The sequence below is a fragment of the Pseudomonas koreensis genome, assembly GCF_012986595.1.
Classification (GTDB): domain Bacteria; phylum Pseudomonadota; class Gammaproteobacteria; order Pseudomonadales; family Pseudomonadaceae; genus Aquipseudomonas; species Aquipseudomonas koreensis.
The window spans coordinates 730,374-787,288 of the sequence record NZ_JAAQYM010000001.1 but is presented as its reverse complement, the minus strand read 5'-3'; the positions used below and the strand labels follow the sequence as shown (position 1 = coordinate 787,288).

54 protein-coding genes (1 of these 54 only partly in view) are annotated in these 56,915 nt (G+C 61.0%); 31 read left to right on the top strand and 23 right to left on the bottom strand.

Annotated elements, in window-relative coordinates; genetic code table 11:
- Positions 1–35: 35 nt before the first annotated feature.
- Positions 36–182: a hypothetical protein gene (locus tag HBN98_RS03775; RefSeq protein WP_169843162.1), complete on the bottom strand. Its 147-nt coding sequence runs from the start codon at positions 180–182 to the stop codon at positions 36–38.
- Positions 183–196: 14 nt separating this feature from the next.
- Between HBN98_RS03775 and HBN98_RS03770 the strand changes: the two genes are divergently transcribed.
- From HBN98_RS03770 to HBN98_RS03750, 5 genes are all read left to right on the top strand, one after another.
- Complete coding sequence (locus tag HBN98_RS03770; RefSeq protein ID WP_064586072.1) at positions 197–1,591, top strand: PhoH family protein; 1,395 nt, start codon at positions 197–199, stop codon at positions 1,589–1,591.
- Between the two features lie 239 nt (positions 1,592–1,830).
- Complete coding sequence (gene moaC / locus HBN98_RS03765; RefSeq protein ID WP_007972660.1) at positions 1,831–2,304, top strand: cyclic pyranopterin monophosphate synthase MoaC; 474 nt, start codon at positions 1,831–1,833, stop codon at positions 2,302–2,304.
- On the top strand, positions 2,301–2,543 hold the full coding sequence (locus HBN98_RS03760; protein ID WP_064586073.1) for a MoaD family protein: 243 nt from the start codon (positions 2,301–2,303) through the stop codon (positions 2,541–2,543). The genes moaC and HBN98_RS03760 overlap by 4 nt, the downstream gene beginning before the upstream one ends.
- Before the next feature lie 3 nt (positions 2,544–2,546).
- Positions 2,547–2,999: a molybdopterin synthase catalytic subunit MoaE gene (gene moaE, locus HBN98_RS03755; RefSeq protein WP_083366948.1), complete on the top strand. Its 453-nt coding sequence runs from the start codon at positions 2,547–2,549 to the stop codon at positions 2,997–2,999.
- A gap of 292 nt (positions 3,000–3,291) precedes the next feature.
- Positions 3,292–4,068, top strand: a complete 777-nt coding sequence (locus HBN98_RS03750) for an ABC transporter substrate-binding protein (RefSeq protein ID WP_064586075.1) — start codon at positions 3,292–3,294, stop codon at positions 4,066–4,068.
- 84 nt (positions 4,069–4,152) lie between these two features.
- Here the strand turns inward: HBN98_RS03750 and HBN98_RS03745 are convergent, their stop codons facing one another.
- The 5 genes from HBN98_RS03745 to HBN98_RS03725 form a co-directional block, all read right to left on the bottom strand.
- Positions 4,153–4,779: a helix-turn-helix transcriptional regulator gene (locus HBN98_RS03745; protein ID WP_064586076.1), complete on the bottom strand. Its 627-nt coding sequence runs from the start codon at positions 4,777–4,779 to the stop codon at positions 4,153–4,155.
- Positions 4,780–4,872: 93 nt separating this feature from the next.
- The gene (locus HBN98_RS03740; protein ID WP_083366947.1) at positions 4,873–6,000 is read right to left on the bottom strand and encodes an NAD(P)/FAD-dependent oxidoreductase; all 1,128 of its coding nucleotides are present in this window, start codon (positions 5,998–6,000) and stop codon (positions 4,873–4,875) included.
- A gap of 63 nt (positions 6,001–6,063) precedes the next feature.
- On the bottom strand, positions 6,064–7,008 hold the full coding sequence (locus HBN98_RS03735; RefSeq protein ID WP_083366946.1) for an ornithine cyclodeaminase family protein: 945 nt from the start codon (positions 7,006–7,008) through the stop codon (positions 6,064–6,066).
- Positions 7,009–7,143: 135 nt separating this feature from the next.
- Entirely contained in the window at positions 7,144–8,610 is a 1,467-nt protein-coding gene (rhlB, locus tag HBN98_RS03730; RefSeq protein WP_083366945.1) for an ATP-dependent RNA helicase RhlB, read from the bottom strand.
- Positions 8,611–8,706: 96 nt separating this feature from the next.
- A complete protein-coding gene (locus tag HBN98_RS03725; RefSeq protein WP_083366944.1) occupies positions 8,707–9,363 on the bottom strand; it encodes an alpha/beta hydrolase in 657 nt (218 codons plus the stop codon).
- Positions 9,364–9,831: 468 nt separating this feature from the next.
- Between HBN98_RS03725 and HBN98_RS03720 the strand changes: the two genes are divergently transcribed.
- The 4 genes from HBN98_RS03720 to HBN98_RS03705 all read left to right on the top strand — a co-directional run bounded on the left by HBN98_RS03720 (position 9,832) and on the right by HBN98_RS03705 (position 13,996).
- A complete protein-coding gene (locus tag HBN98_RS03720) occupies positions 9,832–10,863 on the top strand; it encodes an amino acid ABC transporter substrate-binding protein (RefSeq protein WP_047292688.1) in 1,032 nt (343 codons plus the stop codon).
- 65 nt (positions 10,864–10,928) lie between these two features.
- Positions 10,929–12,110: an amino acid ABC transporter permease gene (locus tag HBN98_RS03715; RefSeq protein ID WP_083366943.1), complete on the top strand. Its 1,182-nt coding sequence runs from the start codon at positions 10,929–10,931 to the stop codon at positions 12,108–12,110.
- Between the two features lie 10 nt (positions 12,111–12,120).
- Positions 12,121–13,218 carry an amino acid ABC transporter permease gene (locus tag HBN98_RS03710; RefSeq protein ID WP_083366942.1) on the top strand — a complete coding sequence of 366 codons (1,098 nt, stop codon included), beginning with the start codon at positions 12,121–12,123 and terminating at the stop codon, positions 13,216–13,218.
- Positions 13,219–13,231: 13 nt separating this feature from the next.
- On the top strand, positions 13,232–13,996 hold the full coding sequence (locus tag HBN98_RS03705; protein WP_003221897.1) for an amino acid ABC transporter ATP-binding protein: 765 nt from the start codon (positions 13,232–13,234) through the stop codon (positions 13,994–13,996).
- Positions 13,997–14,066: 70 nt separating this feature from the next.
- Here the strand turns inward: HBN98_RS03705 and HBN98_RS03700 are convergent, their stop codons facing one another.
- On the bottom strand, positions 14,067–15,692 hold the full coding sequence (locus HBN98_RS03700; protein WP_083366941.1) for a S8 family peptidase: 1,626 nt from the start codon (positions 15,690–15,692) through the stop codon (positions 14,067–14,069).
- A 267-nt stretch (positions 15,693–15,959) separates the two neighbouring features.
- Here HBN98_RS03700 and HBN98_RS03695 point away from each other — a divergent pair, with 267 nt between their 5' ends.
- The 5 genes from HBN98_RS03695 to HBN98_RS03675 all read left to right on the top strand — a co-directional run bounded on the left by HBN98_RS03695 (position 15,960) and on the right by HBN98_RS03675 (position 19,918).
- The gene (locus HBN98_RS03695; protein WP_083366940.1) at positions 15,960–16,619 is read left to right on the top strand and encodes a FadR/GntR family transcriptional regulator; all 660 of its coding nucleotides are present in this window, start codon (positions 15,960–15,962) and stop codon (positions 16,617–16,619) included.
- Positions 16,609–17,895, top strand: coding sequence for a CynX/NimT family MFS transporter (locus HBN98_RS03690; protein ID WP_064586085.1), 1,287 nt, complete (start codon positions 16,609–16,611; stop codon positions 17,893–17,895). Before HBN98_RS03695 ends, HBN98_RS03690 begins: the two co-directional genes overlap by 11 nt.
- 190 nt (positions 17,896–18,085) lie before the next feature.
- A complete protein-coding gene (locus HBN98_RS03685) occupies positions 18,086–18,556 on the top strand; it encodes a nuclear transport factor 2 family protein (protein WP_003221901.1) in 471 nt (156 codons plus the stop codon).
- A gap of 39 nt (positions 18,557–18,595) precedes the next feature.
- Positions 18,596–18,898 carry a GIY-YIG nuclease family protein gene (locus HBN98_RS03680; protein ID WP_083366939.1) on the top strand — a complete coding sequence of 101 codons (303 nt, stop codon included), beginning with the start codon at positions 18,596–18,598 and terminating at the stop codon, positions 18,896–18,898.
- A gap of 84 nt (positions 18,899–18,982) precedes the next feature.
- Positions 18,983–19,918 carry a glutathione S-transferase family protein gene (locus HBN98_RS03675; protein ID WP_083366938.1) on the top strand — a complete coding sequence of 312 codons (936 nt, stop codon included), beginning with the start codon at positions 18,983–18,985 and terminating at the stop codon, positions 19,916–19,918.
- 148 nt (positions 19,919–20,066) lie between these two features.
- Here HBN98_RS03675 and HBN98_RS03670 read toward each other — a convergent pair whose 3' ends face one another.
- On the bottom strand, positions 20,067–20,417 hold the full coding sequence (locus HBN98_RS03670) for a glutaredoxin family protein (protein WP_083366937.1): 351 nt from the start codon (positions 20,415–20,417) through the stop codon (positions 20,067–20,069).
- Complete coding sequence (yejK, locus tag HBN98_RS03665; RefSeq protein WP_003221908.1) at positions 20,417–21,421, bottom strand: nucleoid-associated protein YejK; 1,005 nt, start codon at positions 21,419–21,421, stop codon at positions 20,417–20,419. Before yejK ends, HBN98_RS03670 begins: the two co-directional genes overlap by 1 nt.
- 396 nt (positions 21,422–21,817) lie before the next feature.
- Between yejK and HBN98_RS03660 the strand changes: the two genes are divergently transcribed.
- Positions 21,818–22,099, top strand: a complete 282-nt coding sequence (locus HBN98_RS03660; protein ID WP_003221909.1) for an HU family DNA-binding protein — start codon at positions 21,818–21,820, stop codon at positions 22,097–22,099.
- Between the two features lie 195 nt (positions 22,100–22,294).
- Here the strand turns inward: HBN98_RS03660 and rlmF are convergent, their stop codons facing one another.
- The 5 genes from rlmF to HBN98_RS03635 form a co-directional block, all read right to left on the bottom strand.
- Positions 22,295–23,314 carry a 23S rRNA (adenine(1618)-N(6))-methyltransferase RlmF gene (rlmF, locus tag HBN98_RS03655; protein ID WP_064586090.1) on the bottom strand — a complete coding sequence of 340 codons (1,020 nt, stop codon included), beginning with the start codon at positions 23,312–23,314 and terminating at the stop codon, positions 22,295–22,297.
- 228 nt (positions 23,315–23,542) lie between these two features.
- Positions 23,543–26,389, bottom strand: coding sequence for a valine--tRNA ligase (locus HBN98_RS03650; protein ID WP_083366936.1), 2,847 nt, complete (start codon positions 26,387–26,389; stop codon positions 23,543–23,545).
- 194 nt (positions 26,390–26,583) lie between these two features.
- Positions 26,584–26,967, bottom strand: coding sequence for a DNA polymerase III subunit chi (locus tag HBN98_RS03645; protein ID WP_083366935.1), 384 nt, complete (start codon positions 26,965–26,967; stop codon positions 26,584–26,586).
- Positions 26,968–26,975: 8 nt separating this feature from the next.
- Complete coding sequence (locus HBN98_RS03640; protein ID WP_064586093.1) at positions 26,976–27,404, bottom strand: DNA polymerase III subunit chi; 429 nt, start codon at positions 27,402–27,404, stop codon at positions 26,976–26,978.
- A 60-nt stretch (positions 27,405–27,464) separates the two neighbouring features.
- Positions 27,465–28,955, bottom strand: a complete 1,491-nt coding sequence (locus HBN98_RS03635; RefSeq protein WP_083366934.1) for a leucyl aminopeptidase — start codon at positions 28,953–28,955, stop codon at positions 27,465–27,467.
- A gap of 308 nt (positions 28,956–29,263) precedes the next feature.
- Here HBN98_RS03635 and lptF point away from each other — a divergent pair, with 308 nt between their 5' ends.
- The 8 genes from lptF to pdxJ all read left to right on the top strand — a co-directional run bounded on the left by lptF (position 29,264) and on the right by pdxJ (position 37,634).
- Positions 29,264–30,385, top strand: a complete 1,122-nt coding sequence (gene lptF, locus HBN98_RS03630) for an LPS export ABC transporter permease LptF (protein WP_083366933.1) — start codon at positions 29,264–29,266, stop codon at positions 30,383–30,385.
- The gene (gene lptG, locus HBN98_RS03625) at positions 30,378–31,439 is read left to right on the top strand and encodes an LPS export ABC transporter permease LptG (RefSeq protein ID WP_064586096.1); all 1,062 of its coding nucleotides are present in this window, start codon (positions 30,378–30,380) and stop codon (positions 31,437–31,439) included. The genes lptF and lptG overlap by 8 nt, the downstream gene beginning before the upstream one ends.
- Before the next feature lie 172 nt (positions 31,440–31,611).
- Complete coding sequence (lepA, locus tag HBN98_RS03620; protein WP_003221926.1) at positions 31,612–33,408, top strand: translation elongation factor 4; 1,797 nt, start codon at positions 31,612–31,614, stop codon at positions 33,406–33,408.
- Between the two features lie 9 nt (positions 33,409–33,417).
- The gene (gene lepB, locus HBN98_RS03615; RefSeq protein ID WP_083366932.1) at positions 33,418–34,272 is read left to right on the top strand and encodes a signal peptidase I; all 855 of its coding nucleotides are present in this window, start codon (positions 33,418–33,420) and stop codon (positions 34,270–34,272) included.
- A gap of 183 nt (positions 34,273–34,455) precedes the next feature.
- A complete protein-coding gene (gene rnc, locus HBN98_RS03610; RefSeq protein ID WP_024011703.1) occupies positions 34,456–35,145 on the top strand; it encodes a ribonuclease III in 690 nt (229 codons plus the stop codon).
- Positions 35,138–36,040 carry a GTPase Era gene (era, locus tag HBN98_RS03605; RefSeq protein ID WP_064586098.1) on the top strand — a complete coding sequence of 301 codons (903 nt, stop codon included), beginning with the start codon at positions 35,138–35,140 and terminating at the stop codon, positions 36,038–36,040. Before rnc ends, era begins: the two co-directional genes overlap by 8 nt.
- 118 nt (positions 36,041–36,158) lie before the next feature.
- A complete protein-coding gene (recO, locus tag HBN98_RS03600; RefSeq protein ID WP_083366931.1) occupies positions 36,159–36,848 on the top strand; it encodes a DNA repair protein RecO in 690 nt (229 codons plus the stop codon).
- A 39-nt stretch (positions 36,849–36,887) separates the two neighbouring features.
- The gene (gene pdxJ, locus HBN98_RS03595; protein WP_083366930.1) at positions 36,888–37,634 is read left to right on the top strand and encodes a pyridoxine 5'-phosphate synthase; all 747 of its coding nucleotides are present in this window, start codon (positions 36,888–36,890) and stop codon (positions 37,632–37,634) included.
- A gap of 85 nt (positions 37,635–37,719) precedes the next feature.
- Here pdxJ and mltF read toward each other — a convergent pair whose 3' ends face one another.
- Positions 37,720–39,180 (bottom strand): membrane-bound lytic murein transglycosylase MltF, encoded by a 1,461-nt coding sequence (mltF, locus tag HBN98_RS03590; protein WP_082920283.1) that lies wholly within the window; start codon positions 39,178–39,180, stop codon positions 37,720–37,722.
- Positions 39,181–39,465: 285 nt separating this feature from the next.
- On the opposite strand from mltF, the gene purL reads away from it, so the two are divergent.
- The 3 genes from purL to HBN98_RS03575 all read left to right on the top strand — a co-directional run bounded on the left by purL (position 39,466) and on the right by HBN98_RS03575 (position 45,029).
- Positions 39,466–43,362: a phosphoribosylformylglycinamidine synthase gene (gene purL / locus HBN98_RS03585; RefSeq protein ID WP_083366929.1), complete on the top strand. Its 3,897-nt coding sequence runs from the start codon at positions 39,466–39,468 to the stop codon at positions 43,360–43,362.
- 5 nt (positions 43,363–43,367) lie between these two features.
- Entirely contained in the window at positions 43,368–43,679 is a 312-nt protein-coding gene (locus HBN98_RS03580) for a YqfO family protein (protein ID WP_083366928.1), read from the top strand.
- 987 nt (positions 43,680–44,666) lie between these two features.
- Complete coding sequence (locus HBN98_RS03575; RefSeq protein WP_064586103.1) at positions 44,667–45,029, top strand: DUF6124 family protein; 363 nt, start codon at positions 44,667–44,669, stop codon at positions 45,027–45,029.
- 247 nt (positions 45,030–45,276) lie between these two features.
- Here the strand turns inward: HBN98_RS03575 and HBN98_RS03570 are convergent, their stop codons facing one another.
- The 8 genes from HBN98_RS03570 to HBN98_RS03535 form a co-directional block, all read right to left on the bottom strand.
- A complete protein-coding gene (locus HBN98_RS03570) occupies positions 45,277–45,516 on the bottom strand; it encodes an EF-hand domain-containing protein (RefSeq protein ID WP_162276289.1) in 240 nt (79 codons plus the stop codon).
- 132 nt (positions 45,517–45,648) lie between these two features.
- Entirely contained in the window at positions 45,649–47,361 is a 1,713-nt protein-coding gene (gene nagE, locus HBN98_RS03565) for an N-acetylglucosamine-specific PTS transporter subunit IIBC (protein WP_083366926.1), read from the bottom strand.
- 36 nt (positions 47,362–47,397) lie between these two features.
- The gene (gene ptsP, locus HBN98_RS03560) at positions 47,398–49,911 is read right to left on the bottom strand and encodes a phosphoenolpyruvate--protein phosphotransferase (protein ID WP_083366925.1); all 2,514 of its coding nucleotides are present in this window, start codon (positions 49,909–49,911) and stop codon (positions 47,398–47,400) included.
- A gap of 198 nt (positions 49,912–50,109) precedes the next feature.
- Entirely contained in the window at positions 50,110–51,132 is a 1,023-nt protein-coding gene (locus HBN98_RS03555) for an SIS domain-containing protein (protein WP_151101484.1), read from the bottom strand.
- Positions 51,113–52,219: an N-acetylglucosamine-6-phosphate deacetylase gene (gene nagA, locus HBN98_RS03550; RefSeq protein ID WP_083366923.1), complete on the bottom strand. Its 1,107-nt coding sequence runs from the start codon at positions 52,217–52,219 to the stop codon at positions 51,113–51,115. The genes HBN98_RS03555 and nagA overlap by 20 nt, the downstream gene beginning before the upstream one ends.
- A 57-nt stretch (positions 52,220–52,276) precedes the next feature.
- Complete coding sequence (locus HBN98_RS03545; RefSeq protein ID WP_064586108.1) at positions 52,277–53,008, bottom strand: GntR family transcriptional regulator; 732 nt, start codon at positions 53,006–53,008, stop codon at positions 52,277–52,279.
- A gap of 443 nt (positions 53,009–53,451) precedes the next feature.
- Positions 53,452–53,967, bottom strand: a complete 516-nt coding sequence (locus HBN98_RS03540) for a L,D-transpeptidase family protein (protein ID WP_064586109.1) — start codon at positions 53,965–53,967, stop codon at positions 53,452–53,454.
- Positions 53,968–54,050: 83 nt separating this feature from the next.
- Positions 54,051–54,602, bottom strand: coding sequence for an NUDIX hydrolase (locus HBN98_RS03535; protein WP_083366922.1), 552 nt, complete (start codon positions 54,600–54,602; stop codon positions 54,051–54,053).
- Between the two features lie 146 nt (positions 54,603–54,748).
- Here HBN98_RS03535 and HBN98_RS03530 point away from each other — a divergent pair, with 146 nt between their 5' ends.
- The 5 genes from HBN98_RS03530 to purT all read left to right on the top strand — a co-directional run.
- On the top strand, positions 54,749–55,348 hold the full coding sequence (locus HBN98_RS03530; RefSeq protein WP_007967803.1) for a CoA pyrophosphatase: 600 nt from the start codon (positions 54,749–54,751) through the stop codon (positions 55,346–55,348).
- A 47-nt stretch (positions 55,349–55,395) separates the two neighbouring features.
- Positions 55,396–55,920, top strand: coding sequence for a gamma carbonic anhydrase family protein (locus tag HBN98_RS03525; protein ID WP_047601386.1), 525 nt, complete (start codon positions 55,396–55,398; stop codon positions 55,918–55,920).
- Positions 55,917–56,126, top strand: a complete 210-nt coding sequence (locus HBN98_RS03520; protein ID WP_064586112.1) for a DUF1289 domain-containing protein — start codon at positions 55,917–55,919, stop codon at positions 56,124–56,126. Before HBN98_RS03525 ends, HBN98_RS03520 begins: the two co-directional genes overlap by 4 nt.
- A 218-nt stretch (positions 56,127–56,344) precedes the next feature.
- Complete coding sequence (locus HBN98_RS03515; RefSeq protein ID WP_064586113.1) at positions 56,345–56,812, top strand: hypothetical protein; 468 nt, start codon at positions 56,345–56,347, stop codon at positions 56,810–56,812.
- Positions 56,813–56,912: 100 nt separating this feature from the next.
- On the top strand, positions 56,913–56,915 hold the 5' portion of the coding sequence (purT, locus tag HBN98_RS03510) for a formate-dependent phosphoribosylglycinamide formyltransferase (protein ID WP_024011715.1). It continues 1,179 nt past the right edge of the window; 3 of the gene's 1,182 nt are visible here — the first part of the coding sequence; its start codon is at positions 56,913–56,915; its stop codon lies off the right edge, out of view.

The window sequence follows — 56,915 nt, the reverse complement described above, 5'->3', positions numbered from 1 at the left end:
TCAAAGTGCTTTTTTATGTCATGGGTTTTGGAGTATTACGAAGACAGACCGCCGAAACCTGCAACACAGGTGGCGTCTTCCAAGACCCACTTTGTGTGCAGTTCATCCGGGCCCTCGCGGATGAATTCGGCAGTCACTTCGAGGCGCAGCACCGCCCAGGTATTGCGTCGAATGGCTCCCACAAAGGTGACCGAGTATGGATGATCACGGACGTAGCCCTTCTTCCAACCAGCCAATCCTTTATGTACTCGATACCAACGTATTGATTCACGATCCAAATGCCCTGCTGAATTTCGAAGAACACCACGTCGCGATCCCGATGACCGTGCTCGAAGAGCTGGACAAGCTCAAGAGCGGGCATCACAGCGTTGCTGCCGAATGCCGCCAGGCGATCCGGCTGATCGACAAGACCCTGGGCGATGCCTCCCCCGAGGACGTCGAGCTGGGTGTGCCGATCCAGCGCGGCAAGGGCGGGCCGAAGGGCTTGCTGTCAATTCTGATGAGCAAGCAGGCCGAGTCGAACCTGATTCTGCCCGAGCACCTGAACGACAACAAAATCATCAACCAACTGATCGACCTGCACACCCGTGATCCGCAGAAGGCGGTCGTGCTGGTCACCAAAGACATCAACATGCGCCTCAAGGCGCGCGCCTGCGGGATCGCGGCCGAGGACTACAGCACCGACCAGTTGGTCGACGACGTGTCCCTGCTGCCCAACGGTTACCACAACATGACCGGTTCCTTCTGGGACCGCGTGAGCAAGGTCGAAACCCGCCAGGATCACGGCCGCACCTGGCACCAGGTGCAACTGATCGACAACCTGCCGGCGGTGCACATCAACGAGTTCATCATTGACGAACAAGGCTTCGTCGGCTGGATCAAGGAAATCCAGGAAGACAAACTGCTGATCCTCGATCTGCACCAGGAACCGCTGCTTCACCAGGAAGCCTGGGGCCTCAAGCCACGGGACATCTATCAGAGTCTGGCGCTGTATGCGCTGCTGGACCCGGACATCCATCTGGTCAACCTGTCGGGTGCGGCGGGCTCGGGTAAAACCATTCTGGCGCTGGCCGCTGCCATCGAGCAGACCATGGTCAGCAAGCGTTATCGCCGCATCATCGCCACCCGCAGTGTGCAGGGCCTGGACCAGGAAATCGGCTTCCTGCCCGGCACCGAAGCGGAAAAAATGGAGCCTTGGCTGGGCGCCATCACCGACAACCTCGAAGCCTTGCACATGGATGACGAAAACACCCATGGCAGCGTCGACTACATCCTCAGCAAAGTGCCGTTGCAGTTCAAATCGCTCAACTACATTCGCGGTCGCAGCTTCCAGCAGAGCCTGATCCTGATCGATGAATGTCAGAACCTCACGCCGCACCAGATGAAAACCATCATCACCCGGGCCGGCGCCGGTTCCAAAGTGGTGTGCCTGGGCAACCTGGCACAGATCGACACCCCTTACCTGTCCGCGACCAGCTCCGGGCTGACCTACCTGACCGAACGCTTCAAGGACTTCCCGAACGGTGTGCACATCACCCTGCAGGGCGTGCCACGCTCGATTCTGGCCGAATACGCCGAATCGCATTTGTAACCCTTCACACAAAACCGGGCGGCCGAATAGCCGCCCGGTTTTTTATGGATAAACACAAGGCCATTGTAGGAGTGAGCCTGCTCGCGATAGCGGTGCGACATTCAGCGTGAGTGTCGACTGATACACCGCTATCGCGAGCAGGCTCACTCCTACAGGGGATTTACGGGGCAACAGTAATCTCACTCGCAGATATTTGACCCGCAGGTTTACAATCCCTGCTCCTGATCAGGAGTAATCCCGTGCTGACTCATCTCGATTCCCAAGGTCGCGCCAACATGGTCGACGTCACCGAAAAAGCCGTGACGTTCCGTGAGGCGACCGCCCAGGCGCTGGTGCGCATGCTCCCCGAAACCCTGCAGATGATCGTCAGCGGCGGCCATCCCAAGGGCGATGTGTTTGCCGTGGCGCGCATTGCCGGCATTCAGGCGGCGAAGAAAACCAGTGATCTGATCCCGCTGTGCCATCCGCTGATGCTCACCGGCGTCAAGGTCGAACTCAGTGCCGAAGGCGATGACAGCGTGCGCATCGTCGCCCGCTGCAAGCTGTCCGGGCAGACCGGGGTCGAGATGGAAGCGCTGACCGCCGCCAGCGTCGCCGCGTTGACTATCTACGACATGTGCAAGGCCGTGGACCGCGGCATGACCATCGAAAGCGTGCGTCTGCTGGAGAAGGTCGGCGGCAAGAGCGGGCATTTCCAGGCGGAGCAGCCATGAACCTGACCGTGAAGTTTTTCGCCCGTTACCGTGAAGCGCTGGGTGTGGACTCGGTGAAGGTCGAAGGCGATTTCGCCACCGTCGATGACGTGCGCGCACTGCTGGTGCAACGTAATGGTGCCGAGGTGTTGAGCGAACAAAACCTGATGTGCGCGCGCAACGAAGACCTGTGCCAGCTCGACGAGCCGGTGAGTGATGGCGACGAAGTGGCGTTTTTCCCCACCGTGACCGGAGGCTGAGGCATGGCGATTCGTGTGCAGTCCACAGCATTTGATCCCGGTGCTGAAGTCAACGCGATGCACGCGGCCAATGTCGGCGTCGGCGCGGTGGTGAGTTTTGTCGGCTACGTGCGCGACTTCAATGACGGGTTGGAGGTGGCCGGGATGTTCCTCGAACACTACCCGGGCATGACCGAAAAAGCCCTCGGCAAGATTGCCGTCGAGGCCGAGCAGCGCTGGCCGTTGTTGAAGCTGGAAGTGTTGCACCGCATCGGCGCGCTGGAACCGGGTCAGCCGATCGTGTTTGTCGGCGCCGCCAGCGCCCATCGCCAGGCCGCGTTCGATGCCTGCGCCTTTGTCATGGACTACCTGAAAACCCGCGCGCCGTTCTGGAAGAAAGAAAACACCAGCGACGGCCCGCGTTGGGTCGAAGGGCGTGACAGTGACCATGCCGCTGCGGATCGCTGGAACAAGTAATTTCTGTAGTGCCCTTCAGTCAGTTTTCGCGAGCAGGCTCGCTCCCACATTGGATCTTCATGAACGCAGATATTGTGTTCGCCACAGATCCCCTGTGGGAGCGAGCCTGCTCGCGAAGGCGTCACCTGCATCACCAAAATCCTCTGTCTTTGCCCAATTGACGAAATGTACATATAAGTCCAACATGGATTTATAAGTACAAAAAAGCGTCAATCTTGCCGCTCGTAGCTCCCCGCTCCCAGCTGCTTTTCTTCATCTTGCCAAACCAACAACAACCCGCGAGAGAACGAACATGAAGAAACTCCCCCTCATCACCGGTCTGGCCCTGAGCCTGTTGGCGTGCACCAGCGTGTATGCCGCCGAGCAAACCCTGCGCATCGGCATTGAAGCCGCCTATCCGCCGTTCGCCTCGAAAACCGACAAGGGCGAAATCGTTGGTTTCGACTACGACATCGGCAATGCCCTGTGCGCGCAGATGAAGGTCAAGTGCGTGTGGGTCGAGGGTGAGTTTGATGGCCTGATTCCGTCGCTGAAAGTGAAGAAAATCGACATGGCATTGTCGTCGATGACCATCAACGAAGACCGCAAGAAGTCGGTGGATTTCACCCACAAGTATTACTTCACCTCGTCGCGACTGGTAATGAAGGAAGGCGCCACGGTCGATGATCAATACGCCAGCCTCAAGGGCAAGAACGTCGGCGTGCAGCGTGCGACCACCACCGACCGTTATGCCACCGAGGTGTTCGAGCCCAAGGGCATCAACGTCAAACGCTACAGCAACAACGAAGAAATCTACATGGACCTGGCGGCGGGGCGCCTCGATGCGATTTTCGCCGACACCATTCCGTTGAATGATTTCCTGTCGATGCCGCGCGGCAAGGGTTACGCATTTGTCGGGCCTGAGTTGAAGGACCCGAAATACGTGGGCGAGGGCGCGGGGATTGCGGTGCGCAAGGGCAATACTGAGTTGGTCAGCCAGTTGAATGGCGCCATCGATGGCATTCGCGCGAGTGGCGAGTACCAGAAGATTTCCGAGAAGTATTTCAAGTCCGATATCTACGGCGACTGATAAAAAAGATCGCAGCCTTCGGCAGCTCCTACATGGGAATGCGTTCTCCTGTAAGCGCTGCCGAAGGCTGCGATCTTTTGATCTTCAGCCCTTCAATTCCTTCAAATGCTTGTACACCGTCGCCCGCCCCATGTTCAGCACGTTGGCCACATAGTTCGAGGCGCTTTTGCCCTTGAACGCACCCTCGGCGTGCAGCGCCAGCACCAGTTCGCGCTTGTGGTCACGGGTCAGCAGATTCAGGCTCAGCTGACGTTCGCGCAGCCAGGCGTGGAGGAAGGTGTTGATGCGTTCCTGCCAGTCATCGCGAAACAGGGAGTCCGGTTGCGGGATCAGTTTGCTCGGCGACAGGAACAGGTCCAGCGCGGCCTTGGCATTTTCGAACAGCGAAATATTCAGGTTGATGCACAGCACGGCCAGCGGCCGACCTTCGCTGTCGCGCAGCACCGTGCTCAGGCTGCGAATCTTCTGACCGTCCCAATTCAGTTTTTCATACGGGCCGATGTTGCGGTCGCTGACATCCTCGCTGAGCATGTCTTCGAGCGACGAATCGTCGCCGATCTCGCGTTTGGACAGGTTGTTGGCGATGTAGTCGACCTTTTGCGTGCGCAGGTCGTGCAGCACCACTTCGGCGTGGGGAAAGAACAGCGTGGCGATGGCGTCGGCGACGGCACGGAAGTTATCCAGTGCCGGATCGAATTCGGGGGCGGTCATGATTGTGGAGCTCCAGGCGGCGTCAACGCCCCCGTGAACAGGGGGCGCTGCGAGTGTGCCGCAATCCGTTGGGCGCGTCATCCGCGAGGGTGTTCAGCCAAGGCGTGTAGGGGAGAGCATGGCGCTGCTCAGCCCGGCCTGCAGCAGCGCCTCAGGCAGCGGCTGACCCCGCACCAATGCCGCGCTGGCCTGGCCCATGGCTGGTGAGGTCTGAATGCCGTAGCCGCCCTGCGCCGCGACCCAGAACAGCCCCGGCACCTGTGGATCGAAGCCGCTGAGCAAATCACCGTCGGCGACAAAGCTGCGCAACCCGGCCCAGGTGCGGGTCGGGCGGCGAATGGTCAGGGTCGTGGCTTCTTCGATCTGGTAGATGCCCATGGCGATGTCCAGTTCTTCCGGCTGCACGTCGTGCGGTTCGACCGGGTCGGCATTCGCCGGCGAGCCGAGGAACATCCCGGCGTCGGGTTTCATGTAGAACGATTCGTCGAGGCTGACCAGCATCGGCCAGTGATGGATGTCGACGCCTTCCGGCCCGGCGAAAATGAATGCGGCCCGGCGCTTCGGTTGCAGTCCCAGTGGTCTGGCGCCGGCCAGCGTACCGATCTGGTCGGCCCAGGCGCCGGCGGCGTTGATCACTACTGGCGCGCTGAAGGTCTGGCCGTTGGTCTGCACTTGCCATTGGCCATCGGTGTCACGACTCAGCCCGAGCACTTCGCAATCGGTGTGCACTTCACCGTGGTGACGGCGGATGCCGCGCAGGTAACCTTGATGCAGGGCGTCGGTGTCGATGTCGCTGGCGGTCGGGTCGTAGATCGCGCCATGGACCTTTCCCCGACGCAGGATCGGCAGGCGGGCGCAGGCTTCTTCAGCGCTGAGCAATTGCATCTCCGGCACCGTGGCCTTGGCGCTGAGGTACTGGTTATTCAGTTCGGCGGCGTCACCGGTGAAATCGACGGTCATTTCGCCGCGCGGTGTCAGCAGCGGATGCTCGCAGAAGCCACTCGGCGGCTGATCGAAAAACTCCCGGCTGGCCAGGGTCAGCGCCCGCACTTGTGGCGTGCCGTACGCAGCGGTGTAGAGCGCTGCGGAGCGTCCGGTGGAGTGGTAGGCCGGGTGCGACTCACGTTCCAGCACAATCACTTTGGCGTGCGGCGACAGCCAGAACCCGGTGGAAGCGCCGGCAATCCCGCCGCCGATGATGATGAAGTCTGCCTGGCTCATGAAAGTCTCCGGTGTGGACGCAATATCGAGGAGTTCGCGATCTCCTACAGGGGATTTGTGGTGTTAGTTGGTCAAGTGATAAACCGCATTGGCCAGGGCAATGTCCTCCAGGCCCAGGCCGATTGAGCGGAAAAATACGTGACGGTCGTAACCGGGGCGCGAGACTTTCTCGCTGAGCAGATCGGCCAGGTCACCGACAATCGCCGACGAGTCCCAGCCATGCTGCTCGGTCGCGATCAGCATCTCACCGGCCGAGCCCGGCGTGGTCAGCCGATAATCGCAGAACACCTGCATGGCGTTGAGGCTCTGCGGCGGCACTTCATGGGCGCGCGGGGCGTTGGTGCTGATCGAAGTGATCAACGCCGGTTTGCTCAAGCTGGCCGGGTCGATCACCGGGCCGGCGGATGAGGTGCAGAGCATGATCACATCGGCCTCGGCGAGCGCGGCTTCGCGGCTGTCGGCAATTTTCAGATCGGGCGCGATGGCTTTCAACTGTGCCTGCGTTTCAGCGTCTGCCAGCAAGGAGGGCGAATACACGCTGATGCTCTGCCAGTCGCGCAGACCCTTCACGTAATGCAGATGGGCCTGTGCGACCTTGCCACTGCCGATGATCGTCAGTCGCGCAGCATTCAGCGGGGCGAGGGCATCGACTGCCACCGCCGTGGTCGCGGCGGTACGCGCGGTGGTCAGTTCACCGGCATCGCACAGCAGCAGCGGCTGGCCGGTTTGCATCGACATCAACAGGGTCCACGCCGTCACCAGCGGCCCCTGTTCGCGGACGATGTACGGCGACGTCTTGACCCCGTACACGCCGTCTTCGGCCAGCACCCCCAGATAATTGATGAAGTCGCCAGCGCCCTGCGGGAACTCCACCAGCTGCTGCGCCGGTTGCACGGCGTGACCGGCGGCGAGGTCGCGAAACAGTTTGCGCAGGATCTGCGGCACGTCGATGCGTGCCAGCAGTTCGCGGGCCTGAGGTTGGTCGATCACGTAGGGCGTAGTGGCCATGGCAGGCTCCGGCGTCTAGAATTAAACTAATTTGTCCATTATGGACTTTTAGTTGTCTATCGCAAGTGCCCGGTGAAACGCCGGGCGAAAAAAAAGCGCAGTCGTTGCCGGCTGCGCTTTTCTTTATGGGCTCGCTTATTGCGGACGCTTGCGCTCTACCGCACGCAGCAGGTGCGTCGGCGGGGTTTCGCAGCTGATCTTGCGACCAAGCTTCTCTTCGATGGACGGCAACTGGTAGGAGTCGTCCTCGCCGGCGAAGCTGATCGACACGCCGTCAGCGCCTGCGCGACCGGTACGGCCGATGCGGTGCACGTAGTCGTCCGGCACTTCCGGCAGGGTGAAGTTGATCACGTGGCTGATGCCGTCGATGTGAATACCGCGACCGGCGACATCCGTGGCCACCAGCACGCGGATCTTGCCTTCGCGGAAGCCTTCGAGGGTCTTGATGCGCTTGTGCTGCGGCACGTCGCCGGACAGTTGCGCGGCGTTGATGCCGTCGCGCACCAGGCGCTCTTCGATGCGGCGCACTTCGTCCTTGCGGTTGGCGAAGACGATGACCCGTTCCCAGCCGTTATCGTTGACCAGGTTGTAGAGCAATTTGTATTTGTCAGCCGCGGCCACCGCATAGATGTGCTGCTCGACGTTTTCGTTGGCGACGTTGGTGATTTCGATTTCGACGATCGCCGGATCGGTGGTCCATTGCTTGGCCAGGTTCATCACGTCTTCGGTGAAGGTCGCGGAGAACAGCAGGGTCTGGCGCTCGGCCTTTGGCGGGGTCTGGCGAATGATCTGCCGCACTTGCGGGATGAAACCCATGTCGAGCATGCGGTCGGCTTCGTCCAGCACCATCACTTCGACCATGTCCAGGTGCACGTCGCCGCGCTGGTTGAAGTCGAGCAGACGGCCCGGGGTGGCGACAAGAATGTCGCAATGGCGCGCTTCGAGGTGCTTGAGCTGCTTGTCGAAGTCCATGCCGCCCACGAACGTCATGACGTTGAGGCCGGTGTACTTGGTCAGGTCAGCGGCGTCCTTGGCGATCTGCACCACCAGCTCGCGGGTCGGCGCGATGATCAGCGCACGGGGTTCGCCCATGTAGCGTTCTTTCGGCGGCGGGGTCTGCAACAGCTGAGTGATGATCGAGATCAGGAACGCGGCGGTCTTGCCGGTACCGGTCTGCGCGCGGCCGATGGCGTCTTTGCCGGCGAGGGTGAAACCCAGCACCTGCGCCTGGATCGGCGTGCAGTACGGAAAGCCCAGGTCCTGGATGGCGTGCATCAGTTCCGGAGCGAGTTTGAAATCGTGGAAGCGGGTTTTGCCTTCCTGGGGTTCGACGACGAAGTCTTCGAGTTTCCAGGGAATGACCGGTGCCTTGGGCTTCGGTTCGCGGCGCGGGCGGGGCGGTTTCGGCGCTTCGGCGCGGACCGGTTCGGCGGCGGCAGCGGGTTGTGGCTCAGGCTCGGGTGTCGCTACCGGAGCCGGACGTTCAGCCTTGGGCGCATCGCTGCGAGGGCCGGGGGCGTGCGACGGCGCACTGGGAACTGGCGCGAGCTGCTCAGCCTCGCTTTTACCGAACATTTTCTTGAGTGCTTTGAGCACGGTCATCTCATCAATTGGTTAAGGAATGTACGCCGGCCAGTGTAATGCAAGAAACGGGCGCGGCGTAGTGGGATGATCAAAGGGGGGACGCAGCTGAAACGATCAACGCAGGCGTTCAGCCAGCCAGACGCCGATGTCACGAATTTCTTCGGGTAACACTTCGTGCTCCATTGGGTATTCCTGCCATGTCACGGTGACACCATGCTTCACCAAATGCTCATAGGCACTGCGCCCCATCGAGTTTTGCACCACCCCATCGAACTGGCCATGCAGGCACAGTGCCGGAATTCGTTGCTGGCTGGCGCAAAGCTCCATTTCGTCGCTGAAGGTCGGGGCATAGGTGGACAGGGCAAGTACGCCACCCAATGGACCTTGCCACTTTATATAAGCGGTGTGCAGGACCACGGCGCCACCCTGGGAAAACCCCGCGAGGAAAATCCGCGAGGCGTCTATTCCGGCCGCTCGCTGTACATCGATCAGTTTGGCGATGCGCGCTGACGATTCTTCCAGTTGCTCACGGTCAATCGCCCGCGCCGGGCTCATGGCCTTTATGTCGTACCAGCTCGGCATCGCATAACCGCCATTGATGGTGACGGGCAGGGTCGGTGCCTGAGGCAGCACGAAGCGCGTGCTCAGCAGGCTTTCCTGCAGCGCTTCGGCCACCGGCAGGAAGTCATAGCGGTCCGCGCCGAGGCCGTGCAGCCAGATCACGCAGGCGTCTGCGGGCTTTACGGGTTCAAGAATCAGGGGCTCGGTCATGGCTGCTCCAAAAATGTGCGGGCGCTCTCAATAAGTGCGTGATTGAGGTGCGCGCCCGGTCGATCCGTTAAGAAGATGTCGCAAGGCTACAAGTTTTGCTATTGACCTGTCGCGCAATCGCTTCAGCAAGCGGTGTGGTACGGGCTTTGCTATGAAGGATTCTGTACGAAGCATCCCACGTCTGGCGGTAACACTATCAGTGTACGTCTTGCGACGGGATTGCAAAGAATCCGGTGATGGATGTTCGCCAATGGCCGCTACGGGCAAAGCGAACGTGAAAGGGCTACAGCCCGTTCGGCCGATTGGTGAGAAGTGAGTTGTCCATGATGTGGATTTTCTCCTACTAGACTCATAGCGAAGGTCTTACGTCGGTTGACCCCAAAAAAAGCCAACACGGGTCAACAACGCCTCAAAAGGGTGCGACTGGACTCAAGCTCCGACACAACAAGAGCAAAACTGGAGGTTTGAATGAAGATGTTGAAATCCACTCTGGCGGTCGTGACTGCTGCAGCAGTACTCGGCGTCAGCGGGTTCGCTCAGGCGGGTGCAACCCTGGATGCCGTGCAGAAGAAAGGTTTCGTGCAGTGTGGCGTGAGCGACGGTCTGCCGGGCTTCTCGGTACCGGACGCTTCGGGCAAGATCCTCGGGATCGACGCTGACGTCTGCCGCGCTGTGGCCGCTGCCGTATTCGGCGACGCCAACAAGGTCAAGTTCAGCCAGTTGAACGCCAAGGAGCGCTTCACTGCGCTGCAGTCCGGCGAAATCGACCTGCTCTCGCGCAACACCACCATGACCAGCTCGCGTGACGCCGGCATGGGTCTGAAATTCCCGGGCTTCATCACCTACTACGACGGCGTGGGCTTCCTGGCCAACAACAAGCTGGGCGTGAAAAGTGCCAAGGAACTGGACGGTGCAACCATCTGCATCCAGGCCGGTACCACCACCGAGCTGAACGTCTCCGACTACTTCCGCGCCAACGGTCTGAAGTACACCCCGATCACGTTCGACACCTCCGATGAAAGCGCCAAGTCGCTGGAATCCGGTCGTTGCGACGTGCTGACCTCCGACAAGTCGCAGCTGTACGCACAGCGCAGCAAACTGGCCTCGCCAAAAGACTACGTGGTGCTGCCGGAAACCATCTCCAAGGAACCGCTGGGCCCGGTCGTGCGTAACGGCGACGACGAGTGGCTGGCGATCGTTCGCTGGGTTGGCTACGCGCTGCTCAACGCAGAAGAAGCCGGCGTGACGTCGAAAAACGTGCTGGAAGAAGCCAAATCCACCAAGAACCCTGACGTTGCCCGTCTGCTGGGTGCTGACGGTGAATATGGCAAGGACCTGAAACTGCCGAAGGACTGGGTTGTGAAAATCGTTTCGCAGGTCGGTAACTACGGTGAAATCTTCGAGAAAAACCTCGGCAAGAGCACTCCGCTGGAAATCGACCGTGGCCTGAACGCGCTGTGGACCAACGGCGGCATTCAGTACGCACCACCAGTGCGCTAATGGTTCTATCACCCGGCGGGCCAACCGCCGGGTGATGTTCTGTTCCATTTCTTCCGGGGCACTTCATGCAAAATTCAATCGGCGCACCAAAGCAGAGGCTCAGCCTCAGCGATCCGCGAGTGCGTGCGTGGCTGTTTCAGATCATCACCGTTGTGGCGGTGGTCGCCATGGGCTGGTATCTGTTCGATAACACCCAGACCAACCTGCAGCACCGGGGCATCACCTCCGGTTTCAGCTTTCTGGAGCGCAGTGCCGGATTCGGCATCGCTCAGCACCTGATCTCCTACACCGAAGCGGACAGTTACGCCCGGGTGTTCGTGATCGGCTTGCTCAACACGCTATTGGTGACCTTCATCGGCGTGATCCTGGCGACCCTGCTGGGCTTCATCATCGGCGTGGCGCGGCTGTCGCCGAACTGGATCATCAGCAAACTGGCGACCGTGTATGTGGAAGTGTTCCGCAACATTCCGCCGCTGCTGCAGATCCTGTTCTGGTACTTCGCGGTGTTCCTGACCATGCCGGGACCGCGCAACAGCCACAACTTCGGCGACACCTTCTTCGTCAGCAGCCGTGGCCTGAACATGCCGGCCGCGCAAATGGCTGACGGCTTCTGGGCGTTTGTGATCAGTGTGGTATTGGCGATTGTCGCCATCGTGCTGATGTGCCGCTGGGCCAACAAACGTTTCGAAGACACCGGCGTACCGTTCCACAAGTTCTGGACCGGCCTGGCGATTCTGCTGGTGATCCCGACCTTGTGCGCGCTGATCTTCGGCGCACCGCTGCACTGGGAAATGCCGCAGCTCAAGGGCTTCAACTTCGTCGGCGGCTGGGTATTGATCCCGGAACTGCTGGCATTGACCTTGGCGCTGACCGTGTACACCGCCGCGTTCATCGCGGAAATCGTGCGTTCGGGGATCAAGTCGGTCAGCCACGGCCAGACCGAAGCGGCTCGCTCGCTCGGCCTGCGCAACGGCCCGACCCTGCGCAAGGTGATCATTCCGCAAGCACTGCGGGTGATCATTCCGCCGTTGACCAGCCAATACCTGAACCTGGCGAAAAACTCCTCGCTGGCCGCCGGTATCGGTTACCCGGAAATGGTTTCGCTGTTCGCCGGCACCGTGCTCAACCAGACCGGCCAGGCCATCGAAGTCATTGCCATCACCATGAGCGTGTACCTGGCGATCAGTATCAGCATTTCCCTGCTGATGAACTGGTACAACAAGCGCATTGCGCTGATCGAGCGGTGAGGAAACGCGCATGACAACCCATACTTTCAAACCCGACATGCCACCGCCGGCCAAGGTGTTCGGCCCGATGGCATGGATACGCGCCAACATGTTCTCCAGCTGGCTCAACACCCTGCTGACTCTGTTTGCGTTCTATCTGATTTACCTGGTGGTCCCACCGATCCTCAGCTGGGCGATTCTCGATGCCAACTGGGTCGGCACCACCCGCGCCGACTGCACCAAGGACGGCGCCTGCTGGGTGTTCATCCAGCAGCGTTTCGGTCAGTTCATGTACGGCTACTACCCGGTGGAACTGCGCTGGCGCGTCGACCTGACCGTGTGGCTGGCCGTCCTCGGCGTGGCGCCACTGTTCATCTCGCGCTTCCCGCGTAAAGCGGTGTACGGCCTGAGCTTCCTGGTGGTCTACCCAGTCGTCGCGTGGTGCCTGCTGCATGGCGGCGTCTTCGGCCTCGACAGCGTGGCGACCAGCCAGTGGGGCGGGCTGATGCTGACGCTGGTCATCGCCACGGTCGGTATCGCCGGCGCCTTGCCGCTGGGGATCATCCTCGCGTTGGGCCGGCGCTCGAACATGCCGGCGATTCGCGTGGTCTGCGTGACGTTCATCGAGTTCTGGCGAGGCGTGCCGCTGATTACCGTGCTGTTCATGTCGTCGGTGATGCTGCCCTTGTTCCTGCCCGAAGGCATGAACTTCGACAAGCTGCTGCGGGCGCTGATAGGGGTGATCCTGTTCCAGTCGGCCTACGTCGCCGAAGTGGTGCGTGGCGGTCTGCAAGCGATCCCCAAAGGTCAGTACGAAGCCGCGGCCGCGATGGGCCTCGGTTACTGGCGCGCCATGGGCCTGGTGATCTTGCCGCAAGCCCTGAAGCTGGTGATCCCGGGCATCGTCAACACCTTCATTGCGCTGTTCAAGGACACTAGCCTCGTGATCATCATCGGCCTGTTCGACCTGCTCAACAGCGTCAAGCAAGCCGCTGCCGATCCGAAATGGCTGGGCATGGCCACCGAAGGCTACGTGTTCGCCGCCCTGGTGTTCTGGATTTTCTGTTTTGGTATGTCGCGCTATTCCATGCATCTGGAACGCAAGCTCGACACTGGCCACAAGCGTTAGGAGTTCTCTGTAAATGAGCGAAGCAATCAAAAAGCCTGTGGGCCCTGAAGGCATTATCCAGATGCAGGGCGTGAACAAGTGGTACGGCCAGTTCCACGTGCTGAAAGACATCAACCTCAACGTCAAACAGGGCGAGCGTATCGTGCTGTGCGGCCCGTCGGGTTCCGGCAAGTCGACCACCATCCGTTGCCTCAATCGCCTGGAAGAACACCAGCAGGGCCGCATCGTGGTCGACGGCGTGGAACTGACCAACGACCTCAAGCAGATCGAGGCGATCCGCCGCGAAGTCGGCATGGTGTTCCAGCACTTCAACCTGTTCCCGCACCTGACCATCCTGCAGAACTGCACGCTGGCGCCGATGTGGGTGCGCAAGATGCCCAAGCGCAAGGCCGAGGAAATCGCCATGCATTATCTGGAGCGCGTACGCATTCCGGAGCAGGCGCATAAATTCCCGGGGCAACTGTCTGGCGGCCAGCAACAGCGTGTGGCGATCGCCCGCGCGCTGTGCATGAAACCGAAAATCATGTTGTTCGACGAACCGACGTCGGCACTCGACCCGGAGATGGTCAAAGAGGTGCTGGATACCATGATCGGCCTCGCCGAAGACGGCATGACCATGCTCTGCGTGACCCACGAAATGGGCTTCGCCCGCACCGTGGCCAACCGCGTGATCTTCATGGACAAAGGCGAGATCGTTGAACAGGCGGCACCGAATGACTTCTTCGACAATCCGCAGAATGATCGGACCAAGTTGTTCTTGAGTCAGATCTTGCATTGATGGCTTGATCACCGCGTCAAACAGAAAAGCCCTGCCGGATGCCCGGCGGGGCTTTTTTCATTGTGCGGAATCAATCTGCGCCGGCTTGGCGCTCAAGGGCCAGTTGCACGGCGCGCAATGCGTTGAGGCGGCCGTGCCCGTAGTAATGACTGTGGCCGTTTGCATCGTATTGACCGAGCGGCCCGTCGTCGGGGTGGCCGATCTTGTCGCAGCAGTCGGCAAGTATCTGCCGCACCGCCAGGCGATCGAGGCCGGGGTTGACGCTCAGCACCAATGCCGCGATGCCCGCGGCGCCAGGGCAGGCGCTGGAGGTGCCGCTGAAGGCGTCGGTGTAGGCCGGCAGCGTTTGCGTGGCGAAGCGTCCACTCAAATCTGTGGTGCGGATGCCGCGGGTCTGCGGGATCGAGGTGGAGGGTTTGAACTTTGGATCAGGGTGTTGCTGATCGCCGCTGGGAAAGCAGCACCAGAGCGCCTTGCCATAATCGCTGTAGGCACTGCGCCGGCTCTGGTCATTGCAGGCACCTACGGCGATCACCTGCGGGTGGCTGGAATAGCCGTCATTATCAGCGCTTTCGTTACCGTTGCCGGCACCGAAGAAAATCACGCAGCCTTTGCCATTACGGCCCTGGGTGGCCGCATATTCGATGGCCAGCCGAGTGCTCGCCGCCAACGGAAATATCTGGGTGTGACGCGGATCCGTCGGGTCGGCCCAATGCCCTTCAGCCGGTCCCCAGCTGCAGGAAATGATGTCGGCCCCCTGCTCGGCAGCCCAGAAGAAGGCGTCGGCCTCGGCGCGTGCACCCAAGGGGCGCGTGAGTTTCAGCGGCATCAGACTGGCCTTGGGGGCGACGCCACTGGCGCCGGACGCGCCATTGGCACAAGCCACCCCGGCAGCGGCAGTGCCATGACGCTCCATGGCATTTTTCGGCCGCGGACCCTGTTTGGCGTTGCGTCGGTCAAAATTCTGCGCGCCGACGACTTTGCCTTCCCCGGCGAACTCGGGATGGTCGATATCAAAGGCATCATCAATGACCGCTATGACGACACCTGCGCCCTGCGTGAGCGCATGGGCGGCCTCGACATTGGCGCTGGCGTCGATGTCGACCTGATAGGTCACGGTGGTTTTTTTCAGGTGCCATTGATTGGCGTGAATTGCCCGGCGCTCACCTTGGCGCAACATTTCCGGATGGCAGTATTCAATGTCGTCGCGCTTGAGCCATTCACAAGTGAGTGGGCAAACATCGGTGCCCCGGGTGCCCGGGTGGTAGACGAAAAAGGCATTTTTTGCGTAAGCCACTTCTTGTTTGATCATCAGACCCAGCTCGTCGAGTGTTGCCATGCACTGAGTGGGTTTCAGCGAGTCGATGAACTTCAGAAAGATGTTTTCGGTGTAAAGCACGGGCTCCTGCGTGACAGGGTCCATCAGCACGCTGCCAGCGAAGCGAACATCCGGCAGCGCTCGTAACAGCGCCTTGCGCTGCGCCGGGTCCGAATGCTCAGGCAGTTTGAAGACTTGCACATCCGCATCTTCGACATGCAGCAACAGCTCGCAGCCTTCCAGCGCCGTGTCGGCAGATTCGCAGCACAGCGCGTGCGCCAGTTGTTTTCCCGCGTGGCTGCGCACAGCCAGCCATTGGCGGTTCTTCTCCAATATGAAAGGGCGCCCGTGCTGCTTGCCGAATTGGACTTCTACCATGGTGTTTCAAATCCCTTTGGATGAAAAAGGGCGAGCAAAAGGGCGCTCGCCGTTCAATGCCCGAAGTCTGAAACCCCGAGGGGCCGGGGTATGTAGGAGCATTCTTTCCGGTTCTGTGGGAAAGCACTTTGCTTGAAGGGGGATTTGGCTACTTGAGGTGTAGGTCGGTCGCTGCTCGGTCGCGGCGCACCCAAAGGTTGCCTACGGATGCCATCCTGACTACCATGTCAGAAAATTCATCCTATGATTGGATGAAAGGGCGAATCCATGTCAGACATTTCTCCACTCATTAAACGTTCTCTTGTCGATCAGGCCCTGGATCAGTTGCGGCAGCGCATCAACAGCGGTGCCTGGAAGGTGGGCGAGCGCCTGCCGACCGAGCCGGAACTGAGCGCCGAACTGGGCATCAGCCGCAACACCGTGCGCGAGGCCATGCGCGTGCTGGCGTTTTCCGGGTTGATCGAAATCCGCCAGGGCGACGGCAGTTATTTGCGCGCGGTGGTCGACCCGATGGACACGCTCAAGGCGCTGTCCCGCTGTTCATTGGAACAGGCGCGCGAGACCCGGCACATTCTGGAAGTCGAGGCCATCGGCTTGGCGGCGTTGCGCCGCACCGATGAGGATCTGATCGCCTTGCGTGAAGCGCTTGGCACCAGCGGCAGCCACTACCACGGCGATCTCGACACCTACATTGCCTGCGATCTGGTGTTCCACCGCCGTCTGGTGGATGCCGCGCATAACCCGACCCTGAGCGAGTTGTATCGCTATTTTTCCAGCATCGTCGGCGCGCAATTGCGCCAGACGCTGAACATCGTCCCGCGCCGTCAGGAAGTGTTCGACTTGCACATCGAGCTGCTCGATGCGGTCGAACAACGCGACCCGGAACGGGCCAAAGCCATATCGAGGCAGTTGATCAATGAACCTTGAAAGCGAGAAAAACTTCTCAACCCCCAAGCGCACGGCAGAACTTGAAGAGCTGCTGATCGACGCCGAGGCCGATGATGAGCAAGTGCAGCAAAGCCATCCGCTGGTGCGCCGGCCGTGGCTGTTGCTGCTGGGGCTGATTCTGGTGGCGCTGAACCTGCGCCCGGCGCTGTCGAGCATGGCGCCACTGCTCAGCGAAGTGTCGAAGAGCCTGGGCCTGTCTGCCGCGCAGGCCGGTCTGCTGACCACGTTGCCGGTGTTATGCCTTGGCTTGTTCGCACCGCTGGCGCCGATTCTGGCGCGGCGTTTCGGTGCCGAACGGGTGGTGCTCGGCATTCTGCTGACCCTGGCCGGCGGGATCATCCTGCGCAGCAACTTCGGTGAGATCGGCCTGTTCGCCGGCAGCGTGCTGGGCGGTGCGAGCATCGGCATTATCGGCGTGTTGCTGCCGGGCATCGTCAAACGCGACTTCGCCAAACATGCCGGGACCATGACCGGCGTCTACACCATGGCCCTGTGCCTGGGCGCGGCGATGGCGGCGGGTTCTACCGTGCCGCTGAGCGAACACTTCGACAACAGTTGGGCGCTGGGCCTGGGTTTTTGGGTGATCCCGGCGCTGGTGGCGGCGCTGTTCTGGCTGCCGCAAGTCGGGCAAAAACACGGCGCGCACAACGTGGCCTATCGGGTGCGCGGGCTGCTGCGTGATCCGCTGGCCTGGCAGGTGACCTTGTACATGGGCCTGCAATCGTCGCTGGCGTACATCGTGTTTGGCTGGTTGCCGTCGATCCTGATCGGCCGCGGACTGACCCCGACCCAGGCCGGTCTGGTGCTGTCCGGCTCGGTGATCATCCAGCTCGCCAGCTCCCTCGCGGCGCCATGGCTGGCGACCCGTGGCAAGGATCAACGCCTGGCAATCGTGCTGGTCATGGCGCTGACCCTCGGTGGTTTGTTCGGTTGCCTGTATGCACCGATCGAAGGGCTGTGGGGCTGGGCGATTTTGCTGGGGCTGGGGCAGGGCGGTACGTTCAGCCTGGCGCTGACGCTGATCGTGCTGCGTTCGCGCGACTCGCACGTCGCTGCGAATCTGTCGAGCATGTCTCAGGGCTTCGGCTACACGCTGGCGTCAATGGGGCCGTTCGCGGTCGGCGTGGTGCATGACTGGACCGGCGGCTGGAATGCGGTGGGCTGGATCTTCGGCATCATTGGCACCGGTGCGATCATCGCCGGGCTGGGTGCCGGGCGTGCGTTGTACGTGCAAGTGCAAAGCGAAAAGATCTGATACCTGGAGCTGCGGCACGCTGCGATCTTTTGATGTTGATCTTGAAAATCTTAAAGATCAAAAGATCGCAGCGTGCCGCAGCTCCTACAGGATTTGGGTACTGCGGGTATTCGGTGCGCGAATGCCGATAGTGTTTCTGCGGTCTTCCGCTTATCGTGCTGGCAATCTGTCCATCTTCTGGAGTTTGCCCATGAGCGAAGCCCACGCCGCCCTGATCACCCGCTTCTACCAGGCCTTCCAGCGCCTCGACGCCGAGGCCATGGCCGCCTGCTACACCGACGACGTGGTGTTCAGCGATCCGGCGTTCGGCGAGTTGCGCGGGCGGGATGCCGGCGACATGTGGCGCATGCTGACCACCCGCGCCAAGGATTTCTCCCTGACCTTCGACAATGTCCGCGCCGACGAGCGCAGCGGTGGCGCGCACTGGGTGGCGACGTATCTGTTCAGCCAGACCGGCAACGTGGTGATCAACGATATCCAGGCGCGATTCGTGTTCCGTGACGGCAAGATCTGCGAGCACCACGACCACTTCGACCTGTGGCGCTGGTCGCGTCAGGCCCTGGGTTTCAAAGGCTTGCTGCTGGGCTGGACGCCACTGGTGCGCAACGCCGTCCGTGCGCAGGCGCTGAAGGGACTGAAGGCATTTCAGGCCGGTCGCTGATAAGATCGCGGCCTGTTTCCTACACATCCTGATCCCGAAGTGACCAGCCTTAGCGAAAATTCTGTCGACGTTGCCGAACCGGTGAGCAAGTCCTGGTTCGTCTACCTCGTGCGCGCGGCCAACGGTTCGCTGTATTGCGGGATCAGCGACGACCCGGTGCGCCGTTTCGCCAAGCATCAGAGCGGCAAAGGCGCACGCTTCTTCCTGTCCAGCCCGGCGATGGCACTGGTCTACACCGAGCGCTGCCGCGACAAGAGCGATGCCTTGCGCCAGGAACGCTTGATCAAAAAGCTGCGCAAGAGCGCCAAGGAATGCCTGGTGGCGTCTTATCAATCTGACTGATTGGTTCCCATCAGCCAGATCTGTAGGCTGCTAAGCAAATGCACGCTAAGCTGCCGGCTCACTAATTGAGCGGCGGAGCCGAGCATGTCCGAGTTGATCCTGCATCATTACCCGACCTCTCCATTTGCCGAAAAGGCCCGCCTGTTGCTGGGCTTCAAAGGCCTGTCCTGGCGCTCGGTGCACATCTCGCCGGTGATGCCGAAGCCGGATCTGACGGCCCTGACCGGCGGCTATCGCAAGACCCCGGTGCTGCAGATCGGTGCCGACATCTACTGCGACACATCGTTGATCGCCCGTCGTCTGGAGCAGGAAAAAGCCCTGCCGGCGTTTTTCCCCGAAGGTCAGGAAATGACCAGCGCCAGCTTCGCGGCGTGGGCCGATTCGGTGGTGTTCCAGCATGCGGTCAGCCTGGTGTTCCAGCCGGAGTCGGTGGCGGTGCGTTTCGGCAAATTGCCGCCGGAAGCGATCAAGGCGTTCATTGCCGACCGTGCCGGTCTGTTCAGTGGCGGCAGCGCCACCCGGCTGTCGGCCGAACAGGCCAAGCATCAATGGCCAACGATCATGGCGCGCCTGGAGCAACAGTTGCAGCGTGAGCAGGGCGACTTCCTGTTTGGTGAGCCGTCGATTGCCGACTTCGCGCTGGCGCATCCGCTTTGGTTCCTCAAAGCCACCCACGTGACCGCACCGCTGGTGGATGAGTATCCGGCTGTTTCGGCCTGGTTGGGGCGTGTGCTGGGCTTTGGCCACGGTGCGGCGAGCGAGATGACCTCGGAAGAGGCGTTGGAGGTTGCGCGTAACGCGACACCGGCGGCCTTGCCGAATGAGCAGTTCGTTGACCCGAACGGCTTCAAGGCCGGCCAGCAGATGGCGATTGCCGCGACGGATTACGGGGTTGATCCGGTGGTGGGCGAGCTGCTGTTTGCCGGCCGCGAAGAGCTGATCATTCGCCGCGAAGATCCGCGTGGCGGTGTGGTGCATGTGCACTTCCCGCGCTTTGGTTTCCGCATCGAAGCCAAGTAACGATTACACACAACATCCTGTGGCGAGGGAGCTTGCTCCCGCTCGACTGCGCAGCAGTCGCAAAATATGCGAACGCGCGCTCGCCCTGAAAAGCGGGGGCCGCTTCGCAGCCCAGCGGGAGCAAGCTCCCTCGCCACAGGTGTGTGTGCTATTTCAGGGCAGCGAGAATTTCGTCCGGGTCGAATCCACGAATCAATGTGCCATTCACGTCGATCAACGGAATCCCGCGCCCGCCCAGTGCCTCATACGCCTTGCGCGCCTCGGCATCCTTCTCGATGTCGAATTCCTTGAAGGGAATCCCCTTGCTGTCCAGAAAGCGTTTGGTCTGCTTGCAGTAGCCGCACCAGTCGGTGGCGTACAGCACAACACGGGCCTGGGCCCGCGTCTGCTCAGAGACCATTTGCGACGGATTGAATACCCGCTCGATCTTGCCCCAGTTCTGATAGATCACCACCACCAGCAGAACCAGCGCGACCTTCTTCAGCACATTACCCAGCATCAGTTGCGGCGCTTGAGCTGATCGGTGAGCGAGGTCGGCAGGCCCTTGATGATCAGGGTGCCGGCTTCTTCGTCGTACTCGATCTTCGAGCCCAGCAGATGCGCTTCAAAGCTGATCGACAGGCCTTCGGCGCGGCCGGTAAAGCGGCGGAACTGGTTGAGCGTGCGTTTGTCCGCCGGAATCTCCGGCGACAGGCCGTAATCCTTGTTGCGGATGTGGTCGTAGAAGGCTTTCGGGCGCTCTTCGTCGATCAGCTCCGACAGCTCTTCCAGGCCCATCGGCTCGCCCAGTTTGGCCTGGCTGCTGGCGTAATCCACCAGGGTCTTGGTTTTCTCGCGGGCCGAGTCTTCCGGCAGGTCTTCGCTTTCGACGAAATCGCTGAAGGCCTTGAGCAGGGTGCGGGTCTCGCCCGGGCCGTCGACGCCTTCCTGGCAGCCGATGAAGTCGCGGAAGTATTCCGAGACTTTCTTGCCGTTCTTGCCTTTGATGAACGAGATGTACTGCTTGGACTGCTTGTTGTTCTGCCACTCGGACACGTTGATCCGCGCCGCCAGGTGCAGTTGGCCGAGGTCGAGGTGGCGCGACGGGGTCACGTCCAGCTCGTCGGTCACCGCCACGCCTTCGCTGTGGTGCAGCAGGGCGATCGCCAGGTAGTCGGTCATGCCTTGCTGGTAGTGGGCGAACAGCACGTGGCCGCCGACTGACAGGTTCGACTCTTCCATCAGCTTCTGCAGATGCTCCACCGCGACTTTGCTGAACGCCGCGAAGTCCTTGCCGCCGTCCATGTATTCCTTCAGCCAGCCGCTGAACGGGAACGCGCCGGACTCCGGATGGAACAGGCCCCAGGCTTTGCCCTGTTTGGCGTTATAGCTTTCGTTGAGGTCGGCGAGCATGTTCTCGATGGCCGCGGACTCAGCCAGTTCGGAGTCACGGGCGTGCAGAACTGCGGGCGTGCCGTCGGGTTTTTTGTCGATCAGGTGGACGATGCAATGACGGATCGGCATGGGCTTCTCGGCTGGTGGAAGGGAGGAGGGCAGGCTCCCCCGAAAAAGCGCCCAGTGTACCGCAACCACTGGTTTTGGCGCGGGGTGAAGGGCAAATCCGGGGCGGGTGGCGGCGCTTATGCAGTTTTTTACCGATTTAGAGCAATAAACCTGACCAAATGGGTAGCTAGAGGCGGATATTTCCCCGTCTCTGTGCTAGTTTTGCCCGGTCTTACGCGAAGTCACTGCGTTAAGCGTGCATTCAGCATTTGTCAGGTCGAACCAAACCCTGATTTCGGCATCTATAACCCCGACTCGTCGTGGTTATCGCCGAGGGTGCCAGATCCAGAAGATCGGGCTCGATGGCTGACACTGCACTCTGCAATCCATATGAATTTGATAGGGAAGGAACACTACATGGCTCTTACTAAAGACCAACTGATCGCTGACATCGCTGAAGCTATCGACGCGCCGAAAACCACCGCGCGTAACGCTCTGGACCAACTGGGCCAAATCGTTGCTGATCAGCTGGAAAATGGCGGCGAAATCACCTTGCCAGGTATCGGCAAGCTGAAAGTGACCGAGCGTCCTGCCCGCACTGGCCGTAACCCTTCGACTGGCGCTGCCATCGAAATCCCTGCCAAGAAAGTGATCAAGCTGGTTGTGGCCAAAGGCCTGACCGACGCTGTGAACAAGTAAGACGCAGCGATAAAAAACCGTGCACCGGAGCGATCCGGGCACGGTTTTTTTGTGCCTGCGATTTGGCGAGGAGTTGAGCCGCCCTGTAGGAGCTGTCGAGTGAAACGAGGCTGCGATCTTTTGATCTTGTTCTCAAGGATCAAGATCAAAAGATCGCAGCGTGCCGCAGCTCCTACAGGTTCGCCGGTGCGGGCGTTAGCGCGTCCAGCGCTCGCGACGCCAGATCTGCTGTTCTGACTTGGTCTGGAAGGTCCACGCCACGAAGCGGCTCTGCTTCTGCCCTTGCGACATCTCCACCACCTGGCTTTCCAGCACGCCGGCCTTCTTCAGCGCGGTTTCGATGGCGGGCAGGTTCGAGGCTTTCGACACCAGCGTGCTGAACCACAGCACCTTGTGCTGGAAGTTCGCGCTCTCGGCGATCAGTTGTGTCACGAAACGGGCTTCGCCGCCCTCACACCACAGCTCGGCCGACTGACCGCCGAAGTTCAGCACCGGCAGTTTGCGTTTCGGATCGGCTTTACCCAGTGCGCGCCATTTGCGCTCGCTGCCCTTGGTCGCCTCTTCCATCGAAGCGTGGAACGGCGGGTTGCACATGGTCAGGTCAAAGCGTTCACCCGGCTCCAGCAAGCCAATCAGGATGTGCTTGCGGTTTTCCTGCTGGCGCAGCTTGATGACCTTGTTCAAGTCGTTGGACTGGACGATGGCCCTGGCCGCCGCCACGGCCGTCGGGTCGATTTCCGAGCCGAGGAAGTGCCAGCGGTATTCGCTGTTGCCGATCAGCGGGTAGACGCAGTTGGCGCCCATGCCGATGTCCAGCACATTGACGATCGCGCCACGCGGGACCTTGCCGTCGTTCATGCTCGCCAGCAGGTCGGCGAGGAAGTGCACGTAATCGGCACGGCCCGGCACCGGTGGGCACAGATAATCTGCCGGGATGTCCCAATGTTCGATGCCATAGAACGACTTGAGCAGCGCCCGGTTGAACACGCGCACCGCATCGGGGCTGGCGAAGTCGATGCTTTCCTTGCCGTACGGGTTGGTGATCACGAACTTCGCCAGTTCCGGCGTGGTCTTGATCAGCGCCGGGAAGTCATAGCGACCCTGGTGGCGATTGCGCGGGTGCAGGCTGGCCTTTTCACGCGGCTCGACGGCTTTGGCCGGGGTCGCGACATCAGGCTTCTTGCGCGCAGGTTTGGGGGTGCGGGGGGCGTTCATGGGTGTGATCGATTCGGGTATGGCTGAAAGTGGCGGGTATTGTCCCACATCCAGCCGCTGTGAACCCTATTCCCTGTAGGAGCTGCCGCAGGCTGCGATCTTTTGACTTTGATTTTTAAAAACAACATCAAAAGATCGCAGCCTGCGGCAGCTCCTACAGGGGAGAAATGTGGCAGGAACAAAAAAGGGAGGCCGTTGCGGGCCTCCCTTTTTCATTGCGGCTTGCCCTTACAGGCTGGAAATCCGCGCGTGCTGCTCGGCCAGCTTGCCCAAAGCCTGTTCAGCCTCGGCCAGTTTGGCGCGTTCCTTCTCGATGACTTCGGCCGGAGCCTTGTCAACGAAGCCGGCGTTCGACAGCTTGCCGCCCACCCGCTGGACTTCGCCCTGCAGACGCAGGATTTCCTTGTCCAGACGTGCCAGCTCGGCGCCCTTGTCGATCAGACCGGCCATTGGCACCAGCACTTCCATCTCGCCCACCAGCGCGGTTGCGGACAGTGGCGCTTCTTCGCCGGCCGCCAGCACAGTGATCGATTCCAGACGCGCCAGCTTCTTCAGCAGCGCTTCGTTCTCGGTCAGGCGACGCTGATCTTCAGCGCTGACGTTTTTCAGGTAGATCGGCAGCGGTTTGCCCGGGCCGATGTTCATTTCGCCACGGATGTTGCGTGTGCCGAGCATCAGGCCCTTGAGCCATTCGATGTCGTCTTCGGCCGCCGGATCGATGCGCTCTTCGTTGGCCACCGGCCAAGGTTGCAGCATGATCGTCTTGCCCTGAATTCCGGCCAGCGGCGCGATGCGCTGCCAGATTTCTTCAGTGATGAACGGCATGAACGGATGCGCCAGACGCAGCGCCACTTCCAGTACGCGAACCAGCGTGCGACGGGTGCCGCGCTGACGTTCAACCGGCGCGTTCTCGTCCCACAGCACAGGCTTGGACAGTTCCAGGTACCAGTCGCAGTACTGGTTCCAGATGAACTCGTACAGCGCTTGCGAGGCGAGGTCGAAACGGAATTGATCCAGTTGGCGGGTCACTTCGGCTTCGGTGCGTTGCAGCTGCGAGATGATCCAGCGATCCGCCAGCGACAGCTCGTAGGCTTCGCCGTTCTGGCCGCAGTCTTCGCCCTTGTCCAGAACATAACGCGCGGCGTTCCAGATCTTGTTGCAGAAGTTGCGATAGCCTTCGACGCGGCCCATGTCGAACTTGATGTCGCGACCGGTGGAAGCCAGCGAGCAGAAAGTGAAGCGCAGGGCGTCGGTGCCGTAGCTGGCGATGCCGTCGGCGAACTCGTCGCGGGTCTGCTTCTCGATCTTCTTCGCCAGTTTCGGCTGCATCATGCCGGAGGTGCGCTTCTGCACCAGTTCTTCCAGCTCGATACCGTCGATGATGTCCAGCGGGTCAAGGACGTTGCCCTTGGACTTGGACATCTTCTGGCCCTGGCCATCACGCACCAGGCCGTGCACGTAAACGGTCTTGAACGGCACCTGCGGGGTGCCGTCCTCGTTCTTGATCAGGTGCATCGTCAGCATGATCATCCGGGCAACCCAGAAGAAAATGATGTCGAAACCGGTGACCAGCACGTCGGTGGAGTGGAATTTCTTCAGGAATTCGGTCTTTTCCGGCCAGCCCAGGGTGGAGAAGGTCCACAGGCCCGAACTGAACCAGGTGTCGAGCACGTCGTTGTCCTGCTGCAGCGCAACGTCCGGACCGAGGTTGTGCTTGGCACGCACTTCGGCTTCGTCGCGACCGACGTAGACCTTGCCCGACTCGTCGTACCAGGCCGGAATCCGGTGGCCCCACCAAAGCTGACGGCTGATGCACCAGTCCTGGATGTCGCGCATCCACGAGAAGTACATGTTTTCGTACTGCTTGGGCACGAACTGGATACGGCCGTCTTCAACGGCAGCAATCGCCGGTTCAGCCAATGGTTTGGTCGACACGTACCACTGGTCGGTCAGCCACGGCTCGATGACGGTGCCGGAGCGGTCGCCTTTCGGCACTTTCAGGTTGTGATCGTCGACGCTGACCAGCAGGCCGGCGGCGTCGAACGCAGCGACGATCTGCTTGCGCGCTTCGAAGCGCTCGAGACCTGCGTATTCAGCCGGGATCTTGCCGTCGACGCTGTCGTTCAGCGTGCCGTCGAGGTTGAACACCTGCGCCGCAGGCAGCACGTTGGCGTTCTTGTCGAAGATGTTCAGCAGCGGCAGGTTATGGCGCTTGCCGACTTCGTAGTCGTTGAAATCGTGGGCCGGGGTGATTTTCACGCAGCCGGTGCCGAATTCAGGGTCGCAGTAATCGTCGGCGATGATCGGGATGCGGCGGCCAACCAGTGGCAGCTCGACAAACTTGCCGATCAGGGCTTTGTAGCGCTCGTCGTTCGGGTTAACGGCCACGGCGGAGTCGCCGAGCATGGTTTCCGGACGGGTGGTCGCGACGATCAGGAAATCGTTGCCTTCAGCGGTTTTCGCGCCGTCGGCCAGCGGGTATTTCAGGTTCCACAAGAAGCCTTTCTCGTCGTGGTTTTCCACTTCGAGGTCGGAAATCGCCGTGTGCAGCTTGGTGTCCCAGTTGACCAGGCGCTTGCCGCGATAGATCAGACCGTCTTCGTGAAGGCGTACGAAGGCTTCTTTAACCGCTTCCGAGAGGCCGTCGTCCATGGTGAAGCGCTCGCGGCTCCAGTCCACGGACGAACCGAGACGGCGGATCTGCCGGCTGATGTTGCCGCCGGACTGATCCTTCCATTCCCAGACTTTCTCGAGGAATTTCTCGCGGCCCAGGTCGTGGCGGTTCTGGCCGGTGGCTTCCAGCTGACGCTCCACCAGCATCTGCGTGGCGATACCGGCATGGTCGGTGCCCGGCTGCCACAGGGTGTTGCGACCCTGCATGCGGCGGAAACGGATCAGGGCGTCCATGATCGCGTTGTTGAAACCGTGACCCATGTGCAGGCTGCCGGTGACGTTCGGCGGCGGGATCATGATGGTGTAGGAATCGCCCGCGCCTTGCGGTGCGAAATAGTTCTCGGACTCCCAGGTGTTGTACCAGGAAGTTTCAATGGCGTGCGGCTGGTAGGTCTTATCCATGCGCGGCGGGACCCTATTGGCATTTATTCAGGAAAAGCCGGGAAGTATAGCGGGGCATGGGGCCGAGGGCGAGCGGGGCGGGACCGGCTGGAGAAAGCTTTCTGTAGGAGCTGCCGAAGGCTGCGATCTTTTGATGTTGCTTTTAAAAAACAAAATCAAAAGATCGCAGCCTTCGGCAGCTCCTACAAGGGACGTTATTCGTACTGGCTGAGCAACCGTTCCATGCGCGCCTCAAGGCGGCGTTTGATTTCGGTTTCGATGTGCGGCGCGAAGTCGTCGATCACGTCTTGCATGATCAATTGCGCGGCGGCGCGCAGTTCGCGGTCCAGGTGCAGCAGGGAGTCCGGGCCTTTATCCACAGGTGCAGCAGGTGCGGGGGCCGGCGCGGCCGGCGGTTCGATGGCGGGCGGCGTGGCGTCGACGGCCTCGAACAGCATCGGAATCTGTTCCTGTTCGCCCTCATCGACCGTGTCGGTCAGCAGGGGCGGTTGCAGGTTGTCATCGCCGAGCAGTTGGCGGATCGATTCGAGATCGTCCAACAGATGCGCGGGCTTTTGCAGCGGTTTTGGAGTGTCCATCGGCGTACTCAGAGTCGCTGTAAACGGTGATCTTGCAGAGGATAGCCCTGTTCGCGGTAGAAACGGAAACTCTCCCGAGCCGCCGCGCGAATCGTCGGATCTTCCACCACCACTTCCGCCACACGGGCGAATTTGCTGGCGAAGGCCGGGACTTTCAGGTCGAGATTGACCAGCAGATCCTGGTGCGCGCCACAGTCAGCGCCCACCCCCAGCACGATCAAACCGTCCGGTTCGCTGTCGGCGGGGCCGTGAGGCACGAAGGTTTCGCCCTTGAACGCCCACAGGCGTGCATCGAGGTCGTCACGCTGGGCAACATCGCTGCAATGCAGGTAGATGCGGTGGCCCATGCGCCAGGCTTTCTCGGTGAGCTTGCAGGCAAAGTCCAGCCGGGCCGAAGGGTCGGCGCTGGGCAGGATATAGAAGTCGACTTTGGTCATTGCGGTTCCTGAGCCTCGAACGGCATCACCGCAAAGTGACGCCGCTCAGGTTCATCGGTTTCAGGCTTTGGCGCGGTCCAGCAGGTATTGGGTCAGCAGTGGGACCGGACGGCCAGTGGCGCCCTTGTCCTTGCCGCCGCTGGTCCATGCGGTGCCCGCGATGTCCAGGTGCGCCCAGTTCAGGTTCTTGGTGAAGCGCGACAGGAAGCACGCGGCGGTGATGGTGCCGGCCTTTGGTCCGCCAATGTTGGCGATGTCGGCGAACGGGCTGTCCAGTTGCTCCTGGTATTCGTCGAACAGCGGCAGTTGCCAGGCGCGGTCGTCAGCAGCCTTGCCGGCGCTGAGCAGTTGCTCGATCAGTTCGTCATTGTTGCCCAGCAGGCCGGAAGTGTGTGCACCCAGTGCCACGACGCAGGCGCCGGTCAGGGTGGCGATGTCGATCACCGCTTGCGGCTTGAAGCGCTCGGAGTAGGTCAGGGCGTCGCACAGCACCAGACGGCCTTCGGCGTCGGTGTTGAGGATTTCCACGGTCTGGCCGCTCATGGTGGTGACGATGTCGCCCGGACGCGAAGCGGTGCCGCTCGGCATGTTTTCCGCGCAGGCGAGGATGCACACCAGGTTGATCGGCAGCTTCAGCTCAAGCACGGCACGCAGAGTACCGAACACGCTGGCGGCGCCGCCCATGTCGTATTTCATCTCGTCCATGCCGGCGCCCGGTTTCAGGCTGATGCCGCCGGTGTCGAAGGTGATGCCCTTGCCGACCAGCGCGTAAGGCTTCTCGGACTTCTTGCCGCCGTTGTATTGCATGACGATCAGGCGTGGCGGTTGGGCGCTGCCCTGGCCCACGGCGTAGAACGAGCCCATGCCCAGGGATTTGATCTTCTTCTCGTCGAGGACTTCGACTTTCAGATCCTTGAACTCTTTGCCGAGGTTCTTCGCCTGTTCGCCGAGGTACGTCGGGTGGCAGATGTTCGGCGGCAGGTTGCCCAGGGTGCGGGTGAAGGCCATGCCGTTGGCGATTGCCGTAGCGTGGTTCACGGCGCGCTGCACTTCGGCCTGAGCGGCCTTGATGGTCAGCAGGGTGATTTTTTTCAGGGCGCGCGGTTCGGCTTTCTGGCTCTTGAACTGGTCGAAGGTGTATTCGCCGTCCACCAGGGTTTCGGCCAGCAGGCGGGTCTTGCCGTAGCTGTCGCGGTTTTTAACGATGATTTCATCCAGCGCCAGCACGGCGTCGCTGCCGCCCAGGCCTTTCAGGGTGTTGAGGATGCCGGCAACGATTTTGCGGAACGGACGGTCGCCCAGTTCTTCATCCTTGCCCACGCCGACCAGCAGCACGCGCTCGGCCTTGAGGTTCGGCAGGCTGTGCAGCAGCAGGCTTTGACCGACCTTGCCGGCCAGATCGCCACGCTTGAGCACGGCGCTGATCGCGCCACCGCTCAGCTCGTCGACCTGTTTGGCGGCGACGCCGAGTTTGCGGCCTTCGCCGACGGCAACCACCAGGGTGGCGGTTTTCAACGTTTCTGGGCTAACGCTTTTTACAACCAGTTCCATGTCCGGATCCCTGAATGAATGGTCAACACACAGGCGTTCGACGGTGTCCGCAGTCGCCTGCTTATAGATAGAAGAGACGCAGGCCAGTGCCCGCGACAAAGGCCGCAGTTTGAACCTCGCTCCCTGCGCCTGACAACCCTCGGCGGCACGATCTTCAACCGATTACACGCTTGGGTGAGTGTGCGCAGTGACAGGCGCCCTCAATCACAGGATAATGCCGCATCTTTTTTCGACGGCTCTGCCTTGCGGGTCGCTCGAAACGTTTGCTTGTTTGGCCGCCTTAGCCTGACAACCCTGGAGTGTCTGGTTTGATCGTCTTCCGTTATCTGTCCCGTGAAGTGATGTTGACCCTGAGCGCCGTCAGCGCCGTGCTGCTGGTCATCATCATGAGCGGTCGCTTCATCAAATACCTTGCCCAGGCCGCTGCGGGCCAACTCGATCCGGGATCGCTGTTCCTGATCATGGGTTACCGTCTGCCCGGTTTCATGCAACTGATCCTGCCGCTGGGCCTGTTTCTCGGGATCCTGCTGGCGTACGGCCGGTTGTACCTCGAAAGCGAAATGACCGTGCTCTCGGCCACCGGCATGAGTCAGCAGCGTCTGCTGCGCATGACTCTGTTTCCGGCGACCCTGGTGGCACTGGTGGTGGCGTGGTTGAGCCTGAGCCTGGCCCCGCAGGGCGCCAATCAGTTCCAGCTGTTGCTGAACAAGCAGGACGCCCTGACCGAGTTCGATACCCTCGAGCCCGGCCGTTTCCAGGCGCTGCGTGATGGCACCCGGGTGACCTACACCGAGACCCTGACCGACGATCGCGTCAACCTCGGCGGCGTGTTCATCTCGCAGAAGAACCTCGGGGCCAATCAGAAGGACCGCGGGATTTCCGTGCTGGTGGCCGAGAAGGGTCGTCAGGAGATCCACCCGGACGGCAACCGCTACCTGATCCTGCACAATGGCTATCGTTATGACGGCAGCCCGGGTCAGGCCGATTACCGCGCAATCAAATACGACACCTACGGCGTATTGCTGCCCAAGCCCGATGCCAGCGACGAAGTCACCGACCGCGACGCGATGCCGACCTCGACTCTGCTGAGCAACGACGACGAGCGTTCCAAGGCTGAACTGCAATGGCGCCTTTCGCTGCCGTTGCTGGTGTTCATCGTGACCCTGATGGCGGTGCCGCTGTCGCGGGTTAACCCGCGCCAAGGGCGTTTCCTGAAGCTGCTGCCGGCGATTCTTCTTTATATGGCTTACCTGACCATCCTGATTGCCGCCCGCGGCGCCCTAGAAAAAGGCAAGATTCCACCGGCTCTCGGCCTGTGGTGGGTGCACGGGATCTTCCTGGTCATCGGTCTCGGCCTGCTGTACTGGGAACCATTGCGCCTGAAGCTGGCCAGCCGTCGCAGCGCTGCGCTGGAGGTGGCCCGTGGTTAAACTCGACCGTTATATCGGCAGCAGCGTATTCGTGGCGATCATCGCCGTGCTGGCGATTATTCTGGGTCTGGCGACCCTGTTTGCCTTCATCGACGAGATGAGCGACGTCAGCGATACCTACACGCTGACCGATGTGCTGAGCTTCGTCATGCTCACCGCGCCGCGCCGTCTCTATGAAATGCTGCCGATGGCCGCGCTGATCGGCTGCCTGATCGGCCTTGGCAGTCTGGCCAGCAGCAGTGAGCTGACCGTCATGCGTGCGGCGGGTGTGTCCATCGGGCGCATCGTCTGGGCGGTCATGAAGCCGATGCTGGTGCTGATGCTGGCCGGCGTGCTGATTGGCGAGTACGTGGCCCCGGCCACCGAAAGCATGGCCCAGGCCAATCGCTCGCTGGCGCAAGGCAGCGGCGACGCGCAAAGCGCCAAGCACGGCATGTGGCATCGTCAGGGTGAGGAGTTCATCCACATCAACGCCGTGCAACCCAACGGCCTGCTGTATGGCGTGACCCGCTATCACTTCGACAAGGAGCGCCACCTGCTCAGTTCCAGCTTCGCCAAGCGTGCGGAATTCGACGGCAAGCGCTGGCTGCTCAGCGACGTGACCACCACAGTGTTTCACGAGCGCAGCACGGAAGTGCTGAACGCGCCGAGCGAGGAGTGGGACGTGTCGCTGAGCCCGCAACTGCTCAACACCGTGGTGATGGCGCCTGAGTCGCTGTCGATTTCCGGTCTGTGGGGCTACATCCACTATCTGGCGGACCAGGGGCTGAGCAACGGTCGCTACTGGCTGGCATTTTGGGTCAAGGTGTTGCAACCGCTGGTCACCGCCGCGCTGGTGCTGATGGCGATCTCCTTCATCTTCGGTCCGTTGCGCTCGGTGACCCTCGGTCAGCGGGTGTTCACCGGTGTGCTGGTGGGCTTCACCTTCCGCATCGTTCAGGATCTGCTCGGCCCATCGAGCCTGGTGTTCGGCTTCTCGCCACTGTTCGCGGTGCTGGTACCGGCCACGGTGTGTGCGCTGGCCGGGGTCTGGTTGCTGCGACGGGCCGGCTGATGGCCGCGTTGTTGCCAGCGCTTTAACCGCGAAAACGCCTCGGTCGACAGATCGGGGCGTTTTCGTATGCAATCCGGGTGACAGGTGAACGTGACGCTTGCGCCGTGTATCAGGTACAATTCCCGGCTATTTTTCGGCGGGCCAAGCCTGCAGCCTTTTTGAGTGTTGATCCGTGAGTGATTTGAGTCATATCCGCAATTTCTCCATCATCGCCCACATTGACCATGGCAAGTCGACGCTGGCTGACCGTTTCATCCAGATGTGCGGTGGCCTGGCCGAGCGTGAAATGGAAGCCCAGGTACTGGATTCCATGGATCTGGAGCGCGAACGCGGGATCACCATCAAGGCCCACAGCGTTACTCTCTATTACAAAGCCAAAGATGGCGTCACCTACCAGCTGAACTTCATTGACACCCCGGGCCACGTCGACTTCACCTATGAAGTCAGCCGTTCCCTGGCCGCGTGTGAAGGTGCGTTGCTGGTGGTCGATGCCGGTCAGGGTGTTGAAGCCCAGTCCGTGGCCAACTGCTACACCGCGATCGAGCAGGGCCTCGAGGTCATGCCGGTGCTGAACAAGATCGACCTGCCACAGGCCGAGCCTGACCGCGTCAAGGACGAGATCGAGAAGATCATCGGCATCGACGCCACCGACGCCGTTACCTGCAGTGCCAAGACCGGCCTGGGTGTCGACGAAGTGCTCGAGCGTCTGGTCGCGACCATTCCCGCGCCAACCGGCAACATCGAAGATCCGCTGCAAGCGTTGATCATCGACTCCTGGTTCGACAACTACCTGGGCGTTGTCTCCCTGGTGCGCGTGCGTCATGGCCGCGTGAAGAAGGGCGACAAGATCCTGGTCAAGTCCACCGGCAAGATCCACCTGGTCGACAGCGTCGGCGTGTTCAACCCGAAACACACCGCCACCGCAGACCTCAAGGCCGGCGAAGTGGGCTTCATCATCGCCAGCATCAAGGACATTCACGGTGCACCGGTGGGTGACACCCTGACCCTGAGTTCGACGCCGGACGTCCCGGTACTGCCGGGCTTCAAACGCATCCAGCCACAGGTTTACGCCGGTCTGTTCCCGGTCAGCTCCGACGACTTCGAGGACTTCCGCGAAGCGCTGCAGAAACTGACCCTGAACGACTCGTCGCTGCAGTACACCCCGGAAAGCTCCGACGCCCTGGGCTTCGGCTTCCGTTGCGGGTTCCTCGGCATGCTGCACATGGAGATCATCCAGGAGCGCCTGGAGCGCGAATACGACCTGGACCTGATCACCACCGCGCCAACGGTAATTTTCGAGCTGGTGCTGAAAACCGGTGAAACGATTTACGTCGACAACCCATCCAAGCTTCCGGATGTGTCGGCCATCGAAGACATGCGCGAACCGATCGTGCGTGCCAACATCCTGGTTCCGCAGGAACACCTGGGCAACGTCATCACCCTGTGCATCGAGAAACGCGGTGTGCAGGTCGACATGCTGTTCCTCGGCAATCAGGTGCAGGTCACTTACGACCTGCCGATGAACGAAGTGGTCCTGGACTTCTTCGACCGTCTCAAATCCACTAGCCGCGGCTATGCTTCGCTGGATTACCATTTCGATCGTTACCAATCGGCTAATCTGGTGAAACTGGACGTGCTGATCAACGGTGACAAGGTCGACGCCCTGGCGTTGATCGTGCACCGCGACAATTCGCACTTCAAAGGTCGCCAGTTGACCGAGAAGATGAAAGAACTGATTCCTCGTCAGATGTTCGACGTGGCGATCCAGGCGGCCATTGGCGGTCAGATCGTTGCACGGACAACCGTCAAGGCACTCAGAAAGAACGTATTGGCCAAATGCTACGGCGGTGACGTAAGCCGTAAGAAAAAACTGTTGGAAAAGCAGAAGGCCGGTAAGAAACGCATGAAGCAGGTCGGCAACGTGGAAATTCCACAAGAAGCCTTCCTTGCCGTGCTCAGGTTGGAATAGTCAGGTCCTATGTCACTAAATTTCCCGCTGTTGCTGGTCATCGCCGTGTTCGTCTGCGGCCTGTTGGCGTTGCTCGATCTGTTGATCCTGGCACCGCGTCGGCGTGCTGCCATTGCCTCTTATCAAGGCAGTGTCAGCCAGCCAGAAGCCGTGGTGGTCGAGAAACTGAACAAAGAGCCGTTGCTGGTTGAATACGGCAAGTCGTTCTTTCCGGTGCTGTTCATCGTGCTGGTGCTGCGTTCGTTCCTGGTGGAACCGTTCCAGATCCCGTCCGGCTCGATGAAACCGACCCTGGACGTTGGCGACTTCATTCTGGTGAGCAAGTTTTCTTACGGGATCCGCCTGCCGGTGATCGACAAGAAAATCATCGAAGTCGGTGATCCGCAGCGCGGTGATGTGATGGTGTTCCGCTACCCGAGCGACCCGAACGTCAACTACATCAAGCGTGTAGTCGGCCTGCCGGGCGACACGGTGCGTTACACCGCCGACAAGCGTCTGTTCGTCAACGGCGAGTCGATTGCCGAGCAACTGGTCGGTTCCGAGCCAGGCACGCTGGGCAGCGCGGAGCTGTACAAGGAAAAACTCGGCGCTGCCGAACACCTGATCCGCAAGGAAATGAGCCGCTACCGCGCTACCCCGGACCATACCTGGACCGTGCCGGCCGGTCATTATTTCATGATGGGTGACAACCGCGACAACTCCAACGACAGTCGCTATTGGGATGATCCGAACATTCCCAAGGATCTGCTGGGCATGGTTCCCGACCAGAATATCGTCGGCAAAGCCTTCGCCGTCTGGATGAGCTGGCCGGAACCGAAACTCAGCCACCTGCCGAATTTCTCGCGGGTTGGCCTGATCAAGTAATCAATCACGGCGCTGTTGACCACAGCGCCGAATGCATTTCTGGAGTCGACACAAATCGGCGCCAGGGCATGAAGCCACGATATTCAGGACGTCATTTTTGAACACAGCGTTAATTGTCCCAGGCCTGCGCCGTACCCCGGCGATGGCGGTGGAATCCAGCCACGAACTCAGCGTGGGTAAACCGTGAGCGTTTCTCTAAGCCGTCTCGAGCGCCAGCTCGGTTACACCTTCAAGGATCAGGAGCTGATGCTGCTGGCCCTCACGCACCGCAGCTTTGCCGGGCGTAACAACGAACGCCTGGAATTCCTCGGCGATGCCATCCTCAACTTCGTTGCCGGCGAGGCACTGTTCGATCGCTTCCCGCTGGCCCGCGAAGGCCAGTTGTCGCGTTTGCGCGCACGCCTGGTGAAGGGTGAGACACTGGCCGTGCTGGCCCGTGGTTTCGACTTGGGTGATTACCTGCGTCTGGGCTCGGGCGAGCTGAAAAGCGGTGGCTTCCGTCGCGAATCGATTCTGGCCGACGCCCTCGAAGCGTTGATCGGTGCGATCTACCTCGACGCCGGCATGGACGTCGCCCGCGAGCGCGTACTGGCCTGGCTGGCCGGCGAGTTCGAAGGCCTGACGCTGGTCGATACCAACAAGGACCCCAAGACCCGTCTGCAGGAACACCTGCAATCGCGCGGTTGTGAACTGCCCCGCTATGAAGTGGTGGATATCCAGGGTGAGCCGCACTGCCGTACCTTCTTCGTCGAGTGCGAAGTTGTCTTATTGAATGAAAAAAGCCGAGGTCAGGGTGTGAGCCGTCGTATTGCCGAACAGGTAGCGGCCGCCGCAGCACTGATTGCCCTGGGCGTGGAGAATGGCAATGACTGATACAAACGCAACTCGCTGTGGCTACGTTGCCATCGTCGGCCGTCCCAACGTCGGTAAGTCGACGCTGCTCAACCACATCCTTGGCCAGAAGCTGGCGATCACCTCGCGCAAGCCGCAGACCACCCGCCACAACATGCTCGGGATCAAGACCGAGGGGGACGTGCAGGCGATCTATGTCGACACCCCCGGCATGCACAAGGGTGGCGAAAAGGCCCTGAACCGTTACATGAACAAGACCGCTTCGGCGGCGTTGAAAGACGTCGACGTGGTGATCTTCGTGGTCGACCGCACCAAGTGGACCGAAGAAGACCAGATGGTTCTGGAGCGCGTGCAGTACGTGACCGGCCCGCTGATCGTCGCGCTGAACAAGACCGACCGCATCGAAGACAAGGCCGAGCTGATGCCGCACCTGTCGTGGTTGCAGGAACAGCTGCCGAACGCGCAGATCATTCCGATTTCCGCGCAGCACGGGCACAACCTCGAGGCGCTGGAAAAGGTCATCGCCGATCATCTGCCGGAGAACGATCACTTCTTCCCGGAAGACCAGATCACCGACCGCAGCAGCCGCTTCCTTGCCGCCGAACTGGTGCGCGAGAAAATCATGCGTCAGATGGGCGCCGAGCTGCCGTACCAGATCACCGTCGAAATCGAAGAGTTCAAGCAGCAGGGCAAGACCCTGCATATTCACGCGCTGATCCTCGTCGAGCGTGACGGTCAGAAGAAAATCATCATTGGCGACAAGGGCGAGCGCATCAAGCGCATCGGCACCGAGGCGCGCAAGGACATGGAGCTGCTGTTCGACTCCAAGATCATGCTCAACCTGTGGGTCAAGGTGAAGGGCGGCTGGTCCGACGACGAACGTGCACTGCGTTCACTGGGTTACGGCGACCTGTAAGCGATTCGAAGATCAAAAGATCGCAGCCTTCGGCAGCTCCTACAGGTGTACACAAGACATTGTAGGAGCTGCCGAAGGCTGCGATCTTTTTTGCAATCCCGACCGGGAAACAACGTTTATGTCGCAAACCCCACCTCCCGCCCAACTCGCCTACGTCCTGCACTCTCGCGCCTATCGCGAAACCAGCGCGCTGGTCGATTTCCTCACGCCGCAAGGTCGGTTGCGGGCGGTGCTGCGCAGTGCGCGGGGCAAGGCCGGGACGCTGGCGCGACCGTTCGTGCCGCTGGAAGTGGAGTTTCGTGGCAAGGGTGAGCTGAAGAATGTCGGGCGCATGGAAAGTGCCGGTAACGCGACCTGGATGGTCGGCGAGGCGCTGTTCAGCGGCCTCTATCTCAATGAACTGCTGATCCGTCTACTGCCCGCCGAAGATCCGCACCCGGCGGTGTTCGAGCATTACGCCGCGACCTTGCTGGCGCTGGCCGAAGGTCGTCCGCTGGAACCGCTGCTGCGTTCCTTCGAATGGCGCCTGCTGGACGATCTCGGTTACGGCTTCTCGATGAACACCGACATCCACGGCGAGCCGGTGGCTGCGGATGGCCTCTATCGCCTGCAAGTGGATGCCGGGCTTGAGCGTGTCTACCTGCTGCAACCGGGCCTGTTCAACGGCGTTGAATTACTGGCCATGGCCGAAGCCGACTGGACAGCCCCCGGTGCACTCTCGGCAGCCAAGCGTCTGATGCGTCAGGCGCTGGCGGTTCATCTGGGCGGTCGTCCCCTCGTCAGCCGCGAGCTATTTCGCAAGCCCTGATATGCTGTGCGCCGAATCTTTCCCTTCAGGAGCGCATCCGTGACCACCAGCAATCGCATTCTTCTTGGCGTGAACATCGACCACGTCGCCACCCTGCGTCAGGCCCGTGGCACGCGCTACCCGGATCCGGTCAAGGCAGCGCTGGACGCGGAAGAGGCGGGCGCCGACGGCATCACCGTGCACCTGCGTGAAGACCGTCGGCACATTCAGGAGCGCGACGTGTTGCTGCTCAAGGATGTGCTGCAGACCCGCATGAACTTCGAAATGGGTGTCACCGAAGAAATGATGGCGTTTGCCGAGCGCATCCGTCCGGCGCACATCTGCCTGGTCCCGGAGACCCGTCAAGAGCTGACCACCGAGGGCGGTCTGGATGTGGCGGGGCAGGAAGAGCGCATCAGGGCGGCGGTCGAGCGCCTGTCGAAGATCGGCAGCGAAGTGTCGCTGTTCATCGATGCCGACGAGCGTCAGATCGCCGCGTCCAAGCGCGTCGGCGCACCGGCCATCGAGCTGCACACCGGGCGTTACGCCGATGCCGAAACACCGAGCGAAGTTGCTGAAGAGTTGAAGCGTGTGGCGGACGGTGTGGCGTTCGGTCTGGCTCAGGGTCTGATCGTCAATGCCGGGCACGGCTTGCACTACCACAACGTCGAAGCTGTGGCGGCGATCAAGGGCATCAACGAACTGAACATCGGCCATGCGCTGGTGGCGCATGCGTTGTTCGTCGGCTTCAAGTCGGCTGTTTCCGAGATGAAAGCGTTGATCCTGGCTGCCGCTTTGAAGGGCTGAAGATCAAAAGATCGCAGCCTTCGGCAGCTCCTACAGGTTTTTGAGTACACCTGTAGGAGCTGCCGAAGGCTGCGATCTTTTGCTTTTAGAGCGGGGCTGGCTCCTGCGCCGGCTTGGTCTTGTCGATCCCCGGCACATGCAGATTGCCTTCAGCCACCTGGTCGCCTTCAAGCTGCGGCTGGGTTACCCAGGTCAGGATGTCGTAGTAGCGACGGATGTTCGCCACGAAATGCACCGGCTCGCCGCCCCGGGCGTAGCCGTAGCGGGTCTTGCTGTACCACTGCTTCTGCGACAGGCGTGGCAGCATCTTCTTCACGTCCAGCCACTTGTCCGGGTTCAGGCCCTCGCGGGACGCCAGTTTGCGTGCGTCATCGAGGTGGCCGCTGCCGACGTTGTAAGCCGCCAGGGCGAACCAGGTGCGGTCCGGCTCCTGAATCGATTCGTCGAGCTGATCCTTCATGTAGGCCAGGTATTTGGCGCCGCCCATGATGCTTTGCTTGGGATCGAGACGGTTCGATACGCCCATGGCCTGAGCCGTGTTCTGGGTCAGCATCATCAGGCCGCGCACGCCGGTCTTCGAGGTGACCGCAGGTTGCCACAGCGACTCCTGATAACCGATGGCCGCGAGCAGGCGCCAGTCGACTTTCTCTTTCTTGGCGTAGGTCTTGAAGTGCTGTTCGTATTTGGGCAGGCGCTGCTGCAAGTGCTGGGCGAAGGTGGTGGCGCCCATGTAGCCGAGGACATCGACGTGGCCGTAATAACGGTCCTTCAGGCGCTGCAGGGTGCCGTTTTTCTGCACCTTGTCGAGGTAGGCGTTGATCTCGTTGAGCAGGCTGTTGTCTTCGCCGGCGGCCACGGCCCAGCTCTGGCTGCGCGCATCGCCAAGGTCGAAGGCCACGCGGATGTTGGTGAAGTACACCTGGTTCATCGCCACTTCGTTGGAATCGACCAGCGTCAGGTCGATCTGGCCTTCATCGACCATGCGCAACAGGTCGACCACTTCAACGGCGTCGGATTCTTCGTATTCGATACCAGGAAATTTCTTTTTCAGCTCCGCCAGCTGTTCGGCGTGGGTGCTGCCCTTGAGCACCATGATCTTCTTGCCGACCAGATCACCGGGATCGGTCGGCCGCGACTGGCCGTTGCGGTAGATGATCTGCGGGGTGACTTCGAGGTAGGAGTGGGAGAACCGCACCTGCTTCTTGCGTTCTTCGCTGCTGACCAGGCCGGCCGCCGCCAGCACCGGGCCGTTCGGTTTGCCGATCTGGTCGAACAGGTCGTCGAGGTTGTCGGCCGTCTCGATCTTCAGCTCGACCCCCAAATCGTCGGCGAAGCGCTTCACCAGCTCGTATTCGAAGCCGGTTTCACCGCTGCGATCCTGAAAGTAGGTGGCGGGGCTGTTACGGGTAATCACCCGCAGCACACCATCCTCCTTTACGCGCTCGAGTGTGTTGGGTTTATCAACACAGCCACCGAGCATCAGGAAGAGTCCGGTTGCGATCAGCCATTTGGCGTACCGCGGACGCAAAGCCGTTGGGAAAAACATCTGCGCAGTATACGCAAACGGCTGCGGGCGCCATATCTCGACAGTGAAGGGCTTGTCTGCTAGAGATCACAAATCTGGCCGAAACCCCGCAGGAATGGGGCTAAAGGGCATTTTGTTACAGTAAAAATAAGCCGGCGTCACAGCCCCGTTAAATCTGACTTCAAAGGCAGAAACACAGATTGATATCCGAGTGCAACCGTGCGTAGCGTTTCGGGTGATGTTGAGGGCGGTTTAGGCTAGAATGCACGGCCTCAAAGCACACCCCTTCCCGAGGCTGTCCCGAAGATGTTGATCCTGCGCGGCGCTCCTGCCCTTTCTGCCTTTCGCCACAGCAAACTCCTTGAGCAACTGAGCCAGAAGGTTCCAGCTGTCAGTGGCCTGTATGCTGAATTCGCTCACTTCGCCGAAGTCACCGGCGTCCTGACCGGCGACGAACAGCAGGTGCTTGCGCGCCTTCTGAAGTACGGCCCAAGCGTTCCGGTACAAGAGCCGACCGGTCGTCTGTTCCTGGTGTTGCCGCGTTTCGGCACCATCTCGCCATGGTCGAGCAAGGCCAGCGACATCGCCCGCAACTGCGGCCTGAGCAAGATCCAGCGCCTGGAACGCGGTATCGCGTTCTACGTGGCCGGCCAGTTCAGCGAAGCTGAAGCTCAGCAAATCGCCGACGTGCTGCATGACCGCATGACCCAGATCGTTCTGGCCAACCTTGAACAGGCCGCCGGGCTGTTCAGCCACGCCGAGCCGAAGCCGTTGACCGCGATCGACATCCTCGGTGGCGGCCGCGCCGCACTGGAAAAGGCCAACACCGAGCTGGGCCTGGCCCTGGCCGAAGACGAGATCGATTACCTGGTCAACGCCTTCAACGGTTTGAAGCGCAACCCGCACGACATCGAACTGATGATGTTCGCCCAGGCCAACTCCGAGCACTGCCGCCACAAGATCTTCAACGCCAGTTGGGATATTGACGGCGAGAGCCAGGAAAAAAGCCTGTTCGGCATGATCAAGAACACCTATCAGATGCACAACGAAGGCGTGCTGTCCGCTTATAAGGACAACGCTTCGGTGATCGTCGGCAACGTGGCCGGCCGCTTCTTCCCGGATCCGGAAACCCGCCAGTACGGCGCGGTGCAGGAACCGGTGCACATCCTGATGAAGGTGGAAACCCACAACCACCCGACCGCGATTGCCCCGTTCCCGGGCGCCTCCACCGGTTCCGGTGGCGAGATTCGCGACGAAGGTGCAACCGGCCGTGGCGCCAAGCCAAAGGCCGGCCTGACCGGTTTCACCGTATCCAACCTGCAGATCCCGGGCTTCGAACAGCCGTGGGAAGTGCCGTACGGCAAGCCTGAGCGCATCGTTACCGCGCTGGACATCATGATCGAAGGCCCGCTGGGCGGCGCCGCGTTCAACAACGAATTCGGTCGTCCGGCCCTGACCGGCTACTTCCGTACCTTCGAACAATCGATCAGCACCCCGCACGGTGATGAAGTTCGCGGTTACCACAAGCCGATCATGTTGGCTGGCGGCATGGGCAACATCCGTGAAGAACACGTCAAGAAAGGCGAAATCGTCGTTGGCTCCAAGCTGATCGTGCTCGGCGGCCCGGCGATGCTGATCGGTCTGGGCGGCGGCGCCGCTTCTTCCATGGCCACCGGCACCAGCTCGGCGGATCTGGACTTCGCTTCCGTTCAGCGTGAAAACCCTGAAATGGAGCGTCGTTGCCAGGAAGTCATCGACCGTTGCTGGCAGCTGGGCGACAAGAACCCGATCAGCTTCATCCACGACGTGGGCGCGGGCGGTCTGTCCAACGCCTTCCCGGAACTGGTCAACGACGGCGACCGCGGTGGCCGTTTCGAACTGCGCAACATTCCGAACGACGAGCCGGGCATGGCCCCGCACGAAATCTGGTCCAACGAATCCCAGGAACGTTACGTTCTGGCGGTCGGCCCGGAAGACTTCGAGCGCTTCCAGGCGATCTGCGAACGCGAGCGTTGCCCGTTCGCCGTGGTCGGCGAAGCCACTGCCGAGCCGCAACTGACCGTGACCGACAGCCACTACGGCAACAACCCGGTGGACATGCCACTGGAAGTGTTGCTGGGCAAGGCGCCGCGCATGCACCGTTCGGTGGTTCGCGAAGCCGAGCTGGGCGATGACTTCGATCCGTCGAACCTCGACATCACTGAAAGCATCGAGCGCGTTCTGCACCACCCTGCAGTGGCGAGCAAAAGCTTCCTGATCACCATCGGCGACCGCACCATCACCGGCCTCGTGGCCCGTGACCAGATGGTCGGCCCATGGCAGGTCCCGGTGGCCGACGTGGCCGTCACCGCCACCAGCTTCGACGTCTACACCGGTGAAGCCATGGCAATGGGCGAGCGCACTCCGCTGGCTCTGCTGGACGCTCCGGCGTCGGGCCGCATGGCCATCGGCGAAACCCTGACCAACATTGCCGCTTCGCGCATCAACAAGATCTCCGACATCAAACTGTCGGCGAACTGGATGTCCGCTGCCGGCCACCCGGGTGAAGACGCACGTCTTTACGACACCGTGAAAGCGGTCGGTATGGAACTGTGCCCTGAGCTGGGCATCACCATCCCGGTGGGCAAGGACTCGATGTCCATGGCCACCCGCTGGAACGACAATGGCGAAGAAAAAACCGTGACCTCGCCGATGTCGCTGATCGTGACCGGTTTCGCGCCAGTGGCTGACATCCGTCAGACCCTGACCCCGGAACTGCGCATGGACAAGGGCACCACCGACCTGATCCTGATCGACCTCGGTCGCGGCCAGAACCGCATGGGCGCCTCGATCCTTGCCCAGGTTCACGGCAAGCTCGGCAAGCAGGCGCCGGACGTCGATGACGCCGAAGACCTCAAAGCCTTCTTCGCGGTGATCCAGGGCCTCAACGCCGACGGTCACCTGCTGGCTTACCACGACCGTTCCGACGGTGGTCTGCTGACCTCCGTGGTGGAAATGGCCTTTGCCGGCCACTGCGGTCTGAGCCTGAACCTGGACAGCGTTGCCGAAAACTCGGCAGAAATCGCCGCGATCCTGTTCAACGAAGAGCTGGGTGCCGTTATCCAGGTTCGTCAGGACGCGACGCCAGACATCCTCGCGCAGTTCAGCGCGGCCGGTCTGGGCGACTGCGTGTCGGTGATCGGTCAGCCGATCAACAATGGCCAGATCAACATCACCTTCAACGGTGACACCGTGTTCGAAGGCCAGCGTCGTCTGCTGCAACGTCAGTGGGCCGAGACCAGCTACCAGATCCAGCGTCTGCGCGATAACGCCGACTGCGCCGAGCAAGAGTTCGACGCGCTGCTGGAAGAAGACAACCCGGGCCTGAGCGTCAAGCTGAGCTTCGACGTCAACCAGGACATCGCCGCGCCTTACATCAAGAAAGGCATCCGCCCACAGGTTGCCGTGCTGCGTGAGCAGGGCGTCAACGGTCAGGTGGAAATGGCCGCCGCGTTCGACCGCGCCGGTTTCAACGCGATCGACGTGCACATGAGCGACATTCTGGCCGGCCGCGTCGACCTGAACGAGTTCAAAGGTCTGGTGGCGTGCGGTGGTTTCTCCTACGGCGACGTTCTCGGCGCCGGTGAAGGCTGGGCCAAGTCGGCGCTGTTCAACAGCCGCGCCCGCGATGCGTTCCAGGGCTTCTTCGAACGTAACGACAGCTTCACCCTCGGCGTGTGCAACGGTTGCCAGATGATGTCCAACTTGCACGAGCTGATCCCGGGCAGCGAGTTCTGGCCGCACTTCGTGCGCAACCGCTCCGAGCAGTTCGAAGCGCGCGTGGCGATGGTGCAGATCCAGGAATCGAACTCGATCTTCCTGCAGGGCATGGCCGGTTCGCGTATGCCGATCGCCATTGCTCACGGTGAAGGCCATGCCGAGTTCTCCAGCGAAGAAGCCCTGCTGGAAGCCGATCTGTCCGGTTGCGTGGCGATGCGTTTTGTCGACAACCACGGCAAGGTCACCGAAGCCTACCCGGCCAACCCGAACGGTTCGCCGCGCGGGATCACCGGTCTCACCAGCCGTGATGGCCGTGTGACGATCATGATGCCGCACCCGGAGCGTGTGTTCCGTGCGGTGCAGAACTCGTGGCGTTCGGAAGACTGGACCGAGGATGCTCCTTGGATGCGCATGTTCCGTAACGCGCGCGTCTGGGTGAACTAAGGCCTGTGTACAAGCTGGCGTTTTTTGTTCCTGACAGTCATGTCGAGGTGGTCAAAGGGGCTGTGTTCGCTGCCGGTGGTGGGCGGATCGGTGACTATGACCACTGTGCTTGGCAGGTGCTTGGCTTGGGCCAGTTTCGTCCGTTGGATGGCAGTCAGCCGTTTATTGGGGAAGCGGGGCAGGTCGAGCAAGTTGAGGAATGGAAGGTTGAGCTTGTCGTTTGTGACGAGTTGATTCGTGATGTGGTGGCTGCCCTTAAGGTGAGCCACCCTTACGAGACGCCGGCTTATGAGGTGTGGCGGTTGGAAGATTTCTGATCTTTCTGCCGCTGGAACGAGAAACCCGCAGATGAGTGATTGTCTGCGGGTTTTTTGTTGCCTGCGATTTGCTTTTCTGTAGGAGTGAGCCTGCTCGCGATGGCGCCCTGACAGGCGACCATGCTCTGTCTGATTGAGTGAATATCCGTTTCTTCGGGTGCTGCGGCTGGCGGTTTCGCCCTTACGGCGACTCACTTTTTTTACAAACGCCTAAAAAAAGTAAGCAAAAAAACGCTTGCTCCTACGTTCGGCCCGCTCGCTGGGGCTCGGGGTCCCTTCGCTCCGGGATCGATCCGGGCGCAGCGCCTACGGTTTGCTTCGCTGCACCTCCTCTCGCTGTGTTTGGCTTCGCCAAACGGTCGCTGCGCTCCCACGCCCGGATCAATCCCTGCGCTCAGCCTGCCGACGTCGCCCGTGGATCAAGATCAAGAGCTGCAGCCGAGCTAACGCTCATCCTGTTGAGTGGTGGGAAGCGGATGCGGTCTGATGTTGGTTTTTGTGGGGGCTGGCTTGTCAGCGATGGCGGCCTGAGAGCCGACCAATCTGCATTACTCACCTGTAGGAGCTGCCGAAGGCTGCGATCTTTTGATCTTGCCTTTGATTGTGGGAAGCCAAAGTCAAAAGATCGCAGCCTTCGGCAGCTCCTACAGGGGGATGTTCTGTGTTTAAGGGTGTGTGGAATTACCAGAACCTTCCCACAAGGTTTTCAGGTTGTCCGTCGGACGTCCGGTCTCTAGGCTTTTCTTGTCGCTGCCAATTCAGCGACCGGGCGTGAGATCCCCGGAAAGCTTGCAACTAGCGCCAACGCTACGATAATTGGCGCCAGCTCAATCTGCTGCCTGCTTTATGGCGGCTGTGTGCGGGCAGACTTCGGTCTGGCCGGTTGCCTGCTCCGGTGGATCTCACCCTGCACATAGCTGCCACCTCTTCGCCGCGTGAGATCCGGCGAACGATGGCATTCACGCTAGCTGTAGCAGGAGTTGAACTTTGGACAAGCTAATCCCCGATCCACCCCACGAACCCACCACCCCACTCGCCGAAGCCATCCGCGCCGAAGACCTCGCCAAAAACCGCGAAGCCATCAAACGCGCCCTCGATTTTTACCTGAGCCCGCAACCGGCCCAGCCGCGCCAGCCGAGCACGATGTTCCTGGTCAATCCCGGCATCGACACCGAAACCCTGCTGGCCCACGCCTACGAATCGTTGGCCTGCGCCAGTGCCATGGCCAGCAACTTCGCCAACGAACTCAGCGGCCTGCAACGCAGCACCGCATTGGCGATCCAGCAAATCGTCATGCTCGCCGAACTGGCGGTAAACCGTGCACTGGACCGAGTTGATCCGCAGACCTGACAAAAAAAACCGGCAATAGCCTAATGCTGTTCACTTAAGAAATTTTGCGTTCAATTGAAACCCGTGGCGAGGGAGCTTGCTCCCGCTGGACTGCGTAGCAGTCCCTCTTTTGGGGCCGCTTCGCGACCCAGCGGGACGGTGCGGCGATCCGACAAGCTCCCTCGCCACAGTTACAGTGTCGGGCTTAAGTGAGGAGCATTACGGCAATAGCCGGGTTTTTTACGTAGCGCAAAAGCTCACCGGGAGCTTATTGAGCAACCTCGCCGCCCATGTAGTCGGCGAGATATTCCTCCCATGTGATGACACCGTCACCATTGGCATCCAGTGAATTCAGCAGGCTGGTCATTTCCTTTTTGGCAATCGCTCCGTGAACTTTTTGGTAGTTTTCCCGGAAGTCTTCCACCTTTACGCCGGCTTTCTCGGAGCCACCGTAAGACTTGAAACGTTCAAGTTCAGAGCGGCGCTCTTCATCAGATAGTGAGCTCATATTGATCTCCTCCATGTCAGATCGAATCGAACAAACATCACGGCGACGGCTACTGGATGTACTGCCTGATACAGCCAACGTAGGCTTGGCGTTTGAGAGGGTCAACTGTCAGACCTGACAGTTGACAGGCCCCTACACAGACAGTGGCTCACGTCGATTGACCAAGGCCTCAATCGCCCCACTCAAACTCGCCGCTTTCTCGCCAATCAGCAAATGCCAGACCCCACCTTCCAACTGGCTGACGCCCTGACACCCCAACTCTTTCAATTGAGCCTCGGACAACGCTTTACCATCGGCCAGTTGCAGGCGAATGCGCGTCAGGGCGATGCACTCCAGTTGCAGCACATTGTCGCTGCCGCCCAGTGCCGTCAGCCATTGCTGAGCTTCGGGGGCCGCGACCAGCACGGCTTTGGATTCCTCGATCACCGCAGCAGGCGCGGCCATCAGTGCGCGACCCAGTGCCGGCATCGCCAGGCGAATCTCATCGGCAATGCTGTCGGCCAGCGGCCCGACAACCACTTGCAAGCTGCCACCCTTGCCCGGACGCACAACCGCCATCGCACCCAGCGCTTTCAGATCAGCATCGGATGCCTTGTTGCGATCGACCATCTCCAGGCGCAGACGCGTGGTGCAGGCGCCGACCGTCAGCAGATTCTCAGCGCCACCCAATGCCTTGATGTAAGCACTGGCCCTTTCGTTTTCAGTGAGTACGGCTTTTTCACTAACAGCCACGTCCTCACGTCCCGGCGTCTTCAGATTGAAACGGCGAATACAGAAATCAAACACCGCGTAATACACCACGGCATACGCCAGCCCGACCGGGATCACCAGCCAGCCATTGGTTGAGCGCCCCCAACCCAGCACCATGTCGATGAAGCCGCCGGAGAAGGTGAAGCCGAGGTGGATGTTCAGCGCATTGGTGATCGCCATCGACAACCCGGTCAGCAGCGCATGCAGCAGATACAGCAGCGGTGCCAAAAACATGAAGGCGAATTCAATCGGCTCGGTCACGCCGGTCAAAAACGAGGTCAGGGCCATCGACAGGAAGATCCCGCCCATGACCTTACGGCGCTCCGGCAGGGCGTTGCGGTACATCGCCAGGCACGCCGCCGGCAGGCCGAAGATCATCATCGGGAACATGCCGGTCATGAACTGGCCGCCCTTCGGATCGCCGGCGAAGTAGCGCGACAGGTCGCCGGTGACCAGTGCGCCGGTAGTCGGGTCGGTAAAGTTGCCGAACACGAACCACGCCATGTTGTTGAGGATGTGGTGCAGGCCGGTGACGATCAGCAGGCGGTTGAACACGCCGAAGACGAAGGCGCCGAAGCTGCCGCTTTCCATCATCAGGGTGCCGAAGCTGTTGATGCCGTGTTGGATCGGCGGCCAGATGTAGCCGAACACCACGCCCAGTGCGACCGCCGCAAAACCCGTGACGATCGGCACGAAACGCCGCCCGCCGAAGAACGCCAGGTATTCCGGCAGTTTGATGTCCTTGAAGCGGTTGTACAGCGCGCCGGCCATCAGGCCGCTGACGATTCCGGCAAGCATGCCCATGTTGATGCTCGGGTCGAGCACCTTGAGGGTGGAGATCATCACCAGGTAACCGATCACCCCGGCCAGACCCGCAGTGCCGTTGTTGTCCTTGGCGAACCCGACGGCGATGCCGATGGCAAAGATCATTGCCAGGTTGGCGAAGATCACTTGGCCGGCATCGTGAATGATCGCGATGTTCAGCAGGTCGGTGTCACCCAGACGCAGCAGCAGGCCGGCAATCGGCAGGATCGCGATCGGCAGCATCAGCGCACGGCCGAGGCGTTGCAGGCCTTCGATGAAGAGTTGGTACATGGTGGTTCTCCCTGCTCTTTAATAGAGAGCTTGTTGTTAGTGCAGAGGCCAATGCTGGTGGCAGGCGTGACGTACCGCAGCGGCGCTGTTCAGTTTGAGCAGGTCGTGGCTGAGGCGTTGGCATTCGGCCTCGTGCAACTGGCGCACGCGGTCCTTGATTTCACCGATCTGCACCGGGCTGACCGACAGTTCAGTAACGCCCAGGCCGATCAGCACCGGCGTCGCCAACGGATCGGAGGCGAGGGCGCCGCACACGCCGACCCAACGCTTGTGCACCGCCGCGCCTGCGCAGGTCATGGCAATCAACCGAAGCAGCGCCGGGTGCAAGGCATCGACCCGGGCGGCTAAACCTGCGTGGTCGCGGTCCATCGCCAAGGTGTATTGCGACAGGTCGTTGGTGCCGATCGAGAGGAAGTCGGCGTGTTCGGCCAGTTGTTCGGCTTGCAATGCCGCGGCGGGGACTTCGATCATCACGCCGATTTCCGGACGCTGGCTGATGCCCAGCTCCAGGCACAGCGCATCGACCCGTTGACGGATGTGCAGCAGTTCGTCGACTTCGGTGACCATCGGCAACAGGATCCGGCAACGGCGCAGCGGGCTGACTTGCAGCAGCGCGCGCAGTTGTTGATCGAGGATTTCCGGGCGGGCCTGAGCCAGACGAATGCCGCGCAGGCCCAGTACCGGGTTGGCTTCGGCGGGTAGCGGCAGGTAGTCGAGTTGCTTGTCGCCGCCGACGTCGATGGTGCGGATGATCACCGAATGCTCACCCATGGCATCGAGCACGGCTTGATAGGCGATGCGCTGTTCTTCGACGTCCGGCGCGGTTTGCCGGTCAACGAACAGAAACTCGGTGCGCAGCAGGCCGACGCCATCGGCGCCATTGGCGAACGCGTCGGCTGCTTCATGGCTGGAGGCGACATTGGCGACCACTTCGATGGTCACGCCATTGCGCGTCTCCGCCGGCAGATGCGCTTTGGCTTGTTGGGCGTCGCGGCGTTGTTGGCGGTCGATTTGCGCTTGCTGGACTTCGGCCAGACGCTCAGTGTTCGGCGTCAATTCAAGGCGACCGCCGTCAGCATCCAGCACCACTGATTGCCCTTGCGGCTGATCGAGCAAAGCCGAGCCCAACGCCACCAGGCACGGCAGACCTTTGCCCCGTGCCAGAATCGCTACGTGCGACGTCGCGCCGCCTTCGGCCATGCACAACCCGGCGACCCCTTGGGCGCTGAGTTGCAGCAGATCCGACGGGGTCAGTTCATGCGCGGCGACGATGGCGCCGGCCGGCACCTCGTAATGCCAGGCTTCTCCGAGCAGCGCGCGCAGCACCCGTTGCTTGAGGTCGCGCAGGTCGTTGGCGCGTTCGGCCAACAGCGCGCTGCCGGTGTGTTGCAGCACCTCGCACTGCACATCGATCGACTGGCTCCAGGCGTGAGTCGCCGCGGTGCCTTGATCGATGGCGTGCTGCGCGGCGTCGAGCAGGGCCGGGTCGTCGAGCAATGCCAGATGCGCGGCGAAGATCGCTTCTTCGTCGGTGTTCTTGTGCCTTTTCGCTTGAGCGAGCGTGGCGTGGATTTCGTCGCGTACCTGATTCAGCGCCGCGTCCAGAACCTGCTGTTGCACCCGCGGATCATGCTTGCCCGCATCCGCCGGCAGGTTGATCGCGTTCAAGCGGAACAGTGGTCCGCCGACCAGCCCCGGTGCGGCGCACACGCCCTGCAGCACACCCGCTTCGGCCGGGCGCTGGCGCGGTGCCACGCTGACCGGTGCGGCAGCGTGATGCTCTTCGGGCAGAGCGGTCGCCAACGCGTTGAGCAAGGCGTGCAGCGCGGCTTCGGCATCCGGCCCCTGACAGCTGACTTGCACGTCATCCTGCTCGCCGATGGCCAGTCCCATCAGACCGATCAGGCTGTTGCACGGCGCCGATTTGCCGGCGAAGTGCAGCTGCGACTGGCTCTTGAAACCTTGTGCGGTCTGACGAATCAGTGCGGCGGGGCGCGCATGCAAGCCGCCGCGATGAGCGACCAATACATGCCCACGCACCTCAGGTCCGCCAATGTCTTCAACATCCGCCGTGGCGCCGTTGCGGGCAATGATGTGCAGCAAGGGGTCGCCGACCTTCACCGCTTTGAGCGTGATCGGTCGTACCTGAAAATCCTGGCTGTTGGTCAGGATCAACAGGCTGACCAGGCTTTTGCACTGCTGGCCGACCTTGTCCAGGTCGTAGCGCAACAACGGTTGGCCCTTGCTGACCCGCGTGCCTTCCTTGACCAGCATCGAGAAACCTTCGCCGTTCAGTTCAACGGTGTCGAGGCCCAGGTGCAGGAGGATTTCTGCGCCGTTGTCAGCGCGTACCGTCAGTGCATGGCCGGTGCGGGCGACATGGATGATCACGCCGGCGCAGGGCGAATACAGGGTGTCGTTCAGCGGATCGATGGCAATCCCGTCACCCATCGCGCCGCTGGCGAACACCGCGTCCGGGACTTTGGCGAGCGTGAGCACCGGGCCGCTGAGCGGGGCGCTGAGGGTCAGCTCTTTATTGTTGTTGTGCATGGCTCGGTCTCATCAGTAGTTCGGAATGTCGCGATTCCACGGTGTTGCTGAATGCCTGCATCGCGATCTCACGGTTTCGCTGAGCCCTGTAGGAGCTGCCGAAGCCTGCGATCTGTTGATCTTGATCCATAAAAACCAGATCAAAAGATCGCAGCCTTCGGCAGCTCCTACAGGGGGATTCGTCGTCCGTCTTGGTTATCAGTGGGTACGGGTCACTTTGCTCAGGTGGCGCGGCTGATCCGGGTCCATGCCCCGGGCCACGGCCAGGCCTGCGGCCATCACGTAGAAACTCTGGATCGCCAGAATCGGGTCGAGGGCCGGGTGTTCGGCGCGGCTCAGGGTCAGGTCGCGTTCGAGAATGTCGTCCGGCGCGGCGAGCAACACGCGGGCGCCGCGTTGACGCATCTCTGCCGCCAGGCTGACCAGGCCCGCCTGCTCGGCACCGCGCGGGGCGAACACCAGCAGCGGGTAGTGCTCGTCGATCAGCGCCATCGGGCCGTGACGGACTTCGGCGCTGCTGAACGCTTCGGCCTGGATCGCCGAGGTTTCCTTGAACTTCAGCGCGGCTTCCTGCGCGATGGCGAAACCGGCACCACGGCCGATGACCATCAGGCGTTCACAATCGCGCAGCGCATCGATCGCTGCGCTCCAGTCCTGTTGCGCCGCTTCGCGCAGGCCTTCGGGCAGGGCGTTGTGCGCTTGCAGCAGTTCGCTGTCTTCTTTCCAGTGCGCGATCAGACGGGCGCTGGCGCTGAGGGTGGCGATGAAGCTCTTGGTCGCCGCGACACTGCTTTCGGTACCGGCGAGCAACGGCAGGCTGAATTCACAGGCCGCTTCCAGTGGCGAATCGGCGGCGTTGACCATCGACACGCTGAGTGCGCCACGCTTGCGCAACAGGCGCAGGCTGTTGACCAGATCCGGGCTCTGACCCGACTGCGAAAAAGCGAACGCGACCTGACCGCTGACCTTCAACGGCGCCTGTTGCATGGTCACCACCGACATCGGCAACGACGCCACCGGCACGCCCAGCTGCTGCATGGTCAGGTAGGCGAAGTAGCTCGCCGCGTGGTCGGAGCTGCCGCGCGCGACGGTCATCGCCACTTGCGGCGGCTGACGGCGCAGGCGCCCGGCGATCTCGATCATCTGTGGATCGAGTTGCTCCAGTTGGGCTTGCACGGCCTCGAACGAGGACAGTGCCTCTTCAAGCATTTTTGAAGTCAATGTCTTCTCCTTCGACCATGACGGCGGTCAGTGTGAGTGAGCGATCCAGCCGCACGCAGTCGGCCCAGGCGCCTGGTTCAAGGCGCCCGCGTTCGGTGATGCCGAGGTAGTCGGCGGGGAATTGCGAAAGACGTTGCGAGGCCTGGCTGATCGGCAAACCGATCTTCACCAGATTGCGCAGGGCCTGATCCATGGTCAGGGTGCTGCCGGCCAGCGTGCCGTCGGGCAGGCGCACGCCGCCCAGGCATTTGGTCACGGTGTGGCTGCCGAGTTTGTATTCACCGTCGGGCATGCCGGCGGCGGCGGTCGAGTCGGTGACGCAATACAGGCACGGGATCGAACGCAGGGCCACGCGGATCGCACCGGGGTGCACGTGCAGCAGATCCGGGATCAGCTCGGCGAACTTGGCGTGGGCCAGCGCGGCGCCAACGATCCCCGGCTCGCGGTGATGCAGCGGGCTCATGGCGTTGTACAAATGGGTGAAGCTGGTGGCACCAGCCTCCAGGGCGGCGACGCCTTCCTCGTAGCTGCCGAGGGTGTGGCCGATCTGCATGCGGATGCCACGACTGCTCAGCTCACGGATCAAACCGTCGTGGCCGGCGATTTCCGGGGCGATGGTGATCACGCGGATCGGCGCCAGTGCCAGGTATTCCTCGACTTCGGCCATCAACGCGGTGTGGGCGAAGTTTGGTTGCGCGCCGAGTTTGCCGGGGTTGATGTACGGGCCTTCCAGGTGCACGCCGAGTACCCGCGCGGCGCCTTGCGGACGCTGTTCGCAGAATGCTCCGACCTCTTTGAGCACACTGGAGATCTCGGCGCTCGGCGCGGTCATGGTGGTGGCCAGCAGCGAGGTGGTGCCGAAGCGCACGTGGGTTTTGGTGATGGTTTCGAAGGCGCTGGCGCCTTCCATGATGTCTTTGCCGCCACCGCCGTGGACGTGCAGGTCGATGAAACCCGGCAGCAGATAGGGCAGGTCATTGTCGGCCGGATCGCACGGCACGCCTTCGATCGACACGACTTTGCCGTGTTCGTGGATCAGCCGGCCGCGAATCCAGCCGCTGGCGGTAAGGATGTTGTCTTCGGACATTTTGGTTCTCGCTTTTGGCCGCGCTTATCGACGCAGCTCTTTATCTACGAAGCTCTTTTATCTACGAAGCTCTGCAACAAAGTCGTAGTAGTCGTTGCGGCAATAGGTGTCGGTGACTTCGATCGGCGTGTTGTCTTCGAGGTAGCCGACCCGGGTCATCAGCAGCATGGCGGTGCCGGGGGCGATGCCGACCAGTGCGGCGAACTCGTCCGAGGCGTTGATCGCCTGAATGTGCTGCAGGGCGCGGACGATCGGTTTGCCGATGCCGTCGAGGTATTCGTAGAGCGAATCGCCGACCTGTTGCGGCTTGGGCATGATCGAGGCGGGCAGGGTGCTCATCTCGATCGCCATCACCGTGTCGTCGGCCTTGCGCAGGCGTTTCATGCGCGCGACCTTGTCGTTCGGCGACAGGCTCAGGCGGATCAGTTCTTCGTGGGTCGGCAGGGTTACTTCGCGCTCCAGCCACTGCGAGCTGGGCACGAAGCCCTTGAGGCGGAGCATTTCGCTGAATCCCGAGAGGCGCGACAGTGGTTGTTCCAGGCGGGGTGTGATGAAGGTGCCGGAACCTTGCAGGCGGCGGATCAGACCTTGATCGAGCAGGACTTCCAGCGCCTTGCGGGCGGTGACCCGGGAGATCCCCAGTTGCTCGCTGAGGTTGCGCTCGGACGGCATCGCCTGCTCGGCCTTCCACTGCCCGGCATGGATCGCCGATTCCAGATTGCGCGCCAGCTGCAAGTACAGCGGGGTCGGCTGGGAGTCATCTGGGCGTAGGGCCTGGAGGTCGTTCATGTAGGTCATTTCCGGCGCGAGTATAGGATTGTTGTTGCTCGCTTGTGGGGCGAAAATTAATACCACTTGAATACCATGTCAACGCAGGGAATTGGCCTGTAGTCCAATGAAATGGCGGGTTATGGGCGGGTTGTCTTGAAGTGGTATTAGAGGTGGCATGCAGAAAGCAAAAGATCGCAGCCTGCGGCAGCGCCTACAGTCGAGAGTGGTATCACCCCTGTAGGCGCTGCCGAAGGCTGCGATCTTTTGATTTATTTTTTCGAGAGCGACCAAAGGTAGCGGTGGTTGGTCACATCTGTGGCGAGGGAGCTTGCTCCCGCTGGGCTGCGAAGCAGCCCCAAACCCAGTCACCGCTAACTGTCTGACGTGCCGCGTGTTCAGCTTTTACGACTGCTTCGCAACCGAGCGGGAGCAAGCTGCCTCGCCACAGATTGTCGGTCCGTTTAAGGGCGAATCTCGATCATCGTGCCGTCCGGCACCAGGCCCCAGACCTCGCGCATGTCCATGTTACGCATGGCGATGCAGCCGTCGGTCCAGTCCAGGGTGTGGAACAGATCTTCGGGCGTGTCCTCGGTGTCGGGCGTGCCGTGGATCATGATCATCCCGCCAGGCTCGACGCCTTCACGCCGGGCGCGCGCCGAATCGCTGATGTTCGGGTAGGAGATGTGCATCGCCAGGTTGAATTTTTCGCTGACCTTGCGCCAGTCGATCCAATAGAAGCCTTCCGGGGTGCGTTTGTCGCCTTCAATCAGTTTCGGACCTTTTTTCGCGCCCTTGCCCAGGGAGATGCGATAGGTCTTGATCGGCTTTCCATCGGCAATCAACTGCAGTTGATGCGCCGATTTGAGCACCAGGATTTTTTCGATCATCGGGGTATTCGACGGCGTCACGGTGGTCACGAAGGACGCTTGGGAGACTGAGACGAACGACAGGCAAAACAGGGCAAGCAACCAGCGCATTGAAACGATTCCCCAAGAATGACGCAGTGTTAAGTGTAGGAGCTGCCGAAGGCTGTGATCTTTTGATCTTTGGATTTTTTGAGTCAGTCAATGGCAGGCTGAGCCAGCGGCGGTATCGACTCGGAGCGAACCGGGTAGGTTTCGGCGCGGCGGTCAGCGAAGAAGCATTCTAAGGTACGCCCCACCGTGCGGAAAGCCAGCTCGTCCCAGGGAATGTCGGCTTCGTCGAATAGTTGCACTTCGAGGCTCTCGGGGCCGGCGGCGAAATCCAGATCGGCCAGTTCGGCCCGAAAGAACACGTGCACCTGGCTGATGTGCGGCACGTCGATCAGGGTATAGATGCTCAGGTTGCGCACCCGGGCGCAGGCTTCCTCGGCGGTTTCGCGGACGGCGGCCTGCTCGATGGTCTCGCCGTTTTCCATGAACCCGGCGGGCAGCGTCCAGTAACCGAGGCGCGGTTCGATGGCGCGGCGGCAGAGCAACACCTGGCTGCCCCAGGTCGCGACACAACCGGCCACGATATTGGGGTTTTGATAGTGAATGGTCTGACAGCTGTCACAGACAAATCGCAGCCGCGAGTCGCCTTCGGGAATACGCTGGGTCACCGGGTTGCCGCACTGGCTGCAAAATTTCATGCTGGGGTTCCTGAATGCTGCGCCTATCTTGGCGTGCAGCGGTGCCGGTCGGCAAGTTGTCGTTTCGCGACATGGCCCGGCGAGGGGCTTGGGCGGCTGCCATGATTGGTGCATGATGCAGGGTAAGGCACAGATCGAGAACACTCATGCTGGACGAGCTACTGCATCGGGTAAGCAACCACACACCGCGCACGCTGGAGACCGATAAACGTTTCCCCGAGGCCGCTGTTCTGGTGCCGATCACCCGCAGTGACGAGCCCGAGCTGGTGCTGACCCTGCGCGCCAGCGGCCTCTCGACCCACGGCGGCGAGGTTGCTTTTCCCGGCGGACGCCGCGACCCGGAAGACCCTGACCTGATTTTCACCGCCCTGCGCGAGGCCGAGGAAGAAATCGGCCTGCCGCCGGGGCTGGTCGAGGTGATTGGCCCGCTCAGCCCGTTGATTTCGCTGCACGGGATCAAGGTCACGCCTTATGTCGGGGTGATCCCGGACTTTGTCGAATACCAGGCCAACGATGCCGAGATCGCTGCAGTCTTCAACGTGCCGCTGGAATTCTTCCGCAAAGACCCGCGCGAACACACGCACCGTATCGATTACCAGGGCCGTAGCTGGTATGTGCCGAGTTATCGTTACGGCGAATTCAAGATCTGGGGGCTGACGGCGATCATGATCGTCGAGTTGATCAATCTGCTCTATGACGAGCAGATCAGCCTGCACCATCCCCCCAAAAGCTATATCAATACCTGAAGCCATCGCTCGAATGGCCCGTCATCGTGAGCCCTGAGGAAAACAAGATGAAATACCGCCTGGGCGACGCCCGCGTCGACACCCACCCACAGAGCTGGGTCGCGCCCAATGCCGTGCTGGTGGGCAAGGTCAAACTGGAAGAGGGCGCCAACGTCTGGTTCAACGCCGTGCTGCGCGGCGACAACGAACTGATCCTGATCGGCAAGAACAGCAACGTCCAGGACGGCACGGTGATGCACACCGACATGGGCTATCCGCTGACCATCGGCACCGGCGTGACCATCGGTCATAACGCCATGCTGCATGGCTGCACCGTCGGCGATTACAGTCTGATCGGCATTAACGCGGTGATACTCAACGGCGCAAAGATCGGCAAGAACTGCATCATTGGCGCCAATTCGCTGATCGGCGAGGGCAAGGAAATTCCGGATGGTTCGCTGGTGATGGGCTCGCCGGGCAAGGTCGTGCGTGAGCTGACCGAGCCGCAGAAGAAGATGCTCGAAGCGAGCGCCGCGCACTATGTGCATAACTCGCAGCGCTACGCGCGTGATCTGGTAGAGCAAGAACAATGAGCACGCCTGAAAGACCTGTCGCCTCGCCATGCGTGAATATCTGCGCACTGGATGAGGATGACATTTGTACTGGCTGCCAGCGTACGGTCGCGGAGATCACCCGCTGGGGCCGCATGACCAATGACGAGCGCCGCGTGGTGCTGGGGTTGTGTCATGAGCGGGCGAAGGCGAGTGGATTGGTGTGGATGATCCCGGCCAAGCGCTGAGATATCGGTCGAAGCGCTTTTGTGGCGAGGGAGCTTGCTCCCGCCGGGGCGCGAAGCGGCCCCCTCTTTTGCTCTTGAAAGCAGGGACTGCTGCGCAGCCTGACGGGAGCAAGCTCCCTCGCCACAGGTAAGCCTCAACCTTGTATACAAATCGTAAGCTGACTTGGCCGAAATCTTCTCCTCAAGTAACCTGTGCGCCAATTTCCCAGGTCGCCGCCATGATTTTTCTCATCGCCTACATCAGCAGCGTCGTGCTGATCAACTTCGCCTTTTCCACCGCCCCCCACCTGGACATCATCTGGTCGGCGTGGGGCGGGTTGGTGTTTGTGTTGCGCGACATGGTGCAGACCCGTTTCGGCCACGGCGCCATCGTGGCGATGCTGGCAGCGCTGGTGCTGTCCTACGTCACTTCCGATCCGTCCATCGCCCTGGCCAGCGCCACGGCGTTCGCGATCTCCGAATGCATCGACTGGCTGGTGTTCAGCGTCACCAAACGCCCGTTGCGTGACCGCTTGTGGATCAGCTCGGCGCTGAGCATTCCTCTCGACACCTTCATCTTCTTCGGCATGATCGACCTGATGACGCCGCCGGTGATCATCACCGCACTGGCCTCGAAGTTCGCCGGCGTGACTGCGGTTTGGCTGATCATGGCCTGGCGTGAGCGCAAACAGGCTGTCGCCAGCTGAAGCCAAACCCTCGGGTTCATGTAAAATGCCGCGCTTTCTCCCCATGGAAAGCGCGTCTGGCGTTGCTTTCCTCGATGATCCGCTTCTTTGAGGACCTGAGATG

Excerpts from the sequence above, each read along its gene's own strand:
- moaE (WP_083366948.1), top strand. The coding sequence starts at position 2,547 with ATGGCGATTCGTGTGCAGTCCACAGCATTTGATCCCGGTGCTGAAGTC.
- lepB (WP_083366932.1), top strand. The coding sequence starts at position 33,418 with ATGTCACTAAATTTCCCGCTGTTGCTGGTCATCGCCGTGTTCGTCTGC.
- HBN98_RS03515 (WP_064586113.1), top strand. The coding sequence starts at position 56,345 with ATGATTTTTCTCATCGCCTACATCAGCAGCGTCGTGCTGATCAACTTC.
- yejK (WP_003221908.1), bottom strand. The coding sequence starts at position 21,421 with ATGCCGATCCGTCATTGCATCGTCCACCTGATCGACAAAAAACCCGAC.
- HBN98_RS03530 (WP_007967803.1), top strand. The coding sequence starts at position 54,749 with ATGCTGGACGAGCTACTGCATCGGGTAAGCAACCACACACCGCGCACG.
- era (WP_064586098.1), top strand. The coding sequence starts at position 35,138 with ATGACTGATACAAACGCAACTCGCTGTGGCTACGTTGCCATCGTCGGC.
- nagE (WP_083366926.1), bottom strand. The coding sequence starts at position 47,361 with ATGTACCAACTCTTCATCGAAGGCCTGCAACGCCTCGGCCGTGCGCTG.
- HBN98_RS03760 (WP_064586073.1), top strand. The coding sequence starts at position 2,301 with ATGAACCTGACCGTGAAGTTTTTCGCCCGTTACCGTGAAGCGCTGGGT.
- HBN98_RS03675 (WP_083366938.1), top strand. The coding sequence starts at position 18,983 with ATGTCCGAGTTGATCCTGCATCATTACCCGACCTCTCCATTTGCCGAA.
- rlmF (WP_064586090.1), bottom strand. The coding sequence starts at position 23,314 with ATGAACGCCCCCCGCACCCCCAAACCTGCGCGCAAGAAGCCTGATGTC.
- HBN98_RS03750 (WP_064586075.1), top strand. The coding sequence starts at position 3,292 with ATGAAGAAACTCCCCCTCATCACCGGTCTGGCCCTGAGCCTGTTGGCG.
- HBN98_RS03650 (WP_083366936.1), bottom strand. The coding sequence starts at position 26,389 with ATGGATAAGACCTACCAGCCGCACGCCATTGAAACTTCCTGGTACAAC.
- HBN98_RS03535 (WP_083366922.1), bottom strand. The coding sequence starts at position 54,602 with ATGAAATTTTGCAGCCAGTGCGGCAACCCGGTGACCCAGCGTATTCCC.
- HBN98_RS03670 (WP_083366937.1), bottom strand. The coding sequence starts at position 20,417 with ATGCTGGGTAATGTGCTGAAGAAGGTCGCGCTGGTTCTGCTGGTGGTG.
- HBN98_RS03645 (WP_083366935.1), bottom strand. The coding sequence starts at position 26,967 with ATGGACACTCCAAAACCGCTGCAAAAGCCCGCGCATCTGTTGGACGAT.
- HBN98_RS03640 (WP_064586093.1), bottom strand. The coding sequence starts at position 27,404 with ATGACCAAAGTCGACTTCTATATCCTGCCCAGCGCCGACCCTTCGGCC.
- ptsP (WP_083366925.1), bottom strand. The coding sequence starts at position 49,911 with ATGCACAACAACAATAAAGAGCTGACCCTCAGCGCCCCGCTCAGCGGC.
- HBN98_RS03740 (WP_083366947.1), bottom strand. The coding sequence starts at position 6,000 with ATGAGCCAGGCAGACTTCATCATCATCGGCGGCGGGATTGCCGGCGCT.
- HBN98_RS03570 (WP_162276289.1), bottom strand. The coding sequence starts at position 45,516 with ATGAGCTCACTATCTGATGAAGAGCGCCGCTCTGAACTTGAACGTTTC.
- HBN98_RS03545 (WP_064586108.1), bottom strand. The coding sequence starts at position 53,008 with ATGAACGACCTCCAGGCCCTACGCCCAGATGACTCCCAGCCGACCCCG.
- HBN98_RS03770 (WP_064586072.1), top strand. The coding sequence starts at position 197 with ATGGATGATCACGGACGTAGCCCTTCTTCCAACCAGCCAATCCTTTAT.
- HBN98_RS03695 (WP_083366940.1), top strand. The coding sequence starts at position 15,960 with ATGTCAGACATTTCTCCACTCATTAAACGTTCTCTTGTCGATCAGGCC.
- HBN98_RS03745 (WP_064586076.1), bottom strand. The coding sequence starts at position 4,779 with ATGACCGCCCCCGAATTCGATCCGGCACTGGATAACTTCCGTGCCGTC.
- recO (WP_083366931.1), top strand. The coding sequence starts at position 36,159 with ATGTCGCAAACCCCACCTCCCGCCCAACTCGCCTACGTCCTGCACTCT.
- HBN98_RS03700 (WP_083366941.1), bottom strand. The coding sequence starts at position 15,692 with ATGGTAGAAGTCCAATTCGGCAAGCAGCACGGGCGCCCTTTCATATTG.
- mltF (WP_082920283.1), bottom strand. The coding sequence starts at position 39,180 with ATGTTTTTCCCAACGGCTTTGCGTCCGCGGTACGCCAAATGGCTGATC.
- HBN98_RS03525 (WP_047601386.1), top strand. The coding sequence starts at position 55,396 with ATGAAATACCGCCTGGGCGACGCCCGCGTCGACACCCACCCACAGAGC.
- rhlB (WP_083366945.1), bottom strand. The coding sequence starts at position 8,610 with ATGACCGTGCTCAAAGCACTCAAGAAAATGTTCGGTAAAAGCGAGGCT.
- HBN98_RS03715 (WP_083366943.1), top strand. The coding sequence starts at position 10,929 with ATGCAAAATTCAATCGGCGCACCAAAGCAGAGGCTCAGCCTCAGCGAT.
- purL (WP_083366929.1), top strand. The coding sequence starts at position 39,466 with ATGTTGATCCTGCGCGGCGCTCCTGCCCTTTCTGCCTTTCGCCACAGC.
- HBN98_RS03710 (WP_083366942.1), top strand. The coding sequence starts at position 12,121 with ATGACAACCCATACTTTCAAACCCGACATGCCACCGCCGGCCAAGGTG.
- HBN98_RS03735 (WP_083366946.1), bottom strand. The coding sequence starts at position 7,008 with ATGGCCACTACGCCCTACGTGATCGACCAACCTCAGGCCCGCGAACTG.
- HBN98_RS03720 (WP_047292688.1), top strand. The coding sequence starts at position 9,832 with ATGAAGATGTTGAAATCCACTCTGGCGGTCGTGACTGCTGCAGCAGTA.
- HBN98_RS03660 (WP_003221909.1), top strand. The coding sequence starts at position 21,818 with ATGGCTCTTACTAAAGACCAACTGATCGCTGACATCGCTGAAGCTATC.
- HBN98_RS03540 (WP_064586109.1), bottom strand. The coding sequence starts at position 53,967 with ATGCGCTGGTTGCTTGCCCTGTTTTGCCTGTCGTTCGTCTCAGTCTCC.
- HBN98_RS03520 (WP_064586112.1), top strand. The coding sequence starts at position 55,917 with ATGAGCACGCCTGAAAGACCTGTCGCCTCGCCATGCGTGAATATCTGC.
- HBN98_RS03635 (WP_083366934.1), bottom strand. The coding sequence starts at position 28,955 with ATGGAACTGGTTGTAAAAAGCGTTAGCCCAGAAACGTTGAAAACCGCC.
- HBN98_RS03690 (WP_064586085.1), top strand. The coding sequence starts at position 16,609 with ATGAACCTTGAAAGCGAGAAAAACTTCTCAACCCCCAAGCGCACGGCA.
- nagA (WP_083366923.1), bottom strand. The coding sequence starts at position 52,219 with ATGTCCGAAGACAACATCCTTACCGCCAGCGGCTGGATTCGCGGCCGG.
- HBN98_RS03705 (WP_003221897.1), top strand. The coding sequence starts at position 13,232 with ATGAGCGAAGCAATCAAAAAGCCTGTGGGCCCTGAAGGCATTATCCAG.
- HBN98_RS03685 (WP_003221901.1), top strand. The coding sequence starts at position 18,086 with ATGAGCGAAGCCCACGCCGCCCTGATCACCCGCTTCTACCAGGCCTTC.
- HBN98_RS03725 (WP_083366944.1), bottom strand. The coding sequence starts at position 9,363 with ATGACCGAGCCCCTGATTCTTGAACCCGTAAAGCCCGCAGACGCCTGC.